This window comes from Mesorhizobium sp. B1-1-6 (genome assembly GCF_006443035.1).
Classification (GTDB): Bacteria; Pseudomonadota; Alphaproteobacteria; order Rhizobiales; family Rhizobiaceae; genus Mesorhizobium.
Genome location: NZ_VFWR01000006.1, coordinates 56112 through 113782, shown reverse-complemented (window position 1 = coordinate 113782; position 57671 = coordinate 56112). Strand labels below are relative to the sequence as shown.

Here is a 57671-nt window from a genome sequence, read left to right as displayed (position 1 = left end):
TTGGACTTAAAGGCAAGCGTAAACACTTTTCCCGTGTCGGTGATCTTGGCCTGAACGGATTTGTCCTGGGGCATCCACGCCCGCTCCTTGGGCTTCGCTGCTGCGCGTGGGCGCTTTTCTAAGGCGCTCACAAGGTCGAACAGACGGGCAAAACGGGCCTCACTGCCTTGCTGCGCGAAATCGGCGCGGCTCACGCACTCCATGGCCTTCGCCGCCGCACCAGGATGTTCCATAAGCTTGGCAAGCTGCCACCAGCGGTCTCGGCCAACGCCTTTGGCAGCCCCTACCGCCAAAATGACCTGTTCTGGAATGGTGCTGGTCACGGAGCGCATCTTCGAGAAGGTCGTATCGTCGAGCGCGAGGGCCGACTTCACCGTATCAGGCGAATGGCCCCGCTTGAGGATGCGGTCGGCAAAAAGCGTCCGTTCGATGAAGGACAGATCAGCTCTGGCGGCGTTCTCCTGGCCTTGGGCGATGACATGGTCCCTATCGTCCATCTTCTTGACGACGGCGCGCACAGGCCGTTCCAGCTGCCGGGCAACCCTGACGCGCCTGTGGCCAAAGACAGTTTGAAAACGTCCCGAAATGTCAGGGTGGGGCCTGACCAGCACAGGAGAATCCTGGCCACGTTCCCGAATTGCAACCAGCAGCTCCTGAAACGCTTCATCGTCATCGTCGATACGGTCCGACACGAATGAGGTGTCGACCAAATCCGGATCGAGATCGACGACTGAGCCCTTCGAGAGCTCCTGGAACGACTGTATGATCGACCGTGATGCACCACGAACGGCGTAGCTCGAGACGTCCTGGGCATCGGCGACTGCCGATGCGGGACCCATGACACTTCCGAAAATGTCCTTGCGTGCCATTCAATCGCTCCGATTCGCGGCTAATGGACTGAATTCACGGCAAAAATTGCCACTATTTACTGCCGTAAACCGCGTCGTCATGTCCGTCCCCAGGCGCGGTGAATAAGTGTCGTGATCTCCGAATTCACCGCGTCGAGCGATTCAATCGCCCGGTCATAGGTTGAGCGGGTAAAAGACGACTTCTCCACCTCATAGAGCGTCTGTTTCGTCAGGCCCGCATCCGAGATCGCTGTCGATTTGAGCATGGGATTTTCGAGGATCTGGCCAGCAAGCATGGACTGCATGAAGCCGACCATCTGGGCTTGCGGAATGTCTGTCGGTTCGTACCGCGTGATCAGATAGCGGAACCAATCGAGTTCGATCGCCGCGCCAGCGGCTTTGATGGTCTTCAAGATGCCGCCGAGCATCAAAAGGAACTGGCTCATCGACATCAGGTCGAGCATTTGGGGATGAACGGTGATCAGAACGGACGTCGCCGCCGACATGGCCGTTAGAGTCAGATAGCCAAGTTGCGGAGGACAGTCGACGACGACCACGTCATAGCGGTCGTCCACCTCGGACAAGGCGTTTGCAATCCTGACGAAGAACTGCCGCCCGGCAGCGGAGGATTTGTCCTGCATAGCGAGCGGCGTGTCATACTCGTACTCTTGCAGCTCGAGATTGGCCGGAATGATATCCAGGCCAGGAAAATTCGTCGGCACGATCACATCGGAGATCGGCCGGCGCTCGTCATCGTAACGGATCGCCTCATAGAGCGAGAGGTTGCGGTCGAGTTCCGGTTGAAATCCATGCAGAGCAGACAGCGAGGCTTGCGGGTCGAGATCGATCGCGAGGACCCGGTGACCTGTCAGAGCCAAGTGCTGGGCAAGGTGGGCGGCAGTCGTTGTCTTGCCGCTGCCCCCTTTGAAATTGACGACCGCAACGACCTGGAGCTTGTCGCCGGGTTTGCGGTGCGGGACATACTTCTTGACCTCGGTCCTGCCATGCTGGTCCAGAAAATGGCGAAGTTCGAGTATCTGCGCGGCCGTGTAGGAGCGGCGCCCGGAAGGCATCTGTTCCGGCAAAGGACCCTTGCGCTCAAGGTGTAGCCGCTTCAGATTGTTTTGCGACACACCGAGATAGTGGGCGACTTCTGCCATCGAAAATGAACGCAGCGTCTTGGTCGCGTTGGGTGGAAATTTCTCCATGCGCAACTGATTGAGGCGTCGCGATATCTCAGCACCCTGCTCGAGGATTTTGTCATCGAACTCGAAGCGTGGTAGCCGCATGGCGATATTCATTCTTGTCGAAACCTGAATTGGCGCTTTTTGCGAAGAAACTATTCAACAAGCGCCATTAAGCTCCGATTCGGACAGCCCGGCAAGAAGTTTTGGGTTAACAGAAGGTTAACGCCACCAGCAGGCGTCTTACTGCCGAATAGCGAGATCGTCGCCATAGCGGCTGCTTGTCGTCTGAACCCAGGACTCTGCCGCTGCGTGGCTAAATGCATGTTTTCTCTGCGACAAGGGCAAGTTTTTACCGCAGTAAAGATCGCGCCAGTCAAAGGTCGAGGGTGGCACAAGCGGACCGGTGCCTGGCAGGGCGGTTCCAACCCGCCCAGCGCTGACGGACGCCATCCGCCAAGCGCTGCTCAAACCGCACAGGGGCGCTGCAATTTTTGATCCTCATTGGCGCGCCCGATTGCGATCGATCCACGGGAATCCAGTTTTACATGTCGTAAAGGGCTCTGTCGGAAATCGAGCCACTGAGATCATTGGGCAGCTCACATTGCAGCGATCCTGGTAGGGCAGGGCGGCTGCCCTTGCGACTTCAGCGATGCCGGTCGAGTCTGCCTGCCATTGCCGACCGCAAACCCGGATGGCGACGCAGGCGCAAGGGCGCCGTGACAAGCAACTTCAAGAGGCCGCAATCGTCGATCGCGGCGCGACCGGTGTTGCGTTGAGAGAAGGAGTTGAACGGCTGCGTTGAGCAGCCTGCACTCTAGACGTGCCGATATGAATGGCTCTCGAATTGGCAGAGGATAGCGAGGTGGGGTTGCCCCGCCGGTGGAGCACTCTGCGTCTGCCTGCCGAGACTGCGCTGGATCGGTACGAGAAGCCAAGTCAGGGCTGGACCACGGATCGGGCACCGCCGCCCGCCTTGCAAACATGCCTCGGCGTTTTCGAATGCGCGCACGACCAATTGAAACGGCCCATGCCACAGCTGTACGTCAGAGGAGCCAAGTTTCTGAAGGCCTCGTGAAGTCGCACGATTAGGACAATGGGTTCGCAGGTCCGTTCTGAAGAATGGCTGCTCTTGCTGGGTCCGCGGAATTATCACCGACCTCAGATAGAGATGTTCGGAGATATTCGTTGACATCGTTTGCCCCCTGACGGAACTATCACGCATCTGAGATGCGAGATAATTCCTTGCTTCATCTGGCCGGAAAGACAATAAATCCCAAGCGTGCCCATCTGCGCTCGCAAGCAGGCGAATTGGTTCAGCTCGTTCGCGGTATCTATGTCGATGCTGCCGATGACATCGAGACCACGATCCTGAACCATGCCGTTCGGATCGCACGTTATCTCTATCCAACGGCGTATCTGTCATCGGCAAGTGCGATTCTGCTCGGACCTACGCCGGACGGGCGGCTTTTTATCAGCGGGCGACGCAACCAGCGCACCCGCCTACGCACCCTCGAGATTATTCAAAATGAGGCGCCAGCCCACCCGTCGACGATGGGCGTTGTTGTTGGAGATGACATGGGGGAGTTGCGCACCGATGCTTCGTCCCCACGACAGGGGTTTTTGGAAGCGTTCCGGCTGCGCGGCGAGCATGCGAGTGCGATACCCGGGCAGATGCGGGCACAACTTGCTGTGCGTCTCATCGGTGAGTTTGGATCGCCGCAAGCAGCCGCGGACGCGGTTTGGGCGCTCGCCCGTGAGAACAGCTGGTGTCGGGAAGGGCAGGGGGCAGAACGCTATCTTTCGGCGCGGGCCGACGCCGGCAAATCGCCGGCAACAAGTCCGCATTGGAGTTTCTCGTTGCCTGGCACGGGATCTCGCTTGGACAGCTGATCCATGACGGTTTCGAGAGGCGGTGGAAGCCTGCTCACCGAACAGGCGGCACGCTGCTCATTCGCGAGACGATCCCAGGCAACTTGCCACCGTTCATCGTGTCGCTCTTGCCGGAGGAGTGGCTCGCCCACATTGCGTCAGCGCGATGGAGCGCGACGTCCTCAGAAAGCGCTGAATGTCCAAAAAACTGAAGGACCGTGCGGAGCTTGCCGATCTTCGTCGAGACACCGCAGGGCGAGCTTCTGGCCTTCTTGAAGGCCGGCCTGTTCACCGGTTCCTATGCAGGCCGGCGAGGAGGTCTCGCTGGGTCAGTAGCGGCCGTGAAGTGCCGCCAAGAGGAGTTCAGCGTTTCGGCCGGTTGACCTCGATTTATCATGAAGGCGCCGGATCTGCTCCTAGGCTCCAGCGCGTGCTGAACGCGCGCCAGAAGCGGCTCTCAATGGCGGCAAAGTGCCAGGCGAACAGTCGATCTCAGCGTAGCGGCTGCACTCTGCCTTTTAGCGCAGTGCCTGCTCCAGATAGTCGCTGAAGGCGCGGGCTTTCTGCGAAGGGCGTCGCCCGGCGGGGAACACGACAAAGGCGGTCACCGGCTCGAGGCTGTAGTCAGGAAGGATTTCAACCAGAGCTCCCGAGACAAGCTCGTCCGCGCACATCCACCTCGATGCGATCGCAATACCGAGGCCGGCGCTCGCACAAGCGATAGCACCTGCGGCAGAGCGGGTTCGCACGCGCGGGCTGACGGGCTGAACCTCGGTAACGCCTTCGCGATGGGCGGTCCAATTCTGATCGCCCGTATCACTGGGACCGCCAATGAGATGGTGCTGACTAAGCTCGGCGAGTTTTGTCGGTGTGCCGCGTCGTGCGAGATAGGTAGACGCGGCCACGAACAAACGGCGGCTAGCGGCAAGTTTACGCGCCACGAAACTGGAGTCCGGCTGGTTGCCCAGGCGGAGCGCCATGTCTGCGCCTTCTGCGACGAGATTCTCGTAGCGGTCGGACATCATGAGATCGACCTTGAGCAAAGGATGCCGCTCCAAGAAACCATGCAGCAGCGGTACGATCTGCCGCACCCCATAAGTCGCCGGCAGAGCCACCCGCAATATCCCCGACAACTGATCCGCCCCACGCGCTGCGCTCTCCGCCTCTTCGATCCCAGCAAGTGCCTCGCGCGCCCGGGAAAGCAGCGCCTCGCCGGCATCAGTTAGCGAAAGTTCGCGGGTCGTACGCGTGAGTAGCTTGACGCCCAGCCGTTCTTCCAGCGCCGCGACCGTCCGCGAGACGGAGGGTTGCGACAATCCGAACTCTCGGGCCACTTTCGAGAAGCTGCCGGTTTCCACCGTGCGAACGAACATCGCGAGTTGCTGGAGCCGATCATTCATACGGAATACGTATACATTATATGAGATCGGCAGCGCTACTCGCCGATTTGCGCATGATTTAACTCCTGAGCAACACGCCACTCAACGGCGGTTCACAAAGCTGAAAGGAGTAAGACCATGGACAATCTCAGGGGCAAAGTAGCAATAGTGACCGGCGCATCGAAGGGCATAGGCGCGGAAATCGCCCGGCAGTTCGCCGAGGCGGGCGCGGCCGTTGTCGTCAACTACGCGTCGAACAAGAGCGATGCCGACAAGGTGGTGGGCGAGATCCTGGGCGGCCACGGCAAGGCCGTTGCGATCCAGGCGGACGTAAGCAAGAGCGCCGACGTTAAGCGGCTGTTCGCCGAAACGAAGACCGCGTTCGGAAGGCCCAGTATCCTCGTCAACAATGCGGGCGTGTACCGCTTCGCCCCTTTGGAGGAGGTGACGGAAGCAGAATTCCATCGCCAGTTCGACACCAACGTGCTGAGCATCCTCCTAACGACGCAGGAAGCCGTAAACGCCTTTGGCCCTGCCGGCGGCAGCGTAATCAATCTTAGTACGATTTCGAGCACCAATCCTGTGCCGAATTCGGTCATCTATTCCGCCTCGAAGAGCGCGGTGGATACAATCACCAAGGCGCTCGCCAACGAGCTCGTGGGCCGCAATATCCGCGTCAACGCGATCGCACCCGGCATGACCGAGACCGAGGGTCTGGCGGTGGCAGGCATCGAAGGTGAGACTGCCAGAAATATCGGAGCAACCTTGCCGATGGGCCGACTGGGACGGCCCGATGACATTGCGCGCGTCGCAATCTTCCTCGCTTCGGACCAATCCGCCTGGCTGACAGGCGAACGCATCACGGCCTCCGGCGGCCAGCGTTAGGCGGCCGGCCTTTCTTCGACGGCACTGCGGGAGCGTCTTGGAGTCGGCCTCCCTCATATCCTTCATCCAGAACTGACGGAGAGAACTCATGTCTGAGCCCGAACAATATGACGTGGTGATCCTCGGCAGCGGCCAAGGCGGCAAGCTGCTCGCATGGCACCTGGCCCGCGCGGGAAAGAAGGTTGCGGTCGTGGAACGCCGATGGATCGGCGGCTCCTGTCCAGCCGTCGCTTGCCTGCCGAGTAAGAATGAACTCTGGAGCGCGCGGGTCGCACACCTCACCCGTCACGCCGCGGAGTTCGGAACGGTCATCGGACCCGCTGTGACCGACATGGCGCAGGTCCGCCGCCGCAAGCAGGACATGATCGACCGGGAGGTCGCCTTCCATCTCAACGCCTACGAAACCAGCGGCGCGGAGCTAATCATGGGGAGCGGCCGTTTTGTGGCGCCAAAGACGCTCGAAGTGGCTTTGAACGGCGGCGGCACGCGACTGCTCGTTGGTGATAAAGTCGCAATCAATGTCGGCACGCATGCGGCCATTCCGAGCATTCCCGGCCTTGAGGCGGCACGACCGCTTACACACATCGAAGCCCTGGAGCTCGATGTCTTGCCACCGCATCTGATCGTGCTCGGCGGCGGCTATGTCGGCCTTGAGCTGGCGCAGGCCTACCGCCGTTTCGGCAGCCGCGTGACCGTAATAGAAGCCGGTCCTCAACTCGTCGGCCGCGAAGATCCTGACGTCGCCGATGAGATGCGTCGGCTTCTTGCTGGCGAAGGTATCGAGTTCCTTATAGGGGCGGAGCCTCTCAATGTGCATGGCCGCTCTGGCGAAGGCATCAGCGTGGCCGTGCGCACCTCATCAGGCGAGCCGACGTTGGAGGGCAGCCATCTCCTTGTTGCGGCGGGGCGCGTGCCGAACACTGCCGGAATTGGTCTCGAAAAACTTGGCGTCGAAATCGACGGACGCGGCTACATTCGGGTCAACGAGCGGCTGGAGACGAGCGCGCCTGATGTTCTGGCGCTAGGCGAATGCGCCGGCAGCCCGCAGTTCACGCATGTCTCCGTCGACGACTTCCGCATCGTCAGGGACAATCTGGCAGGCGGCAACCGCAGCACGCGCGATCGGCTGGTGCCCTACACGATGTTCACCGACCCGCCGCTTGCCCGTGTCGGGCTAAGCGAAGGCGAAACACAACGCCAGGGTGTCAGCGTGCGCGTCGCAAAGTTGCCGATGAGCAGCGTCTTGCGCACCGAAGCAACTGAGGAAACCCAAGGGTTCATGAAGGCTGTCGTGGGCGGGGATGATGACCGTATCCTAGGGTTCACGATGATCGGTTCCGAAGCCGGCGAGGTCTTGGCTGCCATCCAGACTGCCATGCTGGCGAAGCTGCCGTACCCGAAGCTTCGCGATGCCGTCATCACGCACCTGACGATCGCAGAGGGACTAGGAGCTCTCTTCTCCAACGTGCCGCCTAGGTCGAATCAATAGCGATGAAAACATCACAGGCAGGTCCAGTTGATATGACGGGATCTGTCTGCGTCTGACCTGCACATTAAAAATTGACGCTCGAGCGACGCAGCCAACGGTCTGCATCGGATCGGTCCCGACTATGCAACCGGGCACCTCAACGTTCTCCCCGGACTGATCTGTATTTCGAAGCTGCGGGTTCGTTCTCCGGTGCGGTCCTTGAACGGTTCTGTAATCAGAAGCAGCCCGGCCACGAGACTTTTCCTGCAAAGAAACGTCGGAGGGCCATAGCGACAACAACGCAGAGGGAAAGATCGCCTATCGTAACGGCCGAGGTACCGTTGCAAGCATCTGGATCTTGGATGTGAGGCGGTCGATATCTCTTCGACCTGATTTCGAGAAGGCTACCGCGCGGGGTTCTCTGGATCGCCAATGTGCGTATGCTATGCGTGGACTATCGAACAATAACGAATTGTTTTTCGTGAGGGAGCTGAGAGGCGCCACAGGGTGTTCCCACCGGGAGGTAACAAGGTCGAAGATGCGGCGCAATGATGATTTTCCGGAATGGATTTCCGTAACTGATGCAGCGCCGCATCCACAGATGAACGAAAAAGGTGGGCTTTCTGCCCGCAATGCCCGGGGTGCAGGAATTCCTGAGCGCGAACTTCTCGCGCAAATTAGCGCTTGCCGATATGGCCGCGGTTTGCGGGCTTTCATCCTCTCATTTTGTGCGGGCTTTCTCCAGGACAGTCGGGGCGCCGCCGCATCACTACGTTCTCAATCTGCGGCTCGACTTGGCGGAGAGACTGCTTGCCGACAAGCGCATGGCCATTGCGGAGATCGCCCATGTGAGCGGGGTTCTCTAGCCAAAGCCACTTTACGACCGTCATGAAGAAATGCCGGCATCTAACGCCGGCGCAGGCGCGGGTGGGCAAGGTTATACGCGAAGCTTAGGCTGCATGCTGGAAGGCGGCTGGGCGCGAGGAGATGGAGGACGGCGTGGCGAGCGTTAACATAAGCGTCGGGCCATTGCACGTCGCTCGATGCGTGACTGGATGCGGGCTTCCGCTGGCTGGCTGAAATTTGGTTGGCCTTTACCGCCGCAAGGCGCGCCGCAAGCTTGGCAGGGGCGCAGGAAGAACCAACCCATTGGGATCTCCAGAGCTTCAGCTTCGGCGGAGGCAAAGGGTCGACGTGGTGCGCGGCTCGACGCACCGTACAGGGCCAGCAGCGGCATGCGGCGAAGCGCAGGCCAGTCTCCCTGGTTCGATCCCGGAAGTCCATCTAGATCGATTGAGACAAGCGGAACCTAATTCCATAACCTGGTATCTACCAGCCCTGCCGACCATACCAGTCATCGACATCTCGGCGTACGCGATCCTTCTCGATGCCGTAGCGTTCCTGGATCAGGCCCTCGAGCTGATCGCGTTTGCCGCCAATGCGGTCGATATCATCATCAGTGAGCTTGCCCCACTGTTCCTTGACTTTACCTTTGACCTGCTTCCAATTTCCTTCGACGCGGTTCCAATCCATCGTGGCTTCTCCTTCGAATCACACATCGGAAGAACGGACATATCGCCCTCGAGTTCCGCTATAATCGGGAGAGGCGGGCTGGGAAGATGGTGGCGCACGTTGGTTTGATCGGCGCGATGATCATTGCGGAAGTTTCTAAGCGCTCCCATCCGTTTCGCTATCCTCATCGATTTGGCGCACCGGCAGGTAGGCGTTGGTTTCCAGCCACTCGCGCAACACAATCTGAATGAGATCTGACCGGCCGATCTTCATCTCTCCGGCGATCGAGTTCAGCGCGTCTTCTGTTGCCGGCTCCAGGGGAACGCCAGCGACGTTTCGCAGCATCAAGGCGGCGCGGCGAAGGATAACTTGAAGATCCGGCCGCGGCATGTCCGCGATGCGGTCGGCGGCACGCTCAAGCTCTTCGGCAATGGATGCGCGGGTCATGGCTCCATTTTTGCCACACCGGCGGTGGCCTGCCCAGTACAAGGGCAGGATTTAGTTCGCGTCAGGCGACTTTGGCCGTGGGTTTGGCAGGAGGTTTCTTCCGAGGGACCGGCTTCCGCCCCAGACCCGACGCCTTTGCCAAAGCGGACCGCTGTTCCGCATAGTTCGGCGCCACCATCGGGTAGTCGGCTGGCAATTTTCACTTGGCACGGTATTCATCGGCCGTCATGCCAAGGTAACGAAGGTGGCGTTTCAGCGATTTGAACTTCTTGCCGTCGTCAAGACAGATGATGAAGTCCGCAGTAACCGACTTCTTTGGATTGACCGCGGGGACCTGCATCTCAACTGCCGGCGCGGCAGGCTTGCTCAGACCAGGCAGGGAAGCGTGTAGAGACGCAATGAGGTTTGGCAGTTCGCCGGCCGGCACGGGGTTGTTGCTGACATATGCGGCGACAACACCCGCGGTTAGCTCGACAATCTCAGTGACACTATTGGTCCGCTCCGGCAATTATTGGAACTCCTATTGCTTCGGCACCTTCTACTTGGGATTTGCCTCTTCGCAATTCGCGAAAGAGCAAAACGTTCTGCGGTTGTAGATTGGCGCGATCGTATACGACCGCGCTGGCGGGTGTCCCGGTGTGTCATACTCTCAAGATGATGCAAAGCCAGGCGACCAGAAGATCGCGCCAAAGCCTCGAAATTGCGGCCTAATTCGGCTTCACGTCGCGGTGCGGGCAGTCCTGCACTTCAATCGACGTTCAGGGGCCGCATCTCGAACGCTGGCGACGCGGATGTCCGTCGCGCGCTCCACGATGCTGACGGCGGCGAACCGCCGGTCCGCATTTCGCGGCAGGAGCGGCGCAGCCCGGTTGCCGTGCTGTTTCATCATATTCGGTCATCAGCGAAAGTCGCTGACCTGACCTTGGTCGTGTGTGACGCGTATCGACATCATACCGGGTTGGCGTCCGGTCGTCACCGTCGACCCTTCGATGAGGACGCCGCCTGAATGGCGCTTGGCGCCCCAATCTTGTCAACTCCTCCACGACAAATTCGGCCATCGATGGCTCCTGAAAGCCCGCCCAGCGCGTCAGCCGTATCCCGCGGTTTTCTGGATCCAGTGCTCGGCCTCTAGTGCTGCAAATTATTCTGGAGACTTGAGGTTCCGGTAACTTGCGAATTCGAACTCACTGATCTTGCGCGTGCCGAGATCGGTGACGCGCACCCAGGGTTTGCCGGATGTTCGCCCGGGCTTCAGTGGTCGCTGGACGACCTTCACAACGGCATGAACATGGCTGTGGGCTTCCACTGAGGTGGTGCTGATCACCTTCGTGCCGTTCATCGCCTCAACTTTGAAACTTGCCATCGGCCCGATCTCTCCGAGGCGATCCTAGCCAAGTCCGAATTCGAACGGAACTGTCATGGCTGTTGCTGGTGAACAGGAATTGCTTGCTAAGGTGCTGGTGCACGAAGGCGGCTATTCGAAAGATGGGCGGCCTTGTTCGCTTAGGTGCAACTGATGGTTTGGGGGAGCGTTGCTACCCTTGGCCAGCATCGTCCTCCGCTGGCCGGCTCCCATGAAGCCCGTCACTGTTTCCGCAGTGGCGGGCTTTTTGACATCCGCTGACTGTGCGTATCGGCGCAGCAACTTTGGGGCAGTATCGGTGACAGACCGATGGCTTCGTACATCATACGACGACTCGCAGAAATAGACCCAAACCAGCTCTGCGGCGCCGGCCATCCGGAGCCGCGACAAGACCGACCCCTAGCGTTTACCCATTCGAGGCGTCCGGTCCGACAGGAACCATGCGGCGATCAGATCGTCGCCAGCAATCTGGCCGCGACCGTCATCCCCGATGCCGCGACCTTTCGGGAGGCCTCAGTGGTACGCGCCGTACCGTACTCTCTCGCCTGGAGATCAACCAGGCGCGCGACGAGGGCTAGCGACGTCTCGACTTTAGGGTTCATCATTTTCATTTGTCCGGTTGAATGGCGATCGACATGCACAACCCGCCGCCAACGTGGCGGCGGGTTGTGGGGTTCGTTCGAGGTCTCAGTCGTAGACTTTGACGATCTTGCGGGTGCTCGGGTCCACCAAAACCGTGCGGTTGTCGACCACCACATATCGGTATTTGACATTGGGAACCTCATGGAGCTCGACCGTGTCCGGCAGAGCCGTGCCGACATTCAGCTCAAGTCCGAGAAGGTTCACGGAAGCCAGCGGTTGCTTCTTCACGTATTGGCGCACGACGGTGTCCTGTTCCGGTGTGATGACCACATCCTGTGCCGCAACTGCGCCGACGCCGGCCAAAAGCAATAGCGCCGCAGCAGTGCTGGTAAGGTGTATCCTCATGGTTTTTCTCCTGTTGTTCCGGCGACAGCACAAATTTTCTGCGCGCCAGCCATCTGAACACGTCGGCAGGCCGAACGTTCCTCTAGCGGACTTCAGTCTGAACGCTGACCAGACCAAAGGCCGATCACAAAACGCGATGGTCTTACCTCTTGAGACTAGTCGGAACGGCTTAGGGGCCAGGGTAGTTGCTTCTCCAAATTCGGAGAAAGCAGATGGATAAAAGCATTGGCCAAGCGCGTTGGTTGCTCGCGCCAATTTTCGCGACAGCCGTCACATTTTTGGTGATCGGCATATTCCTTGGCTGACATGTCGTGGATCGGCACAGCTACGTCCCTTCCTGTGCTGATAGGACCCGCAAGCCGCCTCGGTGGCTGGCGGGCCCTCTATTTCAGTATGTTTGGTGAGCAAAAGACAATGACATCGATCCAGAGAACCAATGAGAGTGGCAAAGCAAACCAACCGGCAAATGACAACGATGATCCTGCGCCTGGGCTCTTGGACGCTGTTTCTTTGACGAATGAGGAAAACATTGTCGACCTTGTCAGGCGAACCGAGCGCGTGGCGATTTTGGTGGCGCTGGGAATGGGGGGCTGGTTGATGTTAGTCCCCGCAATCTACCTTGTACTGAGTACTGAGCCACCGAATATGAACGAACAATTGCGCCCGCTATAGGGCATTTGCCTCAGCCCGGTTTTGAAACTGAAACGCGCCGGTTCGAGGTGGGTGCCTATGTATTTGTGAGTATCTCGTTGGAACCACGCCAACCAGAGTGTCTGCGAATGAGATGGCGGCGAAGTTCGTGTAAACTTCAGGCAACTTTTTGACTTACTTGCAGAATCGGCTGCTGCAGCGGCGTCGAGCGATCCCGCTAGGGCGAAACTGTCCACAGCGCATCCAATTTGCCTGGGGTTCCTAGAAGCTTTTCGAACTTTCTGTCTTGCGGCTCCCGTCGAGATGCGCGCGCTTCTGAAGGAGGCCGGGGTGTCTGGATCCGCTGTGGTGCAACCTTGATCCAAGCATCTATGGGGGTTCGAGTCGGTAGAGCGCTACATCGCGAGACCCACTATCGACGAGGCGTTCTTCTACTACCGGCGGCACGCGGCTTAGTCAATTTTGGCGATGGAACCCATTGTCTCCGAAGGCAGAGGATCACAGGTTCGAATCATGGATTCCGACAGGAATCGAAATCTGTGACCCACAGATTAGGAATTTGTCAGACGGCCTTTCCCGTTGTTTCCCAATACCAGTCGTTGTATAATTGAAATGGTTCTAACATATTCAAGTTTTTGCGGTTTTCGTACTCCGCTGCCATGATGGCGTAGACAAAGCAACAGATCCAGACAGATCGAACAGGACGCAATTGCCGTACTAATCCCGCACTAACTTCATGACAGACCTTCGACTTGCCCTTACAGACCGCGCCGTCGCAAGCCTCCAGCCGGCGTCTTCAGGTCAATATTTTGCTCGGGACACCGACCTGCCGGGCTTCATGGTGCTGGTGGGCAAACGGAAAAAACGTTCGTCGTCCAGGGTGATCGAATGAAGGCGGGCAAGCGTCTTTCCGTCCGGATGAAGGTTGCCGAAGTTGGAGAACTCACAACGCGTGCGGCGCGGGCGAAGGCGAAGGACATTCTCGGCAAGATTGCCAACGGCATTGACCCTCGCGCGTCGACGCGCAAGCGGGACGGCGAAGCTGCAGCGGCTGATCTGCCATCGATTGCAAACCCCACCCTGCGCATTGCCTGGGAACGCTACCGCGACGGGCATATGAAGAACAAAGGCCGCAGCGACGGGACGATCAACAACTATCGCGATCACATCGAGCGGCTGTTAGCCGATTGGCTTGACGAGCCGCTTTCCAAGCTCGGCAACGATCCTTCCCTCGTGACTGTGCGACACGAGAAGCTCACCAAGGATAACGGCGCCTATATCGCCAATGGGTGCATGCGAACGCTGCGCGCCGTCTACAATCATGCCCGCAAGGCCGCCCGCACGCTTCCGGCGGACAACCCGGTCTCAGCCATAGACTGGAATGCCGAACATCGGCGCAACACGGCGCTGGGTCTTTCGGATCTCGAGCAATGGTTCTCCCAACTCGCGGTCTTGAAGAACCCTGTTCGGCGGGAGTTGCATCTGTTCATGCTGCTCTCGGGACATCGCCCTGAAGCGATCAGGAAGGCGCGGGTCGAGCATGTCGACTTTCGCGCGCGTGTCCTGCACATACCCAGGCCGAAGGGTGGTGAGGTCAAGGCATTCGATATACCGCTTTCCCGAGCCATGATCTGCTGTCTGGTTCGAGTGATGCGCATTGGTACAGCTCTCTATGGCGAGCAATCGCGTGAGTGGCTCTTCCCGGCCGACAGCGAAAGCGGTCACATCATCGAGCACAAGGAGAAGCGTAGCGATCTGTCGAAATGGGGGAATGACCTGCGGCAGACGTTCCGCACAATCGCCCAAGCTGTGGACGTTGCCGAGCTTGACGTTCACTTGCTGATGAACCACTCGATCCCAGGCGTCAATGCGGGCTACATCACACGCAACAAGCTGCTGAGCGACCACCTGCGCCTGCAGCAGCAAGCCATTTCACGACGGATGCTCGACGCCGGTCGATCGCGACAAAAGCCATCGAAGTCTTGCGCCTGGCCCGCCCTTCCCAGCAGGGGCCTACTTTCTGAGCTGATGAGCGGCAGGGATTAGCGGCATCAAACGTGTTCGGGGGTTCGGATGCGGGTATCGCTACGGCGCAAGGGAGCCGCCATGGTCATGCTCGTCAATCCGATTAGCTTGCGATACGCACTCGACTACCGGAACTATCCGCTCTGGCAGTCGCATGCGCACACGACCTACGCCTTCGTGCCGATCGAAGGGCCGATTGTCGCCTACAACGTCTATGGCAATCCCCCTGGCGCCGATGACGTCCGCGTCGGCCAGTGTAGAGCGATCAACCTCAATGCTCAGGCAACTTGAGAGCGTGGGGCTCGTTGATAATGCGGCCACACGTCGATCGACAGTGCATTTGGCAGGTGCACTGAATGACGCGAGCAATATTCTGCGGACCCAAGCAAACGGAACCGTAGTCCGAGAGTCGGTTCTGGCGGGGCCGAATGGGGTGATGAAGTTTGAGACGATCTGGGACGGGGCCAAACTCATCACTGGGAAGTTTTATGGAGGGCGGTGAAGGTGAGCGCGTCACTAAGATCGTGGGATTCAAAAAATCTCCTTTTGAACCACGTTGCCCAGCGGGGACCGAACGTTCTTCTCGTGGCGATGTAGAGGCGCCAAGGGGCTTTTACTCTTGGCCCGGGGATGGGGCTGATTCTTCTATCAAAGTAGGGATTATTGTCAGTCAAGCGAACGTCCCATCTGTAATGCGATCGCCAGCTGGTCGCTACTGTTTGTCTTGTTATGATAGGTCCATCTCCATTGTCGATTTGGAGGAGGGTATCTTAAAGAAGACACATCTGCTTGAGGATGTGTTTTTCAATTTATAGCCTGTAAAAATACCATCAGATACTTGCATTTCATCAGCTAGGTGTCGTCTCGATGTGTGACAAGGGGGAGGAGCTTTGGCGCTATATCTCCAGCGATATCCTGGAGAACTGGAACGTCGTAGGTGATCATCTTCTGCTCACCTGCACAGATGCGGGTCCGCCTATGGTGTTGAGTTTGACAAATGGAGAGATGGTGGCGTCTTGAGGAAGGCCCTTCTAGTGAACGGTAAGCGCGAGGCCGCCGTCGGCCAGAATCAGTGGCACGGCTCACGACCTAATCAACAGTCGTCACTTGCAGCCCTCGTTGGACCGCCGGACGTGCGAGTCCACGGTCCAGCCACGATTGCACGTGAGGAAAGTGGTCGAAGCCGACGAGTTCGCGAGCTTCGTAAAAGCCGATAAGATTGCGAACCCAGCCGAGCAGCGAAATATCGGCGATGGTATAGTCAGGGCCCATCACCCAGTCTCGACCTGCGAGCCGATTGTCGAGGACGCGTAGGAGCCTTGCCGATTCAGTTGCGTAGCGGTCGCGTGGACGCTTGTCCTCATACTCCTTGCCAGCGAACTTGTTGAAGAACCCGACCTGGCCGAACATGGGTCCGACTCCGCCCATCTGCCACATAACCCACTGGATCGTTTCATAGCGGGTGTTCGGGTCGGCCGAAATAAATTGCCCCGTCTTGTCGGCAAGATAGAGGAGGATGGCGCCCGACTCGAATAGCGCTAGCGGCGCGCCGCTCGGCCCGTTGGGATCGTAGATTGCCGGAATCTTGCCGTTCGGATTGAGCGCGAGAAACGCTGGGTCGTGGCTTTCGTCTGCCATGATATCAATCCGGTGCTCCTCATAGGGGAGTCTCGTCTCCTCAAGCATGATGCCGACCTTCACCCCATTGGGCGTCGGGAGGGAAAAGAGTTGCAGCAGGTCAGGGTGCTGCGCCGGCCAGCGTGTGAAAATCGGATGATCGAGCGTCACTTTCTGTCTCCAAAATAGTTGCGCCGAACCGAGCAGGAACTGATCCCATCACTCAGCTCGTGTTCGCTGAGCGCGAACTATTTTCGCTGAGCGCGACTATTATTGTCTTGTCGACCGACTTGTTGTCAGCCGGCGCGGTGACGCAGGCATTATTCTCGGCCCCGTCCGGGACCGGGTTTCTTGCGCGCAATACAGTGAAGAGCGCGGCTGCGAGAGCCAGCCCCCCATATCCCAAGGCGATCTGCGGTATTGTAAAGGTGCTTGAAAGCTTGCCGGAGATCAGGCTCGGGAAGGTGGCGCCGCTGTAGGAGAGAAGATAGATTGCACTGAAAATTGGCGCTCTGTCGGCAAGCTTGCTGCCATCCAGCAGCCCACGAGTGGCGGCGCTAATTGCGATACCTTGTCCGGCGCCGGCGACCATGGTGGCGAGGATAAACAACATCAGCGTGCCGGCATTGATCGCTGTGATGATACCGATCATGCCGGCCAGGAATGCGATCATGCCTACGCGTTGGGCCATTGCGGAGGTGAACCGGCCGCCGATGGGCGCGCCAAGGACGCTGGGAGCCATATAGGCAGCAAACACCGATCCGAGGATAAGCGGGCTGCGGGTGTGGAGTTGGTCTTCGACCAGCGCGGGAACGAAGGCTTGATAGAAAGCGCCTGTCGCCCAGGTGGCCAGGAATACCGCTGCGGCGACAGGGAGGAGAGGCCTGGCACGGGCCGGCACCTGTAATCGGGGCAATAGCGATCGCCATGCACCAGACGTCGGCGCTGCTGTTTCAGGACTGATCGCGATGAGCGCGGCAGACAGCAGCAGGAAGCCGACGCAGGCCAAGTAGATGACGTTGCGCGGCCAAGGACCAAACTGGACCAAGGCACCGGATACGATGGCGCCGACAGTGAGACCGAGCATCGGACCTTGGCTTGACGCAACGGAGGCCAGCCATTCCGGTCTGGCCGGTGCCGCGTCGACGATGTAGGAGGTGAGGCTGCTGCTCGCTAAACCGGTGCCAAGCCCCACCAGGAGCCGGCCGGCCAGCAGGATGCTGATGGCATGTACATTCAACAATAGCAGACAGCCAAGCATGATGAGGCCAAGGCTTGAGACTGCGGCTAGCCGGCGGCCCACGTGATTGGAAAGTCGTCCCAATGCCAACAGTGCACTGATCGTGCCAACGGCATATGCGACGACGGCCATGGATATTCCGGCGTTGGTAAACCCGTCTTCCGCCCGGTAGATGTTGTAGAGCGGGATCGGCGCGGCCGCCGCGGCGAACGAAGCTACCAAGGATATTACAGCTGATATGAAAGCCAGCCGGCGGTTCGCGCTCGGTCGTGCAATGTTGATCGCGGGTGCCCCATTTTGCATCGAGCTGTGCATCTCTATTTCACGCGGTTGAGTAATATCCACCATCGGTGGATGGCGCGTCGCTCGACGAAGCCTGTGACAGCGCCTCCGTCTCGTTGATCTGCGAGACGACGGTCATCCGCTCGAGCCTCGACGGGATGTGGGCGGCGCTGCGGCGTTCAGCCCGCCGTGCGCGTGCCCATCCCCGAGACCGGCGCGACCGGCTCCTCGGGTGCATTGAAGACTGACGTCGTGAGCAGTACAGCGATCGCTAAAATCCAATAGTACCAGGCGTCGAGCCCTACAAATTTAAAGACAAACGGTGCGATGATGAACACCACGCCCACGGCCCGATCGACCCAAAGGTGGAGCCAGTAAGGTATGATGCGCACGAGCCCGGTGGGATGGTCGGTCAGTGCAGGCAAGATCAGCGCCGCAATTCCGACAACAACCGAAAGCCATAGCGCCATCGGTCCGCTCTGGCCAAGCTTCAACAGAAATGGCGCTGCGATCAAGACGACAGCGACAGGGTAATCGATAAGGTAGGCGTGCATAGACTTGGTGACGAAGGGAAACGACATTGGTGACTCCTGTGCCTCTTGTCTTGGGTGCGTCGTCACGCCGATGAAAACGCATTCATCTCAGATGTCGATCTCGCCGCCCCTGATCGCCGGCATTCCATACAATCGCCTCAGATCAGGCCGTGTTGACGCATAGAAAGGCTATGCCGCCGTGCGAACGAGTGGAAATGCTTGATTGTTATTGTTTCCATTCCGCTTGTCTCGCGTCATGGTACGGAGAGGCGCATCACCAACGCCATTGTCAGTCGGGACGCCAAGAAAAATCAGGCGCCCGGGACGAGATTGCTACGGCATCTGACGATGCAGGTGGGGAGAGTATCGAAAGGACTAGGCGCAAAACGTCTTTCGACAGCCTATTCGTCGCGCCTCGCACGTCGCGGACTATCGCAGGGGATAGCGAGCGACATGCCGAAAGGCAGCTTTCTTCCACGTTGAAGCTATCAGGCGACCTCTTCAATAACGAGGTCTCTGCCATTAAACGACACCTCGTCGCCGGCGCGCTTTCCCTCCAATTCAGCGTAGATCGGCGCCTGCGTGGAGATGCCCATGATCTCATTGCCGTCGCATGTGAACTTGGCTGTCGACACGGCGATGACGAAATAACGACCGCCTAGTTTCACGACGGCGCCCTCCTCGATCATGCCTTTGGGGCCGAAGTCTATCCTGGAGAGCTTATCTATTTTGTCGGAATGTGAGTGAACGGTGTCATCGAAGGCTTCGGACAGGTCGCTCGCGAGCTCCGCCTGCGCTTGTTCGTCATCTTCGATCGGCTCGCTTCTATCAAGCCGGGCGCTCGCGACATACTCGAGGTATTTTTCTCTCGCACTCTCGAAGTCGCGAGTCTCCAGCGACAACATGGTCTGTTTCACGATCTGTTTGTTCATTTCAGGTCCTTTGTGAGGTAGGGCTTCCGGCCAGACTGTGATGGCGACGCTGGCAAACTCGACAATTATGCGGTCATTCGTTGTCGGGCACCTCGGCGCCTTGATAGGGGACTCTCTCAAGCCTGGGATCGCGGAGAATGCTGGTGACGAGCCAGACGTAGGATTGCTCCGCGGTATCGAACCCAAGAATCGAGAATGATTGCCCGAACGGGCACGGCGGGAAGTCAGGAAAGCCAATCCTCAGGACAAACCGCTCCGGATCCTTGTCGAACTCTTCCTTGAAGATCTTCCGCAGCCCATATCGGCTTGCGATTTCACCCTCGTTCTCGTGACGTATGGAGCGGTTCGCGTTTAGCTGTTCGAAGAGTTCTCGCGAGCATTCGCCGTCCAGTTCATCAAAGGCGTCGATCAACAGGCCTTTGCTGCCGGCTTTCCGGTTAGTGATCGCATAGATGTTTGAGCCGTCTCCAGCGTCCGGAGCGCTCTCGAACCTCTTCGCAAAATCGACCTGAATGTCGCCGGCGGCGACGGATTTTTCGGACGTCAGGTCGTAGAGCAGGCCGTCTCTTATGCGATACTCGTGGTCATACCCGTGTCCCAAGAGATCTGAAACCGCCACGACCATATCCTTCGCGTCGAGATTCATCTGCACTCTCCTAGCGTCGGCACGTCGTCCAACGCCAAACGCCGGGTTTGGCATTGGCCATTTGGAAGCGCCGTGCAGTTTTCGTTTCCACTCCCGGCATTGCGACGGGTGAGACTGGGGTCCTTTACGCGTCGGCCGCGGGATAGTTCGAGGGGAATAGCGCCCGCTTCGTTTCCTCGTCGTTGACCTTCTTGAAGTCGTGATCCTTTCCAACCGCGCGCGCCTTGGCGACCGCTGGGCGCGCGTCGATCGCCGTGAACCATCGCCTGATGTTGGGGAACGGCACCAAGGGATCCGTCGCGCCCTTCATGACGCGGGAAGCGCGATCGATCCAACCCCAGGCGGACATGTCGGCGATCGTATATTCGGACCCGACAATGTAATCCCGGCCTGCGAGTTGGCTGTCGAGTACCCGATAATGGCGCTCCGCTTCGCGGCGATATCTGTTGACGGCGTAGTCAAGACCCTCGGGAGCTGCAAACTGGAAATGTACGGCTTGCCCCGAGAACGGACCGAGGCCTGTACCGAGGAAAAACAGCCACGACAGAAGCTCGCCTCGGTCAGCCGGCTGGCCTAGGAAGCGACCGGCTTTTTCGGCGAGATACAGTAGAATGGCACTCGAATCGAAAACGCGTGCCTCTTTTCCGCCGGGACCTTCGGTGTCGACGATCGCGGGGACCTTGCCGTTAGGGTTTACGGCGCGAAATTCGGCCTGGTGCTGCTCGCCCTTGCTCGTGTCGACCGGCACCAGCTCATAAGGTAACCCCGACTCCTCCAAGAAAAGCGCAACCTTGGCTGGGTTGGGGGTCGGGTGGAAATAAAAGCGGATCATCGCGCTCACCTTCGGAGTTTCAGAGATTTCGCGCACGGGCCACGCGCGTCAGGCCGACGGGGCCGCTGGTTCGGTCGGCCCACGCGACATTGCCAAGACGTTTGCCGCTATGGAAGCAACGCCCTGTTATCGATTTCATTCCCGATGGTCTGCAGCGCCAATCCAAGCTGGTCGGTCCGACGGGCGGAAGCGCGATACGCCCGCCGATTCCCAGCCGGTTGGAGTCACGCCGGGACGTTTTCGGCGATCGGGGGCGCGGCCGGTTCTACACGTCGGTCGTAACGGACCGTCGGCGCCTGCATTGTGACGATTTCTTCACCGATTGTCGGATGCACCGCCATGGTCGACACAAAGTCATTCATGGTGGCTCCACTGCGAATTGCGATCGCCAGCACCTGGATCATTTCGCTGGCTTCCTCGGCGAAAATGTGGATGCCAAGGATCCGGTCCGTCTCGCAGTCTACGATGATTTTCAGAAGGGAGGTCTCGCAATCGCGTGTCAGGCCGGCCTTCAGCGGCTTGAAGCGCACCTTGTAGATGTCGACTGCGGGGTACTGCGCCCTCGCTTCCAGTTCGGTCATGCCAACGGTGCCGATCTCCGGGCTGGAGAAGACCGCCGTCGGCACATTGGAATAGTCGACCTGCCAATTGTTCTCCCCGAACACGCTATCGGCGAATGCGTGGCCTTCGCGGATCGCAACAGGTGTCAAGTTTATCTGGTTCGAGACGTCACCGACTGCATAGATGTTCGGGACATTTGTGCGAGAGCCTGCGTCGACAATAATCGCACCATTCGCGGCGGTCTTGACGCCCGCTCGGTCGAGCCCGAGGGCGGTCGTGTTCGGAGCGCGTCCAAAGGCAAGCAACACCTGGTCTGCCACCAGTCTGCCACCTTGTTCAGTCGTAACGTCGATTCCTCCCAAACCGCCGCCAGTTTGCCCGCGCCGGGGTTCAAGTCGACGTATGCTGTCACCGAGTATCAACTTGATGCCGCGGTTCGCATAGGACGCGGCGACGGCCTGGCGCACGTCCTCGTCAAAGCCGCGCAGGATATTACTTCCTCGGCAGACGACTGTGACGTCGCTTCCCAACGCAGCGAAAAGGCCCGCGAACTCAATGGCAATGTAACCGGCGCCGCCGATTACGAGCTTCCTCGGAAATGTCTTCAGGTCAAAGACGGCATCGGAGGTGATACCGAGTTCGATACCGTCGAAGGGAGGGAGTTCGGGCCTTGCACCCGTCGCAATCAGAATCTTGCGCGCACGTACGCGGCGACCGTCTTTGACCAGGCGAACCGTATGCGCGTCTTCAAGCACAGCACGGGACTTGACGACTTCGACGCCCGCATTTTCCTGACCGCTGCCGTAAAGTGCTTCCAGTCGTGCGATTTCGCGGTCCTTTGCGGCGACCAATGACGGCCAATCGAAACGCGGCATCGACAAACGCCAGCCGAACTCCGCCGCTTCGTCGAACTTGTCGCTGAAGCGACCCGCATAGACGAACAGCTTCTTTGGGACGCAGCCGCGGATGACGCATGTTCCGCCCAACCGGTACTCCTCGGCGAGCATCACTTTTGCGCCATGTCCCGATGCGACGCGGGCGGCCCGGACGCCTCCTGACCCGCCGCCGATCACGAACAGGTCGACGTCGAACTCCGTTGCGCAGGAAGCCGCTGAAGCGTCGCTTTGGACGGATTGCAATAGGTTCGTGTCGCTCAAGTTAAGCACCCAATCCGTTGTTTGCGGAGTTTCACATACGCGGCCTGATCGCATTCCGAGACGGCCCGATGCTTTGCGTCACTCTGGATTCGAACGGTGACGAGTCCTAGCTCACAGGACGCCACTTCGGACTTGCGGCGTCCTGTTTTGGACTTTCAGTACAATGGAATCGTCGAGAATCAGCCCGCCCGTGCGGTCTCGCGGAGGAACCAAGCTCTCTTCTCCGCGGCGTCGATATAGCCTTCCAGGAGGCTTGCAGTGGCAAGGTCCTCCAATTCGGCGCAGAGCTTGTGGGCCTGGCGCATCGAGGCGGCAAAGGCGTTGTTGTCTTCCATGAGTTCGGCCAGCATCGCGGCTGGCGCGACTTCCTCGGCCTCGTTATCCGCGATGGTGCGTAGTCGTGCCGCTTGGCCAAGTGAGCGGATCGTCACGCTATCCATCGCCCGGACACGTTCCGCGAGCGGGTCCACGACTTCAAGAATTTCGCTCGCCTGTTCGTCCAGCATGAGGTGATAGTCCCTGAAATGGGGGCCGCTCACGTGCCAGTGAAAGTTCTTCGTTTTGAGATAGAGCGACAGAGAATCGGCCAGAACCTGATTGATCTTCGCTGCGAAGGTCGCAAGCGAGTTTCGCAGCGCCGGCTCGTCTCGCTCCCCGTTTGGCACGTCTTCAACGTCTGTCGTCATGATCGTGGTCCCTTTCACTATTCGTGTTGCGTACTGTTTTTTTGTTTGATTGCAGGCTGAATGCGGCCTGCGCGAGCTGCAAGGCAGCGAGTTTTGGGGTGGATGGGGGGCAAAAAGACGGGAATCCGTCAGCCGCCGGTGAAGGCAGCGATCGCTTCCTTGATTTTCGCGACAGCGTAGCCGCCGACCTGCTCCAGTTCGACATGTGGCAGGTTCGGCATCTCGTCAGGTACCACGCCGCATCCGACGATTGCAGGGCCCGGGCACGCGAGTGCCTCGATCAAAATCGCCTCGAGTAGCGCGGGATCGCGGACGGTGAAACCCTGCGCGCCGCAAGCACGTGCCAGCACAGAATAATCGGGGTTTGGGAATTCGATCGCGTCGTGAAACGGAAGAATGCCCACGCTTTCCGCCTCGAGCGTGATGAGCCCGAAAGCCGCATTGTCGAAGACGACGACTTTGACGGGTAAACGGTGGTGGACCGCTGTCAGGAATTCGCCCATCAACATGTTGAAGCCGCCGTCCCCGGTAAGGACGATCACCTGTCGCGCGCGATCGAGCGCCTGTATTCCGTTTGCTTGCCCGAGTGCCGTGCCGACGGCCGCATTGTTGAACGAACCGGTAATGCGCTGTTTGCCGTTCTGTCGAATCCAGTTTCCTGACCAAAGGGTGTTGAGGCCCGTGTCGAAGACGAACACGGCATCGTCCTTCGCAAGGTCGCTAACCATGCGCGCTACAGCCTGTGGATGGATCTTGCCGCGGTTGCGCATCAGGTCGCTTTGCTTGTCGAGGAGTTCGTCCCAAGCGCGGCGGCTGCGCGCGACGCTGTCGAAGAATGTGCTATCGATTTTCTGTCGCAGTCTCGGCAAGAGCGCGGCGAGGGTCGGACGCACCGAACCTTGTACGCCGAGCACCGTCGACGTGCGTCGTCCAATCGCTACGGCCCGCTCATCGATCTGAATGACGTTTCCGTGGGTCGGCAGGAAATTGGAATAAGGGTAGTCTGTACCGAGCATAAGCAGGAGGTCGCACTCCTGGACCGCATTGTAGACCGGTTTGGTGCCGATCATGCCGAGCCCGCCCATCCATCGCGGATCGTCATATGCGATGATTTCCTTGCCGCGAACAGTGTGGACGAGCGGCGCCTTCAATCGGTCTGATAATGCGCGGAGCAGCTCTGCGGAGCCACGGCATCCCGCGCCGCACAGGATCGTGATCGACGTCGCTTCGTCGATGTGACGAGCAACCGCCTCAATTTCGTTCTCGCCAGGCGTGATCTCGCTGCGCGGACCAAGAGTTGCCACACTCGGAACGGCGTGTTCGACTTTGCTGGACAGCACGTCCTGGGGGAGCGTCAAATGCGCGACTCCTGGGCCCGCGTATGCGGAGGCGATCGCTTGATGGATCACGCCGGGCGCTTGTGCTGGCGCCGTTATCGTTTGGGTGTAGAGCGACACGTCGCGAAATAGCAGGTCCGGCTCGGTATACTGGTGATAGTCAATCCCTTTCAGACGTCGCGGCATCTCTCCCGACAACGCCAAGACAGGTGCATGGTCGCGCGCGGCCTCGTAGAGGCCAGCGACGAGGTGGGTGCTGCCAGGACCCGTTGTTCCGGCGCACACGGCGAGCTGGCCAGTCAGCTTGGCCTGGCCTGCCGCAGCCAATGCGGCTCCCTCTTCGTGGCGAACCCCGACCCATTCGATCTTGCTTTGCCGTACAGCGTCGCCCAGCGGATTGAGCGAGTCGCCGATCAAGCCGAAGATCTGCTTTACGCCGACCTCTTCCAGGACATCGACGAGGGCTTCTGCGACTGTACGCGACATGGATTACTTCCGCGATAGCCCCGCATTTTTTCGAAATGACCACCGGGCCCGGGCCGATGCCGCGGCGTCACTGCGACAGCCTTGCGCTCTCGCATTAAGCGGCTTGTTGTACAGGAGGAATTGCCGCGCGGTGATAACGCCGAGTTATGAATAGCATGCCCCGATGTATTCCGGGCTGGCCCGCCCAGAACCTACATCGGTCGGCCGAGCGCCAGGCGGCAATTGTGTTGTCAGCGTCGGTTTAAATCCGCACGGATCAATTCCTCAAGGGCAGCGCTGACGGCGGTATCGTCGGGCCGCACCGTAAGGTACATGGTGACGGTCCGCTCCGCTCGATCGAGGATTTCGTGCGCCAGGCGCGATCGAAACTGCGTCGTGGTTACATGCAGCCCCAGGTTGCCATTCGTCCTCTCGGGTTGTCTGTCGGAGTGTCAGGTCTGCCCGTCCTGCGGGCGAATTGTCATGCGGCGCGTATAGGTGTCCTGGCTGACCGCGTCGTCGACGATCCGCCCTATGCAGGCTTCGATCTCCTCCTGATAGGCAGAAACCGGACTTGCGTGCTGGTCGTCGTCAGCCACAAACGGGGAACATGCCGCGATGCTCGGCGGAGGCGGGCCACGAGAGCGTCCGCCGCCTCTTGCGTCGGCTCAAGCGCAAGGAAGTGTGCGAGCAGCGTCTGCACGACAGAGGTCACGGCCGACACGTGAGCCGCGTTCGCTGTGTTCTCGTGGCTTTGCACGCCAGATCCGATCGTTGGGCATCTTCCGGACTGGATACCACGATCGCCGGTGATGATCTCATCCCGGCTGGTTATCAATTGGATGCCCGCATTCTATGATCCGACCGGGTCGGCGATCGCTACTCTCGCAAAGCGGTATCTGGCCGGCTGAAGGAAGGCAAACATGGCTACGGAGAAGGCGATCCTTGCCGGCGGGTGTTTTTGGGGAATGCAGGAGATGTTTCGAAGCGTCCGCGGCGTAGGTTCAACGCGTGTCGGTTACACCGGCGGTGATCTCCCTAATCCGACCTACGGCAGTCATCACGGGCATGCCGAGGCAATCGAGGTAACTTTCGATCCTCTGATCGTAAGTTACCGCGCCATCCTAGAACGCTTTTTTCAAATTCATGATCCGACGACGTACGAGCAGCAAGGGAGTGACTTTGGATCGGGCTACCGTTCCGCCATCTTCTACACCGATGCACAGCAGAAGGAGACAGCCCTTGAAACGATCGCCGAAATCGAGGCCTCCGGCTTGTGGCCTGGTCCAGTAGTGACCGAAATCAACCCGGAAGACCGATTCTGGGAGGCCGAGCCGGAGCACCAGGACTACCTGCAAAGACATCGGCAAGGGTACAACTGCCACTTTGTTAGGCCGGACTGGCGCCTTCCTTCATCTCATGCATTCCGCAAATCTGGAACTGCCAAGCTGCAAACCTGAACGACCTGCCAATGTCGATGGGCGAAGCTCGCTGCTACGCTGATGGCGAGGCGAACACATCGGTCCCGCAATGCCGTCGCATAATGGCGGCGGCGGCATCGAAATGTTCTGCGCTCGCAGGATGAACGATCAACACAATACCACCATTGAGGACCTGTCTCTCGGCCCATTCGTGCACATACGCTTCGTGGCCCCGTCCAAACAAGGCGGCCAGCCCGCCCACTCCGCCTCCGGCAGCCAATCCCGCCAGCACGGCTGGCGCCGCCGTTCCGCCAGTCGCAGCAAGAACGGCGCCAGCGCCGGCGAACGACGCGACAGTTGCGGCGAGCGAGGTCACAAGTGTGCGAACTTGTTGCCGGTCGTCGCTCATGCTGACCTCCACACGGGGCAGTTGTCTGATGTCGCAACCAACGGTGCCGGCGCATGTCGCAGCTATATCCTCCTGCGCGAGGAAGCTTATTCGAGAGCGGTCGATCCCCGCAGCTTCGAGCTCGCCTACAGCGGCCTCAAATTCGACATGACTTTGCAGCGCACCAATGACTTCTCGCAACTCGCTCACTTTGTGTATCCTGTTAGTTCGTTTTCACTCTAAAAGGCCTCGTACTGTGCATCGCTCCGCATCTCACGAGTAATCTCCGCCGCTCTGCTGCGTAAGATTGCCGAGATAGTCGCGCTTTCCGATTTTCGCCCCGAGATGCCGGAGGATCGCATGCGCTATCGAGATGTGGAAAAAGAAGTCAGGTAGCACCAAGTACCGGATGTAGTCGTCGCCGCCATACCATCCGCGCACGATAGGTGGGGTCAGCTCATAGGTGTGCGACTGGGCACCTGCGATCTCGTCCGGCTGCACGTTCTGCAAGAAGCCGCGAGTCTCGAGGAGCCGTCCCTTCAATGCCGGATACATCATCGCAGTGGTGCGGGGCGGTGTCGGGTCGCGCTGCATCAACTTCGCCATGTGCGCGTCAACCTTGTTGCAGCTTACAGAGAACTGTTCTCCAAACGTCAGCATGTCGGGTGCGAGCCGCTCGCCTAATATTCGTCCCGGCTCAAACCCTTTGGCCCGCTCGAGCGCCTGGGCGTGATCGAGATAGTCATCCATCACGTTCAGTCCATGCACCATGACAGGGACTGTGATCTCATAGACCGAGAAGGACACACTGACCTCCGTGGGTTCGTTTCTAGTCTGAACGTCGGTTGGTCCCAGAAGGTCGATAACCGAAGCGAATGGTCACAATAATTCCCGTGGTTCCGCTCTTGCTCGTGGCGTCCTTCGAGATAGGCGTCGAAGCTCCGCGAACCGCAGCGAGAACGCTCACGCGCATTGACATCTAGCAACGGAGCGCCGGATATCCATTCACGTAAATCCGGTCAGTGTTCCTTGCTGGCACGTGGCAACCCTGGCAATCGGTGTGGTAGTTTGTCGAGGTGGTCTTGAGGGGCTTGTCTGCATCGAACCACGACCAGCCCAACCGTTTCCCCACAGCGGGTTGCCTGGGTGCGATCCTTTGCTGTCTTCACCATGACGAACCAGCCCTTGAGCTTGTCGACGTGGCTTACCGTGCCGGGGGTCATCTCGTTCGTCGAGGTCGCAAAGACTTCCTTCACGAGAACGGCGCCATCCGGGAAGTGCCCGGTCTTTCGATATGCGTCGATCGTTCCCGGAGAGGCGTAAACGGTGTGCATCTGCTTCGAGCTCTGCCCGCTATCGGCGGCAATCGCCCAACTGCCGAGCGCCTGGTAAAGCGTTCTGTAATCTGTCGGAACATGCGAGTTCCCGGCGGCGTCCGCCACATTTGCGCTTTGATCGACTGGAGCCGCTCGGCTCATCTGCGCGAGAGACACGGCGGCGCCGGCGACCATGACGATCGCAACACCCAGGCTGACTGTCCTCGATAATTTCATTGGAGGTCTCCTTTGCTGCTCGCACGGGGCACCCCCCCTCGGTGCGAGGGGTTCAAGCACCCTGGAAGCGGCGGGCTTCGTGACCGGGCTGGCAAGCCCCAGGATCGGACTCTGTCGACGAAATGAGAAATTCCCTTTGGACATGCATTTGATAGGCGTGAGATATCGTTCTCCAAAGGTCTGTCTGGGGGCAATACGGGTTGGTTTTGGGTCAACCATCGAGGAGTGCGCCATATTCGGGTTGCCGGGTGGCGTAGGAAGACATGAAGGGGCACTTTGCGATCACTCGTTTCCCGTCGCGCCGCAAGGCCTCGAAAACGCCGTGCGCCAGCCGCGATCCGTAGCCAAGGCCAGATAGCTCCTGCGGTACTTCCGTATGCAGCAGCACGACCCGGCCGTCCTCGATCTTGTAGTACGCGACCGCGAGCGCATCGCCGCTGAGGGACATCTCAAACCGGTTCATGGCCGGGTTGTCCCTGATGTCGCTTTGCACTTTCCGTCTCCTTCGCTCAGAGGCCGACAAAGTTAGCAGGCACGAGTGCGGCGGTCTGCGGCCGCACGCTGAATAACGCCCGCGTCTGGACGAACGGCGACGGATTATGGATTCGCTGCGCGATCTACGGACCTACGTTTTTGACGCGAAAGCGTCGGCCGTCGGATCGCGCTCGGGGCAGGGGCGAGGGCTGTATTCTTGGGCGCGTAGGGATGAGCAGACCAAGTTCGCGCCCGCCACGTCCAATCTGCTCTGGCGGCAGACCATTATTTTCGGAGTTCCTGTTATGGCCGACACTTTCGAATACGCGCTGCCTATAGGTGAACGGGCATGAACATCACCGGCAAGCGCATTCTCATCACCGGCGGATCGAGCGGCATAGGGCTTGCGCTGGCGCGAATATTGCTGGCGAAGCAAGGGAAAGTGGCGATAAGCGGACGCCGTCCGGAAGTCGTCGCTGAAGCCGTTCGATCCCTGCAAACCGGAACTACCGAGATCCACGGCATAGCAGCTGATGTTTCGACAGCCGAAGGACGCGCCGTGACGCTCGAGCAGGCCGTTTCCGCTCTCGGCGGCCTTGATGTCCTTGTGAACAATGCCGGCGGCGTGCGAGCCGGTCGTTTGGAAAAGACCGATGAAGCCGAACTGCACGCGATGATCGATGTCGGCTTAACGGCCCCGATCCTGCTGACGCGCGGAGCGTTGCCGGTCCTCCGTGAGAGCGGTGACGCCATGGTCGTGAACGTTTCCTCCGGCATCGCATTGGTAGGGGCTCCGTTCTATTCCACCTACGCGGCAGTCAAGGCCGGGCTTGCACATTTCGGTGAGGCGCTGCGGCGTGAGCTGAAAGGGGAGGGCATCCATGTGCTGACCGTCTATCCGGGCGGCACCGACACACCGATGATGAAATCAAATCATGCAGGGCCCGAACTCGGGTTTTCGCGCGAGCCAGCTTCCGCCGTCGCCGAAGCGATCGCTGCGGGCATCGAAGCTGAGGCGTTCGAAGTGATCCGTGGCGGCGAGGTTCGCGCCCAGATGATAGCCTTGAATCGAGAGAATCCGGCTACGGTCGATGAACGCATGCTCAGTATGAAACCCGCGCTCGAAGAAGCGGTGAAAGATCACGCTGCCCTTTAGAGCGGCACACAGGTCGAACAAGGAGTCCCTATCGCGATGCTGCAAAACGGCGATGTTTTTCCGTCTCTAACCTTTGCCCGCGCTGGTGGCGGCGAAGTCGATCTGCCTGGCGATCTCGCTGGCGGATACGGAGTGATCCTGTTCCACCGCGGTTCCTGGTGTCCGTTCTGCAACGCCCAGCTTGCAGCTTTTGCGCGGGCGGCAGACAAATTCGCCGAGGAAGGCATCAAGGTCGCCTCGGTATCGGTGGACGATCGTGAAAAGACGGAGGCGCTCGTCGCAAAGTATAAACTCGGCTTTCCGGTCGCCCACGGGGCCGATGCACGAGCCGTCTCCGCGGCCACCGGCGCCTTCGTCAATGACGATCCCGTCTATCTCCAAGCAACTGGCTTCGTCCTGAATCCCGAGAGTCGGATTGTGACGGCCGTCTACTCGACGGGCGCGATCGGACGTCTGCTTCCTGATGACGTATTGGGCATGGTCCGCTACCTGAAATCATCATCGAAAAGGTGAGATAGAATCGTGAAGCAAGGACCGCAGAGCTAGTTGGCGGCGTTGGAGCCGAGACTATTCATCGAAACCAAGATTTGTAGATTGCATTGGCGAACGTGCTTCGGACCCATCGAGAACAGAGATGGAGACGATAATAGCGTCGATGATGAGTTCGTGCTGTTCATCGGGGCGGTCAGTCATGAGAAACCGCGAGCGACAGGAGTTCGTATCATGGTGAAGGCATTTGTGTTCGATGCATATGGCACGCTTTATGACGTGCATTCGGTTTCAGAAATTACCGATGCGTCGTTCCCGGGCCATGCCGACTACATCACGCAGATCTGGCGCATGAAGCAGCTCGAATACAGTTGGCTGCGATCGCTGATGGGGCGCTACCAGGATTTCTGGACGGTCACGCGTGAGTCACTTGATTACAGTCTTCGAACTTGGGTCTTCGCTCCGATACGCAATTGTTCGACGATGTCTGAACCGCCCCGGGTTTTCCGGAGGCCGTTACATTTGAGTCACGCGGCTATGGCTGGTTCATCCAGCATGGCGTAGTAGCGTTCCTCGGCTTCGGCCGGCGGATGTTGCCTATGAGCTCCAGCAGCCGGCGATTATTGAACCAGTCGACCCATTCGAGCGTAGCGAACTCGACGGCTTCGAAGTTGCGCCATGGTCCGCGTCGATGGAGCACCTCGGCCTTGTAGAGACCGTTGATCTTTCGGCGAGAGCATTGTCGTAGCTGTCGCCGACATTGCCTACCGAAGGCTCGACGCCGGCCTCCGCCAGGCGCTCGGTATATCGAATGCTGACATATTGGCTGCCTCTATCGCTAGGTGCATAAGCCCGCCGCGGTGGATCGGCCGCCGATTATGGAGTGCCTGTTCCAGAGCGTCCAGGACGAAGCTCGCATGCGCCGTCCGGCTCACCCGCCAGCCAACGATCCCGCGGGCATAGGTGTCGATGACAAAGGCGACATAGACGAAGCCCGTCCAGGTCGCGACGTAGGTGAAGTCGGAGACCCACAGCATGTTCGGCGCCGGGGCATGGAACTGGCGATTAAAGTGATCGAGAGGGCAAGGTGCGGCCTTGTCGCTCACCGTGGTGCGGATCGGATTGCCGCGGATGATGCCCTCAAGACCCATAGCCCTCACCAGGCGGGCAACCGTGCAGCGGGCGACGTCGAAGCCCTCGCGCTGCAACTGCCGCCAGACCTTGCGAACGCCGTAGACGCGGAAGTTCGCCTCGAACACGCGTCGAACCTCATCCTTCAAAGCCTCGTCCCGCTTCGCCCGAGCCGACAGCCGGGAGGGATCGATTCGCTTGGCGATATGGTCGTGGTAGGTCGACGGGGCGATCGGCAGCACCAACCAGCCGCACCGCACGGGTCCGGATTTCGGGAGAGAACTTGTTGGTCGTCTTGCTTGTCATGTGCGGTTCTTCGATCAACGCCATGGCGAAGAAGAAGGGCTGGGAGGAACGTGACGGTCTTTCTTTCGCTCGCCGTTCGGGTATGGTTACAAGCATGTCCCTGGTCACACCGCTATAGACATATTTCGACACGATCAAGTTGCGCCTGACGGCATCGTGGCCGCGGGTACGTTCCCAGTTCCCACCATGAGTAGGTAGTGAGGGTCGTGCTTTGGAGATGCACCAAATTCGATACTTCTTGGCAATCAGCGAAACCCTGAATTTGACCAAGGCAGCCGAGCAGTGCAACGTCACCCAGCCGTCCCTGTCACGCGCGATCAAGGGCCTCGAAACCGAGCTCGGTGGCGAGTTGCTGCGACGCGAGCGTGCGCTGTCGCATCTGACGGAACTCGGCCAGCGCATGCTGCCGATGTTGCGCCAGTGCTACCAATCAGCCCTTACGGCCAAGATGGTGGCTGCATCGATCAGCGAGGGCGAGGCCGCGCCCCTATCAGTTGCGGTCTCGCGGACCGTCGCGCTCAATCCCTTCACAACAATGCTGCGGGAGCTGTCGCGTGCTTTCCCGGGTCTGCAACTGCAGTTGCGTCGCGGCACGGGCGCCGAGGTCACCGAATACCTGAGATTGGGCACCGCAGAGCTGGCAATCGCCGGCCCGCTTAATGAGCCCTGGTCTCGCCTCGATGCTTTCCCGCTTTTCGAGGAACCATTTCACCTCGTCGTCAATCGAACTCACAGGCTCGCGGGCAGAGACAGAGTCGAGCTCAGGGATCTTGCCTCTGAGACCCTCGTGATCAACACCGAATGTGAGATGGTCGAAGAGCTCAAGACCCGCCTGGAAGCAAACGGCGTCGTCAACACTGCCAGGCACCAAGTGGCGACGCAAGAGGACCTGCTGGCCTTGGTCGACTCGAACCTTGGCGTCGCGATCATCCCCAATGCGACCTCGGACACGGCTGGCTTCCGCCGAATACCGCTGATGCGCCTGGAACTCGCACGCACTGTGTCAGCGTACACGGTTGCGGGTCGACGCCGCGCGGTCGCCTGTGCCACTCTGCTCAATCTGCTGCGCGCCGCCGACTGGAGCTTCGACGTACGACCGGCGCGGCAGAGGAGAGCTCATTGATGGCCGAACGCCCCATTGGTGAAATCCTCGAAGTCGCTTTCATCCGATGCCGCGATCTGGAGGCACCGCTGGCCGATCGGCTCCAGGCGTTCTCGGATGAAGTGCGGCGGCTGGGCCCGCATTTCGCTGAAGCGGTCGATGCCCTCGTCAACGGTCTCGTCGAAGCCGGCGCTGGCGCAACAGCGCCCCAGGTAGGGGAGCCGATGCCGGCATTCTTGCTGCCCGACGAGCAGGGGCGCCTGGTCCACCTGAACGATTTGCTCGGCGAAGGGCCGGTGGCGATCGCATTCAATCGCGGGCAATGGTGTCCGTATTGTCGCATCAATGTCGACGCGCTGGCCCGTGCTGAGGAACAGATCGCTACCGAACACCGACACGTCGCCGCGATCGTGCCTGATCGCACAAAGTTCGCTATGTGGCTCAAGTCCGACGCCAATGCGCCGTTTCCGGTTCTCACCGACATGGATAACGGCTATGCGATGTCCCTCGGCCTCGCGTTTTCCGTCGACGACGAGATGAAGCACATGATGATCAGCTCTGGATGGGATCCGTCGGTGTCTCAGGGCGCCAATGAATGGATGCTGCCGATCCCGGCCACCTTCATCGTCGGCACCGATGGGATCGTCCATGCGCGCTTCGTCGACCCGGACTACCGCACGCGTATGGCGACCGAGGACATGCTTGTGGCGCTGCGCTCTGCAAGATAGTTCGCGTCGCGATTCCACAGTCCGCACGGCCCCGCGTATGCCTATCTGAGCGTTGCGATCGCAAATGCTGGCTGAAGGATCGCGCGGCTGTGATCCAGATCCTCTGCAAGAAACCACCCGTAGACCATAGCAGCGAGCTATGGAATCCCCAGCAAATCGGCATTTTCAATCGCGTGAGCATCGCCATAGCATTTGGCTGCTTCCACCGATTAACCCGCAGGCGGTCTGGGCGGCGATAGGCATTTCGCGATGCAGTATCCTGAAAGCGTGAACATCCGTGGCTGACGACTATGCATCCGTAACCCAGCCGACGTCGGTGTGGCATCGAACCCGCAAGTGAGCCGCATCTGTTTGACGCGCTCGGCACGACGAAGGAGGACGCATGTGGCTGGAGAAGAGCACGACGCAAGGGAAACTTCCCTTTCACCAAAACTCAGAGTTGTCCAAGAACAAGTGAGAAGCCCAATGTCAGCATTTGTTTACACTTTCGATAACGATCACCATTGCGCCGATAAGGTTGGCACTTCTCAACGGGCAATGAAGATTAAAGAAAGTATGAATTGCAAACCGATTGTACGAATATCTCCTTCTGACCTAGACAATCTGTTGATGACCATGGAGGTCGAGTTCGTCAAGCTTTCTGAATGCGTGGTTGGTCCAGGCTGGAGATTGACGATGGCCACCACCAACGCTCCTGGCATCCACTATGACCTTATAGGGACGGGTCGGATGATTATCGGCCATCATACTCCTATCGATCTCCGGCCGCATACCTTAATCATTGTTCCTGCTGGGCAATCTTTTTGTATTGAGGGTGCTGACGATAAGCGGCATCCAGCAACTCTCACAATCACCGAGGAGAACGCCCGGACATCGGTTTCTGGAGCCCTGAGCAGATTCGCTGCAGGTAGAGGCGAGCCCAAGGTCATGCTGATCTGCGGGTACTTCCGTGCCACGTACGGCGCTTCAATAGATCTTTTCGGAACCCTCACGTGCCCGATTGTGGAACAATTTGGTGCAACGGACCAACTCGATCATAGGCTGAGTTCGGCGATGGACGAACTAGTTGCCCAGGAGGTCGGGACCGGCGCCATGACCGCAGCTTTAATGAAGCAAGTACTCGTTACTTTACTGAGACGATCACTTACAACCAAAAATCTATGGGTGGAACGATTCTCTATGTTAGGCGACCCACGGATCGCGCGTGCCTTTGCGGAGATGGTCACCCATCCAGAATTCCCGCACTCGGTAGAGAGCTTGGCGCGGACCGCTTGTCTTGGTCGATCCGTATTCATGGTTCGCTTCACTCGTCTGTTCGGGAAACCGCCTATGGCGACCCTTCGTGACCTAAGAATGCGCAAAGCCGTAGTCCTCCTGAAGAATAGCGGCCTATCGATCGACCAGATCGTCCATGGTGTGGGCTATACAAGTCGCAGCAGTTTCTCCCGCACCTTTCGGAAGATGCATGGTTGCGATCCTTCGAGGTACCGAGACATACAAGACATGGGCGATTCGTCATTCAATCCTTAGGATAGGACCTACTGGACTGCTTATTTGAGGGATGCCAAGTAGCACTTAACCAGCTTAACGGCATCCAACTGCGCCGGCCCATTCTGAATAAGGCGCTGACGGGGAACGAGTTTGGCGAGGGATGATGAAGCGGGTCTGGTCCAGATAAAGCGAACGGGAGCACTTCAATGAGTAAGCGCATGCCGCCGTTGATATAGGCTTCCCGACATCGAAGAGACGGTAAGTCCGAAGTCGGTTTCACGAGCGCCGGAAAAGCCGCTCCAATACTGCATTTGTAATGCGTTCGGAGCGGCTGTCCCCGAGCTGATAGACGCTCCCAAAGGTTAGGACCGAGGCCACAAACCTGCTGCGCAGGTCAGCGGGCAAATCATCTATCGACTTTTCCAGGATCTCTTGGATCGCGCCATCGGTCATCTCGCACTCCGGAGCAATTCCTTGCTGCAACCCTCGCTGAGCTCCACGATTTAACGTCACCTCGGCTCAGTGCGACGCGCCCGGGATGCTCGGCAAACATTGAGACGGCGACCGCCGCGGCTTCGCGGCGCACCGCAGATTACGTCGCGCTCGTGTCGCTCACGGGCGAACACGGATGACCGTTTTCCCCGCGCGCCGCTCGGTCGAGTTGAAGGCGGCGATCGCCTCGCCGAGGGTCGCGACTTTGCCGATGTTCGTCCGCAGCCGTCCGTCCCGCACCCGCTGGACGATCTCGCTCAGCTGGGCACGGTCGGACTCGACGACGAAATCGACCGCCAGGCCATCCACGGGCCGCGCGTCGGCCGGTCCGACGACGGTCACCAGCGTACCTCCGGCTCGGATCAGCGCCGCGGACCGTTTCTGCATGTCGCCGCCAATGACATCGAACACCAGATCGATGCCGCGCACGTCTTCCAGGGTGTCGTTCTCGAGGTCGACGAATTCATTCGCGCCGAAATCGAGCGCCTTCTGACGGTCGGCAGAGCGTCCGGTGCCAATGACGTAGGCGCCGGCCTCTCGTGCGAGCTGCGTCACCATCGACCCGACGGCCCCGGCCGCACCATGCGCAAGGACGCTCTGCCCCGCCTGAAGGCGGCCATGCTGAAACAGTCCCTGCCACGCGGTCAGGCCCGAGATCGGCAGGCTCGCGCCCACCGTGAACTCGACATCGCCCGGAAGTGGCGCGAGATTGCGCGCTTCCATCGCTACATACTCCGCGAGCGTGCCGTCGCGATGCCAGTCCGCGAGGCCGAACACCCGCTGACCGATTGAAAGCCCCGTGGTGCCGTAGCCGAGCGCAGTGACCACACCGGCCAGCTCATGGCCGAGGATCGACGGCGTCCGGTCGCGGAAGGCTCGATCGGCCCAGGTCGAGGGCCACTCCAGTTCGGTGTTGACGAATCCCGCCGCATGAACCTGTACGACGACATCGTTTATGGCAGCCTGCGGCTCGGGCCGCTCCACCAGCTTCATCCCGGCCGTTCCGGCAGCCTGATCCGTTACTACAATTGCTTTCATCGGAATTTCTCCTCGGTCATCTGTTGTTTGTTGAGATGGTCGGGCAACGTAGAGTCTCCCTCACGGACGAACGCGGATAATCGTCTTTCCCTTGCGTCGCTCGGTCGAGTTGAAGGTGGCGACGGCATCGTCGAGGGCCGCAATCTTACCGACGTTCGTTTGCAGTCGACCGTCTCGCACCCGCTGGATGATCTCGTTCAGTTGCGCGCGATCGGGCTCGACTACGAAATCCACCGTGAGGCCATCCACGGGCCGTGCTTCAGCCGGGCCCATGATGGTCGTCAGCGTTCCTCCGGGCCGCACCAGGCGCACGGAACGCTTCGCGATGTCACCGCCGATGACGTCGAATACCAGATCGACTGTACCGACGTCCTCCAAAGCGTCGTTCTCGAGATCGACGAATTCATTGGCGCCGAAGTCGAGCACCGACTGACGGTCGGCGGCGCGTCCGGTGCCGATGACGTAAGCGCCAGCCTCACGCGCAAGCTGGGTGACCATCGAACCGACGACGCCCGCTGCACCGTGTGAGATGATGCGCTGGCCGGCCTCGATCCGCCCGTGCTGAAACAGACCTTGCCATGCAGTCAGGCCGGACATGACCACGCTCGCACCGACTGTGAAATCGACGCCGCCGGGTAGTGGCGCGAGGTTTCGCGTTTCGACAGCCACATACTCCGCCAATGTGCCGTCCCGATACCAGTCCGTAAGGCCGAAGACCCGCTGTCCCAGCGATAGACCCGTCGTGCCATATCCGAGACCCGTGACCACTCCGGCCACCTCGTGCCCAGGTATCGACGGTGTTCGGTCGCGGAAGGCGCGATTGGTCCAGGTCGGGGGCCAGGTCAGCTCATCCCAAGTGAACCCCGAAGCATGAATCTGAACGACGACGTCATTGATCGCCGCCTGCGGCTCTGGCCGCGCCACCAGCTTCATCCCGGCCGTTCCTGCCGCCTGGTCGGATACCACGATCGCCTTCATCGGAATTGTCCTCAGTGATCAGCCTCTTTGGTGGGATGGTCCCGTCATCGGCTTGGTTGGCTCATGGGCGAATGCGGATGATCGTCTTTCCGCTGATCCGTTTGGTCGGATTAAATGCGGCGACGGCATCATCGAGCAACGCTATGTGGCCGATATTGGTTTGCAATCGGCCGTCCCGCACACGCTGGATGATTTCGCCCAATTGGGCGCGGTCCGCGACGAGAACAAAGTCCACCGAACGGCCGTTTGGAGGTCGCGCCTCGGTCGGTCCAGCGATGGTCACGAGCGTTCCTCCATCCCGGATCAACCCTGCTGACCGCGTGGCGACATCTCCGCCGATGACATCGAACGCCAGGTCGACGCGACCGACATCGTTCAAGACTTCATTCTCGAGATCGACGAATTCGCTGGCGCCAAGGTCGAGCGCCTTCTGGCGGTCGGCAGCGCGGCCGGTGCCGATGACGTAGGCGCCGAATTCGCGCGCGAGCTGCGTCGCCATCGAACCAACTGCGCCGGCGGCGCCGTGCACGAGGACGCTCTGTCCCGTCCGAAGACGGCCGTGCTGGAATAGCCCCTGCCATGCGGTCAGGCCCGGCATCGCCACGCTCGCCCCGACTGTGAAGTCGACATCGCCCGGTAGCGGCGCGAGATTGCGTGCCTCGATCGCTACATATTCGGCCAGTGTGCCGCCACGATAGGAGTCCGAAAGGCCAAATACCCGTTGTCCAACCGAGAGCCCGGTCGTGCCGTAGCCGAGAGACGCGACCACGCCGGCAACCTCCTGCCCCGGAATAGATGGAGTCCGGTCACGGTCGAGACGATCGGTCCACGTCGAGGGCCATATCAGCTCACCCGAAGTGAACCCCGACGCATGTACCTCGACGAGGACGTCGTTTATCGCCGCCTCTGGTTTGGGAACGTCGACCAACTTCATCCCGGACGTTCCGGAAGCCTGATCCGTAACAACGATTGCCTTCATCATCTGCTTTCCGGGATGAGAGATCTTGCGATCTTCTGAATTTCTCGCAGATAGCGGAAAATAGAGCGGCGAAAATCTGTCGTCTAATGACCGTCAGCTATGGAATCGATGCCACCAAAGGGCCGCGCGACAATTATGAACTCGATAAGGGCCGTCGTCCCGGCGCGATCGCGGCATAACGACCGTCATGAAGGGTGGCCGTCGATCCAGGGCGGTCCGGGCCTCGGGCGCTCACTCAAGGCTTGGAGGCGATACAGCCAGGTTCCGGAGCCACGCCGCGAACTATGTGGGAGAGGCTCGTTCCGACCGCACGCTTCACGCGAAGCAGCCAGGATTTCTTATCCGGCTGGGAGCCGTCGCGCAGCGTCACTGTTCCTGTCATTCCGGAGACGAGCGGCATGCCGGGCGGAACCCTATCAATAGCGATCCGGACCGGCACGCGTTGCGCCAGTCGCACCCACGTATAGACCGGGTCGATATTTGGAAGACCCTGAGGGCCGGCCGCAGCGTTCGATACGCTGACGCCTCGGGTGATCGTCGTTACATGACCCATCAGCGGGGCTGCGTAGCCCATCAGTTTGACTTCTGCGCGATCCCCAATGCACATCTGCGCTAACTTTGTCTCCTCGAAATAGCCGTCCACCCAGAAGCTGTCGGTATCGACGATCGAGATGTTGCTAACTCCTTCGTGCGCATAGTCGCCTACTCGTAGGAGAAGATTCGTGACATAGCCGTTGACCGGGCTGCGGACCTCGGTTCGCTTCAAGTTAACGGCTGCCTGGGCGACCTGTTCACGCGCAACGTCGACCGCGGCTTTAGCTTGTCGGGCGCTGCCCTCGAAGATCTGTTGCTGTTCTTTCGAGATCGACAGTTCCGACAACTGCTTCCGGCGTTCCGACTGCAACTCCTTTACATAGTTGTCGGCTTCTTTTTGTTCCAAAACTGCTTTGCTCAGGCGCAACGCAACATCGAAATCAAATGGCTCGATCTGATAGAGTACATCTCCCTTATGGACGAATTGGTTGTCGGAGACCCACAGCTTTGTGATCTGGCCGGACACGCGAGGTGCAACGCCCGCAACCTGAACTCGTACGCGCCCGTCGCGTGTCCAAGGCGCGACGACATACTGGTCCCACACCACGAGTGAGATCATCGCCGCGACAAGAAATATTGCCAACGTTGCAAGTCTGCGAGAAATCGGCAGAAGAGCTTGCGTGATGTTTGTTCGCCGTCCGACCGGTGGTGTGGCGAACGCGACGGAGATCTCTGGCCCGCAAGATTGACGTCCTCCGGATTTCGCACGTGCGACTGCGCTTAGCCCGACTGACACATCGCTCTCGGTCGATCCAGGCAACGTGGCGGATCCCGGTTCTTCTCGGTCGATCACCTTGTCTTGGCTGGCACCATCCATCAATTTTCCCTCAGAGAAACAAGGCAATCAGGCCCAGAATTGTGATGTAGAGGCTGAGTTCGGCAATCGCGGCATTGCTGAAGAGCCGCCAAAAACCGACAGTTCGCAGCAGCGGCTTCGTCAGAAGCACGACGAACAGAGCCGCAACCGCATAGGTCATGAAGGGTGCGACCAAGACCCCGCCAATAACCAAGTCGTGGAAGGAATGAGCCATCACGCGGTCTCACTAAGATGAGCACGTCGCCCTAGTGCCGCCTCAGCGTGATAGCTCGCGACCATTAGCGCGGCGCGGAGATCGGTAATCGAATGATTTGGCGGTGTTGCTTGGTTCAAGCGGTGGGCAATGGCACGAATTGCCCGCGGTTCACGCTTGTTGAACGCGGCGCGTACGTCTTCAACCAACCCCGCCAAGGGGCCGCCGGCGAGAGCCTTCAGCTTGGTGTCGCACAATCGGAGAATCGAGGATTGGTCGAAATGTGAAAGAACTTCGCCGATCGTCTCCGGATTTGTCCCTGTGGACAGGATTTGCCCAATCCTGACGGCGTCGCGAAACATCTCCTCCTCAGGCTCATGCCGACGGCCACGCGGGGGGCCCTGAGCAAAGTCTTCGCGGGACGACGTTAACATCCATCTTCGCCGCCTCTCCTGAGGGACTGGAGGTACAAGAAACTGCGTCGCCAACAACAAGGCGGGCGCAAGGCAAGCGAGGAGGAAGAAGAAGAGGTACGATTGCCCGTTGTAGGTCTGGGGGTTGGTCGGCGAGGCAATTACCAGGCTGTAGATAAGCGTAAATCGGCCAATCGCCGACATCAGGCGATTGGGCGATGATATCAGCAGCGCGGTGCCGATAATCAGCGGCGCTAGGCCGATGGCAAGGAGCGGAAACGCGTCGACGCCATCGAGGACGACAAACTCGAGAAGGCCAGCCAGAACACCGCCGACGGGCGCAGCCATGAGCGCGAGGGCAGTGGTTGCACGTGAATTGGGCGTTATCGCCCCGAGTCCCACGAACGTTCCAACGAGCGCCAACGAAGTGTTTGCCGCGGGCCAACCCGCATAGACGAGAAACACACTCGCCAACGCAACCCAGATCGCCGCGCGAACTCCAGACTCAATTGCCGCGCGGTGCGATCGATAGATCAGTCCACGCCATCGCCAGGAGGGACTCCCATCAGTGCGCAGGGCAGCGATGTTCTGTCGAACCTGATCGTCTCTTCTCAGCAATTCCTCAAGCGTCCAGGCCAACGGCACCGTCGCGTCTGCATCCGCTTGCTTCTTGACTCGCCACGCGCATGGCGACGGCTGGCGAGCCTTTTCGTCGCGGTCAAGCGCGTGCGCAATTCTTTTAGCGCTCGTCTGGTCTGCAATCACCGGAAGGACATCAAGACTTCGAGCGGCATGTAACTCGGCCACAAGCGCGGCGGCCACGTTCTGCGCCGCTACGCTTCTGGCCCGGCCGTTACTCGACTCAAACACCAGCGTCGCGATCTCTGGCCGAAGCGCGGCAATTTCGGCGAGCAGGGCAGCGGACGCCATTGGTTCCATCGGTTCGCCAAGGATCGCCGCTTTGGCGTGGTCGGCGATCCGGCGATGGATATCGGCCAGTTGCCCCAGTAGCTTGGTGTGACGATCCGGCGACCCCAGTAGGTCGTTGACGATCGCAACGGATGCAATTGCGATGAGAATTGCCGCGCCGCGCATCATACCCGCCTCGAACACGTGCCCGGGATTGTCGATTTCCTGGATCGCAACCAGAGCAACGGTGAAGCCCGACAGGACCGCCGCGTAGGCCCGATTGCCGTCGAGCATTCCTGCGGCGTAGACGCAGAGACCTATCCAGCCGGCATAGGCGATCAAGAGAAGATCGCGCGACTGGGAGAAAAGCCCGGTTAGGGCAATAGAAGCGGCCACGCCGATTGTCGTTGCCAGGACACGAAAGACTGCCTTGCCCAGTGCCTGGCCGCGCGTTGGTTCGGCGATGATCGCAACTGTTACCATCGCCATCGACGGCATCTCGATCGAGAGCCAGAAGCTTACATACAAGGCCAGAACCGCCGCCAGCCAGGTTCGGCCGGCAAAAGCCCAGGCGGCGAGAGGAAACCCTAACGGACGGAGCTTCATCTGTTCAGGCAGCGTCAAACACAACTACTCCCCGATTCGGGTTTCTCGCCCTGCGGCGAACCGCGGCCGTTGCCGCCTTGGGAAAGCGGCCCTTAATTTCTTGTAAGATCCTCGACCAGCATTGCCGTGCCGTGGCGTACGAGCGCCTGCGTCGGCGCGTTCGTGTTTCCGCTGGTGATGTTTGGCAGGATGGAGGCGTCAATGACGCGGAGACGGTCGATCCCGCGGACCCGAAGTCTTGCGTCAACCACTGCCCGTGCGTCCTGCCCCATACGGCACCTACCAACTGGGTGCCACATTGTCGTCACGACCCGCTTTGCCCATTCGGCAATCTCTCCGTCCGATTGGACGTTCGGACCAGGGTCCAGCTCTTCCTCGATCACCGACGCCAATGAACCTTGGGCCATGACCTCGCGGATTGCCCGCACCGATTGCACGGCCGACCTCAAGTCGTCTTCTTCCCCGATGAAATTCGGATTGATCAGCGGCGTCGACGTCGGGTCACTGTCGGCAAGCCGAACCCAGCCGCGACTCTTGGGCCGAAGCACCACGAGTTCGAATGTGATGCCGGACCTATCGCCTGTCGGAGCAAGCCCTTCGTTAGCAATAATGGGGGCGTGATAGCATTGAATCGTCGGGTCTGCGGTGAAGTCCGAAGGGTTCCAGTGGGTAACCGTTTCGATGCCGTTGCCGGCCGCGGGACCATCCTTGGTAACGAGATAACGCAGGCCCGCCTTTATGGTGCCGAGACCATGGGCGGTCGCTTGATAACCGAGATCACCCTTTACGTAGGCGCGGACCGGGACCATTGCGTGGTCTTGCATATTTTCCCCGATTTCCGGGGAATCGACGATCACCGCAATCCCATGCTGGCGCAGTTGCGCGGCCGGACCGACGCCGGAATGCATCAAAATGTTAGTGCTGTGAACGGACCTGGCCGAAAGCACGACCTGGTCGGTCGTGATTGTCTCCAGATCGCTCAACTCGACGTCAACCGCGCGGGCATTGTCGATGAGAATGCGGATGACGGTCTTGTTGGTGAAAAGGGCCACGCGGCCCGAGGCGAGGTGTGGGCGCAAAATATGCGTCGACCGCGCTGCACCGTCGCTGATTTCCGACCGCAGAGTGCACCGGCGAACACCAATCGAGCTCGTGCCGTTATAGTCCGGATTGAAAGGAACGCCGTATTCCTGGAACGCCTTGAGACAATACTGGTTCAGTGCGTTGATGCCCTTGGGCTGCTGGACCGCGAGTCCGCCGTTGATGCCGTGGAATTTATCGTGGAAGGTGTCGTTGCTTTCCTGCACCATGAAGACGGGAAGCAGATCCTCATACGACCACTTGCCGGTGTCGCCCACGGCGTCTTGCCAAGCCGCGTAATCACGGCTCTGGCCACGGACGTATGCCATCGCATTGACCGAAGAGCCCCCGCCCAACACCTTTCCCGAGCGATAGGCGCGCTTGATGCCGTGCTGAGGAACAGTCTCGTATTTCCAGACATTTCTGCCATGCGCGAGCATGTTGGCGAAGCCGGCTGGAATGTGAATTAACGGATCGTGGTCCACGTTGCCCGCTTCGATCAAGGCGATCGATGCGTCGGTATGTTCAGCGAGATAACTTGCAACGACGCAGCCGGCGGCGCCCGCGCCGACAATGACAATATCGAAGGCGTCATCGGACATTATTGTCTTCCCTATTTGTGCCGTTTGGATCGTTCGGTAAATGGAAGCGGCGCACATCTCCGTGCCGGCCGTTGGAAGCGTTCTGGCCATCTAGCTGAGAAAGTGACGTTCCAACGCCAGCGAGGGAAATCACCTCTCGCCATAGAGTCGATAGACGGCCGTTATTGCCGTGCGCTGCCGAATGCGAAGCGGCGCCTTGCGTGCAAACGGGATCAACTCGCGAAGGCGAGGGAGACAGGCACCGCGCCATTCCCCGGCACTATCAAAACGATACGCAGCGGCAATTGGAACAGGTGGTCGGGCGCCGGGATCAACAACCGCCCCTGCGCGCGGACCATCGCCTCTACTTCAGCGTAGCCAGATAGGCAACGAGGTCCGCTCGGTCCTCGGAATTCTTCAGCCCCGCATAGGGCATTCTGTTTCCGGGAACGACTTTTTGTGGTGATTCCAGATACGCATCGAGGATCTTCACGTCCCACACGATGTCGGACTTCTTCATCGCATTGCTGTAGCGGAATCCGGCAACCGAACCGGCCTTCCTGCCGATGACGCCTCCCAGACCTGGCCCAACACGATTGGCATGATCCGTCGCGTGGCATGCAGCACAGGCCTTGAAGACGACCTTTCCGTGCTCCACGTCCTGCGCATAGCCTCGGTTCGCTGTCACGTCGGCAAGCCCGACAACCATTATAAACACGGCAATATTGCCAACGCCTTTCATAGAGAATGCCCTTCGTGGATGACGATTAGAGGTGGCGCGGCCGCGCGACGTAATCATTGAGGTCATCGCCAAGGCGAAGCGCCAGCGCTCCAAGCGGACCTGTGGGATTGTAGCCGGCGTTAAAGGGATAGACGGATGCACCGACGACAAAGAGGTTCTCCGCATCCCAGTGCTGCAGATGAGGGGAGACGACGCTGGTCAGGGGGTCGCTTCCCATGATCGTGCCGCCAGTAATATGGGTCGTTTGATAGACGCGGCTATCATAAGGTCCCGTCCGGGGAGCTGTCGGCGGCGCGATGTCCGCGCCCGTCGCTTTTGCGATCTCATCGATCTTTTTCGACAAATAGACCGACATCTTGCGTTCGTTCTCGCGTACGTCGAACGTCATGCGAAGGAGCGGCTGTCCATAGGCATCGACATAGGTCGGATCGAGATCGACGTAGTTCTCACGATGCGGATACCAGCTTCCATGGGCTGATATGCTGAAATTGTGCGCATACCAATCGGCGTTGGCTTTCTTCCAAGTCGAGCCCCATTTCGGGGTGCCCGGAGGCACTGCCCGGCTTGTAATCGGCCGCCCGTTCGTCACGTTGGCGTAGATGTAGCCACCGCCAAGGAAGCCGAGGCCGCTATGGTCGAAATTGTCGCCGTTGAATTCGTCGATCACCGTTTGTGAGGCACCGGACGCCAGGAACGGATTAATCCAGCGGTCTTTGAAGAAGACGCGCGTCCCGGACATCGTCTGGTGGCAGAAATTCTTGCCGACCACGCCGTTGCCGGTCTTCGGATTGTAAGCCGCACCGATGCCTGCCATCAGCAAAAACTTGGTATTCGACATCGTGAAGGAAGAGAGTACGACAACGTCTGCCGGCTGTTCGTACTCCTCGCCGCTTACGCGATCGATGTAGCGAACGCCTTTTACGCGCTTTGCCTTCTTGTCATAAAGAATGTCGAGAACGTGCGTTTGCAGCCGTAACTCGAAGCCCTTGCGCTGTCTTAGCATGGGGTAGAGCAAGACCTCCGGGCTCGCCTTCGCGTTGGCCTCGCAGATGAAGCGCTCGCAATGGCCACAGAACTGACATTGGCCAAGCTGCATGCCATCGGGATTGGAGTAGGCGGCCGGAGAGTTCGCCGCCGGCATCGGAAACGGCTTGTAGCCGAGCTTTTTGGCTGCCTCGCTGAAGATCACGCCCGCCTCAGTGATGGGCAATGGCTTTTGCGGATATTCGTTCTTCCTTGGAGCCTCGAACGGATTTCCCCCGGCCTGCACCTTGCCGCCAAGATTGCCAGCCTTGCCGGCGATCCCGAACAGCTTTTCGAACTGATCGTGATACGATTCCAACTCAGCATAAGTGACGCCCCAATCCTGGATCGCCATGTCCGCCGGAATCGCTTTCTTCCCATACCGGCTTTCGAGATGGGTGCGCAGGGCGGGATCATGTTCGCCCCAGCGCCAGGTCTGACCGTTCCAGTGATTGGCGGCGCCACCCATTCCTTCGCCTGATTTGAAAGCCTGGACGCGGCGTATCGGCAAGGCCGCTTCGCCGCCATTGTGGCGGAGCGTGTAAGTCTGGACGGACCAGTCCTGAAAGAGCTCGCCGTGTACGTCCCAACGCAGCTCATCACGCTGCGACGGCAGGCTGGTGGCAGCGGTATGGGTCCGGTCGATCCCCCGTTCGAGGACGACGACGTCGACGCCTTTGGCAGTTAGCTGGCGGGCGGCAAGCGCCGCGGTAAATCCTCCGCCGACGAACACGACAGCGCGGCGTTTCAAGCGTGTAGCCATGATATCCTCTCAAGCGAAGTCGGCGATGGATTTCGGGTCAGCAGCGCCTGGAAAGGGCTTGCCGCGGAAATCGATCATGTCTTGGGAATGAACCGCAGGCAGACCCGGATAGCCAATTGCCTTCCAGAAAATCTTGCCGACATTGCCGCCGTAGATGGGGTCGGCAAAGCACGCTTGCTCAAACAGCGGATAGAGGAGTTCGTTGAACCATGTCGAGAGATGGATGCGCTCGTCCACCACCTTCCCCTCGGCAATTTCATGGAGAAAATGGTCGGCAGCGCTCTCATCGAGTTCGCTAAAACTCTTGCCATTCTGTTTTCGGCAGGCCGCATCTGCGGCAGCGAGCCCTGCCTTGAAAAACTGCTCGGGCGTGAGCGGCGATTGATACCCAAGCTGAGGCTTACCCTCGTGCCAGGGGCCGCGCATATAAAGACGCGCGCCCTTGCCGAAGCTGCCTGCCATTTGTCGATCGATATAGACAGCAAGCCCGCAATCGACGCCACCTGGTGTTAAAGCGTCGGCAGGACACATGACATTGACAATCGCCTCGACCAGGCCCGCCTCGTCAGGGCCGAACGATAGATATCCGAGTGTTGGCGACGGCAGCCTCGCTGAAGGAATACTCGCGGAAGCATCTCCGGCCTGGGAGGAGGAGACAGGCTCGGATGCTTCCGCGAGAGCCGCGGTCGTCGCGGTTGAACCTACGAGAATGGCCGGAGCGAGCGAAGCGGCTCCGGTGGCGGCTGCCACGCCGAGGAAGCCCCGACGGTTCGGATGAAGAAATTTGTCGCTCTGATCATTGCTCATTGGCGTTGCGGTTCACTTTCTTGGTCGTGGCAAAACCACGTGATCCCATAACGGACTCTAGCCCATGCATGGCGCGGAGGCTCCACGCGGCAGTCTGAATGAAGCGTTGACCGCCTGTGCTCAGCCGGCCAATCGTTGTCAGGATCGGACGGGACGGGCGGAATTAGAAATTCCCTTTGGACATGCTTTCGATAGGCGCCAGGTATCGTCGTTCGAACCCTTGCCTGATCTGTCGCGGGCCATCTCAAACTCGTCGATCTCTGGATTTTTCCGGACAAGCCCACTGCGATTGGGGCGCTTGTTATGTGTCTGGACGAACGGCGACGGATTGTGGATTAGCGGCGCGATTTGCCGCCGTATTTTTAGTCCGCGGCGGCGCACGGCCCGCGGCACTCCCGTCAGGCCCTTTAAGGATGAACGCGTCGATGGACAATCTGACTGCAACGCTGTCCGATACCGACAACAGCCTCATTCGATCCGGTGTGGGCGAGGGACTGTCCCGCCGTCAAAAGGCGATCCCGTGCCGCTGGCTGTATGACGAGCGGGGCTCACTGTTCGAAGACATCACGCGCCTTGAAGACTACTATCCTACGCGAGCGGAGCCATCGATCCTGCGGACGCGGCAACTCGTGTTGCCCGTAGGTGGGATCAAGGAGAAGGTTGTCGCCGCTGCAGCTGCAGGTTTGACTCGCGTGCTTCCACCCGCCCGCAACCGACGCGACTTCGATGATATCCCCGCCGGCGCTCGAGATAAGCTCGAGTTCGTTTGGCTTGAACGTGTCGACGACGCAATAGCAGCGGCGTTGGAGGAGATTGCAAATCCAGCCGCGTCGGCGACAGATGTGGCGACGCAGTCCCAGCAGGTGCCGCTTGCCGCGCGGCGGGCGCAGTGATGATCCGCCCCTGAATCACCGGCGCCGCTGCGCCAGGATGGGTCGATCGAATGCTCCGCGAGGGATCAACGCGAGGTGTCCCTGACGAAACGTCGGCATTAGCTCCGGTGGATTCATTGAGTTTTGCCCGTCATCGCGACGCTCAGCCAGACTATTCATGTTGCGGCTGAATATATCAAATTCGGCGGCAATCACTACTCCATCGACCGCAACTGGGTGATTGTCTAGCGTCTTCAATTGAAGGCAACGAAGACTAAACCGATCAAATCCCAGATCAGGTTGGAGCGCGGAACGGCCCTTCGCCCAGTTGCAGTAGGCTGCCTGCGTGAGATGGCATCGACCCGCTGTCCCAGAGCCAAGCTGATGTGGGCCCGAGCATCATAGAGGCTTCCGGACGTGGCAGGCGAGCCGTTCTGGCGTATATCGCGACAAGATCTCGACAAGTTGATGACGACCTTGGACGTCACCTTCGTCAGGCTGTCGGAATGCGCGCTTGCGGCGGACGCTCACCTGGCGCTTGCCCGCGCGGCGGCTCCGACCATCCATTACTGCCTTCGGGGCACCGGATTTATCCTCCTTGACAATGAAGCGCCCATACGCCTGACACCTCACACACTGGTGATTGTCCCCCCTGGCCAAGCTGTCACGATCACTGCGTCGGAGCATCCGATAGCGCCGCGGAATGGGGGCAAACACGGAGTGGGCGGATCCACACTAGGCTCTTCGCAGCGGCACAGCATTGGAGAGGGAGAGCCGAAACTGGTGCTCGCATGCGGGCCCTTTCGCGCGCACTACGGTCCGGCGCTCGACTTGTTCGCTTCTCTCGCGACGCCCATTGTCGAAGAATTCGACGTGCACGACCAACTCGACCAGGTTATGGCTTATGCAATGGCAGAGCTTACGGCCCAGGACGTTGGTGGGGGGCCCATGTCGACGGCACTGCTGAAACTTGTCCTCATCACCTTACTTCGGCGATGCCTGGTGTCGACGAACGCGTGGGTCGAACGGTTTACAAACTTAAGCGATCCGCCGATCGCACGAGCTTTTGCCGAAATGGCCTCGCGCCCGTCCGCGGCGCACACCGTTCAGAGCCTCTCTCACGCTGTCGGTCTCAGCCGATCTGCTTTCATGGCGCGTTTTTCCGCCGCCTTCGGAGAGTCGCCGATGTCATTGCTTCGCCGGGTGCGGATGCGTCACGCAGCGGATCTGCTTGCGGCAAACGCGCTGTCTATCGATCAAGTTGCGTTGAATGCCGGTTACCAGAGCCGTAGCAGCTTCACGCGTGCTTTCCGCAGACAACATGGTGATGACCCGTCTGAATACCGTGCCAAGGCGCAGCGACCTCCGTTTGTCAGTTCGACGACAGCCGATGACGTGATCGAGGAATCGGATGCAGCCTAAGCTGGACTTCAAGCGGCGGGTGCATAGATGCAGTCATTGCGCGATGCGCTTCGTGCAATTTCCATCCGTCGTTTCGATCGGTATCGGACGGCTCGAAACTCAAACTATTAAGGTGGACGGCAAGATTACGCGGGCAACGCAAACGCTCTCGGGTGTGGCGGCGTCATGGAGCTCAAAGAAGACGTTCGGCAATCCTGCGGCGGAGAACTTTTAAGTCATTCGCGAAAACGCGAATACCCTCCGCCAGCTTCTCGGTCGCCATGGCGTCTTCGTTCATGATCCACCGAAAGGTTGTTTCGTCCATCGGCCCTTCGGGGGCTAGGTGTTTTAGGTCGACGGCGTCTTCGCTCACGAACCAATGGCAGATTTCGTCTTCCGCCGTTCGCAAGGAACGTGGCTCCGGGGCCGTGGGCGCCAGGACACGTTTGATCCGGCCTTCTTCGGAAGCAAGGGCATCCATAAGGGCCGGCGCGATCGTAAGGCGATCGCATCCGGCCAACGCTTCGATTTGGCCAGTGTTACGGAACGACGCGCCCATGACGATCGTCTCGATTCCGTTTGATTTGTAGTAGCCGTAGATGTCCCGCACGGATCGAACTCCAGGGTCCTCGTCGGCAGTGAAGTCCCTTCCGGAGGACTTCTTGTGCCAATCATAGATGCGGCCTACGAATGGCGAGATCAGGAAGGCACCTGCCTCGGCGCTGGCGATTGCCTGTGCACGGTTCAATAGCAACGTCATGTTGCATTTCACGCCTTCGCCTTGGAGGATCTGTGCAGCGCGTATGCCCTCCCATGTCGAAGCGAGTTTGATAAGAACGCGCTCGGGTTCGATGCCACGTTGCTTGTAGGCTTCGATGATCTGACGCGCTCTTGCGACTGATGCCCCGATGTTGAACGAGAGGTTCGCATCCACTTCGGTCGACACGTAGCCTGGCACGAGTCGCAACAGTTCGACACCGATGGACACAGCGAGCCGATCGGCCGTCGCTGCAGCAAGTCGCGCACCGTCGCCGCTCTGGCTCCGTCCCCAGGCCAACGCTTCATCGACAACATTCCCGTACTCCGGAGTGTCAATGGCCTTCAGAACTATCGTTGGATTCGTCGTGCAATCGGTCGGCTTGAGACGTGCGACCGCCGCGAAATCTCCGGAGTCAGCGACGATCGTGGTCATTGTGCGGAGCTGATCAAGTTTTGACGCCAAGGCCGTCTTCCTCTCATGTTGGTCCGAGCCGAAGACACACCGCAATGCCGTTTCTCTCACCGAGCGAGGCCGCTGTTCTCCGAGTTCGGCGTTGTCACGATTAAGGGGCTCTGTTTTTAGACCGGCTTGCCCGATTGTTCTTCCTCGAATGTCACCGCAACGGCCGCATTCGCTGAAAGGCGAACCTTCTGCCCCTCGATGTCGGCGACCAGACCAGCATCGATGAAATGTGCATGGCCCTTGTGCTGGCCTTCGCCGCTGTCACGCTTGGCGAGTCGGATGCGACCGTCGACAACTGCGTCCACGGTGCCAATGTGGACGCCGTCCGCGCCGATCACTTCCATGTTCCGAGCTATCTTGTCCGTGGTCATCGAGTCTCTCCTTTTTGCATCGATTCCTTTGGGGCTACGCATCTTCGGCCAAGCGGAGGCCCGCGAACTGCCAACGCATGTGCGCAGGGAAGAAGTTGCGGTAGGTCGCACGGAGGTGTCCGGGCGGCGTGACACAAGAGCCGCCGCGCAAAACAAACTGCCCGGACATAAACTTGCCATTGTATTCGCCGACGGCGCCTTCGACCGCTCGGAAGCACGGGTAAGGCGAAAACGGGCTGCGCGTCCACTCCCAAACGTCGCCGAACAGCTGCTGCAAGCCTGGTTTCTGCGGCGATGCCGGCTTTGGCCTAAGCCTATTGAGATCGAGGAAATTACCGTCGACGTCGAGCTTCTGCGCCGCAACTTCCCATTCCACCTCGCTCGGCAGCCGCTTTCCAGACCACGTGGCGAAAGCATCGGCCTCGAAGTAGCTGACATGTGCGACGGGCGCTGTCGGGTCGACCAACTGGAAGCCTCGCAGCGTCATCGTCCAATGCTGTCCCTCGCGCATCTCCCAGTAGAGCGGATGCGACCAGCGATCGGCCAGGACTTTTGCCCAACCTTCGGACAGCCACAGAAGTGGCTTGGTGTAGCCGCCGTCCTCGATGAATTCCATCCACTCTGCGTTGGTCACCAGGCGATTGGCGAGGCGGAACGGCTCCGTCAATACGCGGTGTCGCGGTCCCTCACTGTCGAAGGCGAAACCCGCGCCGCCATGGCCGATCTCGACGATTCCTCCATCGAAGTCGGTGAAGGAGAGGGCGGGAAGCATTGCGGTCTCGACCGTCACCGGGGCAGGGTCACGATAAGCCGGCCGGATTGGATTCTGCGCGAACAGATGAAGGATGTCCGTGAGCAGGAGTTCCTGGTGCTGTTGCTCGTGGTGGCATCCGAGCTCGATCAGTTCTGCAACCGCACGGGCTGGGCGAGAGTTGAGCAGCTTCGCAACGGCGTGGTCGACATGTGACCGGTAGGCGTAGATCTCATCCAACGTCGGCCGCGTAACCATGCCGCGCCGCGGACGCGGCTGTCGCGCTCCCAGCGTCTCGTAGTACGAATTGAAGAGAAACGTGAACTTCTCGTCGAAGGGCTTGTAGTCCTTCACATAACGCGAGAGCACCATCGCCTCGAAAAACCAGGTAGTATGTGCGAGATGCCACTTTGCGGGGCTCGCATCGGGCATCGATTGAACAGTCGCATCGGCGTCGGACAGAGGCTCGCCGAGCGCCTCGCTCGTGTGCCGGACTTCGCGGTAGAACCCCTCAAGGTCAGAGGGTTGAAGTGACGATTGGAAAAGATGCGCAGAAGCCATTGCAAGTCCTCAGTATGAATTCGGAATGAGCTATCGCAACGGGCATGGCACCGCGCGGACTAAACGCCATGCAATTTTCGGAAGTCGAGAATCTTAAAGCCGTGTCCAACCGTCCAATCCTCGCCACCTTGTCGCGCTTCGAGCGACCCTACAGCGGGCGGCGAGGATGATTGTCGAACGAGCTGCAGAGCACATGCAGTTCCACTGTGTCCGCAGCGCCTCAAAGCGTGAGACGGCCCTCAGGCGGCGGTTCTCCGCGGCAACTTCCAGTCCGGCCGAACGAAATGGCAGGTGTAGCCACTCGGATAACGCTCCAGGTAATCCTGGTGTTCGGGCTCCGCCTCCCAGAAATCGCCAACAGGGGATAGTTCCGTCACGACTTTGCCCGGCCACAGCCCTGACGCCTCGACGTCCGCGATGGTTTCTTCGGCGACACGTTTCTGCTCGTCATTGGTATAGAAGATTGCGGATCTGTAGCTGGCTCCACGGTCGTTTCCTTGGCGGTTCGGCGTGGAGGGGTCGTGGATCTGGAAGAAAAACTCCAGCAAGTCGCGAAAGCTTGTTTTGCGCGGATCGAAAATGACCTCGAGCGCTTCCGCGTGCGTGCCGTGGTTGCGATAAGTGGCGTTCTTGACGTCGCCACCGGAGTAACCGACCCGGGTCGAAACGACTCCGGGCAAACGCCGCACCAGCTGCTGCATACCCCAGAAGCAGCCGCCGGCAAGGACCGCGCGTTCCGTATTCGCTGCCATTGTCAGGCCTCCTGTTTTGCAAAGAGCTTCGCGTATTCGCCGTACCCTTCGCTCTCCAACTGGTCGTGATGGATGAAGCGTAGGGAGGCCGAGTTCATGCAATATCTCAAACCACCTTTGTCGCGCGGCCCGTCGGGGAAGAGGTGACCCAGATGGCTGTCGCCGTGCTTGGAGCGGACCCCAGTGCGAATCATGCCGTGCGAGCTGTCGACCTTCTCGACGACGTTCGCAGCTTCGAGAGGTCGTGTGAAGCTCGGCCAGCCGGTGCCGCTGTCGAACTTGTCGAACGATGCGAAAAGCGGCTCGCCGGAAACGACGTCGACATAGAGACCAGGCTCTTTGTTGTTCCAGTATTCGTTTGAAAACGGGCGTTCGGTGCCATCCGTCTGCGTAACGCGGTACTGCTCGGGAGTCAGCTTCGAGACCGCTTCCGGGTTTTTCCTATAGGTCGGCATTCGCGGAACTCCTCTCTTGTTCTGGTCTGAAGATAAGTATCGGGTGGGCGAGCGTCCAATCACCACCGGCTATCGAAACCATGCCATGCGGGCCGCCGTTAGAGGTGCTTCAATCCCAGGGCGTCACGGCATTTGCCCCCAAACGGGAGGTCTGAAATTATTGGAACAGGACTTTGAATCGGCGCTCGCAGCGATACCGAGTGGCTACGGCGAAGGCATTTACGAGGGTCTGCGCTATGGCGTCACCGTGCGGAGGTCGCAAGATGGAAAGCGCATAAGCCTGTTTGCGCGAGAGCTCGCCGGTGGCGATCTCGTCAGTTTCAATTTTTACCGGTTGAGCTCCGGTGAGGGCACTTTGCGGCCCTGCGAAATGCCGGTCGATAAAGTCGTTGCTTTTGTTCACGGTTACCTTCCGGACAATCGGCCGCAGTCCACATCACGCGCCGATAGGCTTCAATGACCGCGATCGATGCGACATCGGACGAGGAGGTCCCACCGAATGCAAATCTAAGTGCTGCGATCGCAACGAGGCCGCGAAGCCGCGCGGCTGCGTTGTTGATGCCGCAGGCCGACCCGCCCAAGTCGCTCGGGACAGCGTCCAGCACTACGGTCGTGAGCGGGGTGACGCACGCCGTCACACCGATCGCCACGTTGACGACTGTACTATCGATGAACCCGAGACTTGAGCCGAGAATGGACGTGGGCAGTACCCAACGCGGATCGCGCCCCCGCGGGCCGAACCGCTGACGGGGTTTCGCAGGGCACCTTCTGGAATCCTACCAACCCGGCCCCCTTTCGCCGACCCACCGAGACCCGCGCGTTCCGTGATCGCAGGTCCTCAGACGTTAGCCAATTTCGGCTACGACGTGGAGGCGACCTGGCGTAACGATTCCAAGATCTGCGTCGGCTCCTCCCGGATCGTGAAGTCCGGTTCGACGAACGCGCTGCGGATTCGGCCTTCGGTGTCGATGATATAAGTCGCGGGAATGGGTAGCATCCAGACTGGCGAACCGTGCCTAGCGCCGAAGTCGAACCCTAGTCCGGAATAATGCGTTTTGGTTTCATCGGGCACACGGAACAATACGCCGTACGATACCGCAACCCCGTAGTCGACGTCGGACAGTACCTTCAGATCCAGGCCGAGATTTTGCTTGAGCTGGCGCGGGAATTGCCTTGTCTCGGGCGTCACGACCGCGAGCGTTGCGCCGAGGCTCTCGAATTCGTCCTTCGCGGCCTGCAGCGCGCACAGCTCGGCGGTGCAGAACGGACACCAGCCGCCTCGGAAGAAACTCAGGACGAGGGGGCCATCGCGGCGTAGTTGCTCCGAGGAGTGGAGACGGCCGTCCGCGTCCGGAAGAAGGAAGTCCGGCGCGGTGTCTCCGACCTTCAATGCGTGCGATGCCACGCCCGTATCGCGAAGCCAGCCTACGAGGTGGTTGTATGACTCCCAGTCTGCGGCGCTGAACGTCGCCAACAGCTCCGAGCGTATCTGGGCGAGTGTCTGGTCGGTCTGGTTTGACATCGGTGGAGTGTAAGACTGCGGATTAATCGGATGGGAGCAGTTGGCCGGCGGCATACCCGTCGTGGTCATGCCGCCACGCCCGCCGCTTCCGGAAGCGTTACTTGTGGCATGCCGCGATTGGGCACGTCGATAGACCAGTCGCGAAGTCGCGCCACCTTGACGAAAGCGTCCAGTGCCGGCGAGTAGCGGCGGCCCTGCACGGCCAGCAACCGGACTTCCCGCGAAACCTGATCGCCTTCGAGCGGAATGGTCTTGAGTGTCGGAAGGCGCGGCATGTGTTCCGGTGCGAGCATCACGCCAAAGCCGGCCGCTGCCATGTGCTGCAAGTGCAATTCATGCCCGCTGCAGTGGCCGAGATGGGGAGGTTCATCAGGAAAATAGGTCTGTTGGATCTTTCGAGCGACGTCGCATCCGGCGCGATCGAGCAAGACGGTCTCTCGGAGGTCGTCGATCCTGATCGACGGACGGTTTGCCAGTTGGTGTGTCGGTGCGAGAACTGCAACGTAGCGCTCCTCGAACAGCGACCAGTCATCGATACGGGCGGGCATATCCTGCACGGCGCCGACCATCGCGGCGTTGATCTCCCCCTCAAGCAACAGATTGACGAGCTTGTCTGCTGCACCCTCGCGCAGCTCGACGTGAAGGCCGGGGACGAACTTTGCGATCTCCGCGATTGGATCGACGACGAGCGACGCCGAGATCGAGGGGGCGAGGCCAATCTTCAGCGGGGCGACCTCTTTGCGTTGGAACTCCTGCGCTCTGCGACGCACCGCCTGTGCTGAAGCGAGTGTGCGCTCCAGCATCGGAAGGACTTCTTTCCCGAGGTCGGTGAGCTGCGTCAGCTGGCGCTCGCGGTAGATCAACTGGCCACCGAGCTCATGCTCGAGCTTCTGCACGCCCTTGGTCAGGGCAGGCTGCGTAACATTGCACTGCTCGGCGGCGCGGGTGAAGTTGAGGGTGGACGCGACGGCGAGGAAATAACGGACCTGATGAAGCTCCATGTGTTGTTCTCCGTCAAGTTGCGACTGTCTGTATTGACGAGCCTTTGCACTCGACGGCGTGACCGGGCACGCCGTAATCATGGCGCGTGGATGCCACTTACCGACACAGGTTGGAATGGCCCAGTCTATTGGTTTGGACGCGCGGACACGCTTTCTGGAGCCCGTGAACATGGGCCGCCGCCCGCGGCGAGGTGGGCAAGGACCGGGATCAGTTCGGACGGGTCGCCGCGCCGCGTGTAGTCGACGCTGATGTCGGCATACTCGATCGTCCCGTCACGGGCCACGACGTACCGGGCGGGCATGGTCAACGTCCAGCTCGCATCGCCGTTGAAGGTCGCGAGATCCAATCCTGATTCCTGCTCGACGGTACGCAATTCGTCGGAGGCCTTCCAGCGCAGGCCGAATGCGTGCGCGACCTTGCCCCCCGCGTCGACCAGGCTGGCGAATGAAAGGGCATTTCGCCTCTGCGTCTCAAGGCTGTTGTCAGCGGTCTGCTGCGAGACGACCACCAGCGAGGCACCAAGGCTGCGAATGTCGCGAGAGGCTGACTCGATCGCGCGAAGGTCAACTGTGCAATAAGGGCACCACCTTCCTCTGTAGAAAACGAGGACCATCGGGCCGTGCCGTAGCGCCTCGCGCGACGAGAACGCCCGGCCGTTACCGTCACGCAACCGAAACGAGGGGGCTTGCTCCCCGGCTTGCGTAGCCCGCTCGGCCAGTCCAGAGGCGGCAAGCGCTTCCACCGCCCGTTGCCGAACGAGCGTCACATTTGGCGGGGTCCTCGCCAAATCAGCGGCTTTAACAGCGTCCAACTGGTCCTGGAGTAACATCTTCGGCTCGTCGCGCGGCGCGATATACCGCTGTCATAATCGCTGATGTAGTGTGGGTCGGGTAGCCTTGCTACGAGAGTTTGAGTTATTTTTGTCGTGCATGAATGAGCGTCCTCGGACGGGGCGGCTATTTCTTTCTTTTTGAGCTCGATTTTGGTGCAGAAACCTTAGCGAGATCCGCCGCAAGAGACTTCCGCAGCCGAGGCGCGGCGAATTCCATAAAGCGACGCAGCTTGAGGGGAAGGATCGCCAGCCCCGCATGCACCATGTGCACCGGGGTGGGCTCGGGCTCGTAGTCTTCGAGAATGACCCTCAATTTCCCCGCTTCTACCGCCCGCGCGACCTGATAGGAGAGTACGTTCGTGACGCCGACACCGGCGATCGCTGCATCGATCGCCGCCTCGGCGGTGTTGATTTTCAGCCGGCAATAGGGGCGGACGCTCCTCGAGGCCTTGCCGCGCGGGTTGAAGATCCACGTCATCCCGGCCGCGAGAGCCGTGAACGTTACGCACATGTGCTCCGATAGGTCCTCGGGGGCTCTAGGGACGCCATGAGCTGCGAAATAGTCAGGACTACCGCAAACTACTCGTCTGATATCGCCGACTTTCGTGGCTATGAGCGTGCTGTCGGGCAACATGCCGACTCGAACCGCCAGGTCGATATGCTCGTCAACGATGTTGATCGTGTGGTCGGACAGCGTCAATTGAACGCTGATCTGTGGGAAGTGGGCTAGGAATTCGTTCACGACCGGTACGACATGCAGGCGTCCG

The 57671-nt window shown here is 59.6% G+C and carries 55 protein-coding genes and 5 pseudogenes (2 of these 60 cut by a window edge); 16 read left to right on the top strand and 44 right to left on the bottom strand.

Annotated elements, in window-relative coordinates; translation table 11 throughout:
* Together repB and repA are read right to left on the bottom strand one after the other, a co-directional pair.
* On the bottom strand, positions 1-869 hold the 5' portion of the coding sequence (gene repB, locus FJ979_RS13835) for a plasmid partitioning protein RepB (RefSeq protein ID WP_140499711.1). 97 nt of this gene lie to the left of the window's left edge; 869 of the gene's 966 nt are visible here — the first part of the coding sequence; its start codon is at positions 867-869; the stop codon falls past the left edge of the window.
* Between the two features lie 77 nt (positions 870-946).
* Complete coding sequence (gene repA / locus FJ979_RS13830; RefSeq protein ID WP_140499712.1) at positions 947-2149, bottom strand: plasmid partitioning protein RepA; 1203 nt, start codon at positions 2147-2149, stop codon at positions 947-949.
* 1128 nt (positions 2150-3277) lie between these two features.
* On the opposite strand from repA, the gene FJ979_RS13825 reads away from it, so the two are divergent.
* Entirely contained in the window at positions 3278-3925 is a 648-nt protein-coding gene (locus FJ979_RS13825; protein ID WP_210239514.1) for a HipA domain-containing protein, read from the top strand.
* 497 nt (positions 3926-4422) lie between these two features.
* On the opposite strand, the gene FJ979_RS13820 is transcribed toward FJ979_RS13825, so the two are convergent.
* A complete protein-coding gene (locus FJ979_RS13820; protein WP_140499714.1) occupies positions 4423-5304 on the bottom strand; it encodes a LysR family transcriptional regulator in 882 nt (293 codons plus the stop codon).
* Positions 5305-5421: 117 nt separating this feature from the next.
* Here FJ979_RS13820 and FJ979_RS13815 point away from each other — a divergent pair, with 117 nt between their 5' ends.
* The 3 genes from FJ979_RS13815 (at position 5422) to FJ979_RS33010 (ending at position 8502) form a co-directional block, all read left to right on the top strand.
* On the top strand, positions 5422-6168 hold the full coding sequence (locus FJ979_RS13815) for a glucose 1-dehydrogenase (protein ID WP_140499716.1): 747 nt from the start codon (positions 5422-5424) through the stop codon (positions 6166-6168).
* Positions 6169-6280: 112 nt separating this feature from the next.
* Positions 6281-7657 carry an FAD-dependent oxidoreductase gene (locus FJ979_RS13810; RefSeq protein WP_348640417.1) on the top strand — a complete coding sequence of 459 codons (1377 nt, stop codon included), beginning with the start codon at positions 6281-6283 and terminating at the stop codon, positions 7655-7657.
* A gap of 593 nt (positions 7658-8250) precedes the next feature.
* Positions 8251-8502 carry an AraC family transcriptional regulator gene (locus FJ979_RS33010; RefSeq protein ID WP_224646664.1) on the top strand — a complete coding sequence of 84 codons (252 nt, stop codon included), beginning with the start codon at positions 8251-8253 and terminating at the stop codon, positions 8500-8502.
* Positions 8503-8965: 463 nt separating this feature from the next.
* Here FJ979_RS33010 and FJ979_RS13800 read toward each other — a convergent pair whose 3' ends face one another.
* The 5 genes and pseudogenes from FJ979_RS13800 to FJ979_RS13780 form a co-directional block, all read right to left on the bottom strand.
* Positions 8966-9169: a CsbD family protein gene (locus tag FJ979_RS13800; RefSeq protein WP_140499719.1), complete on the bottom strand. Its 204-nt coding sequence runs from the start codon at positions 9167-9169 to the stop codon at positions 8966-8968.
* A gap of 135 nt (positions 9170-9304) precedes the next feature.
* The gene (locus FJ979_RS13795) at positions 9305-9595 is read right to left on the bottom strand and encodes a hypothetical protein (RefSeq protein ID WP_140499721.1); all 291 of its coding nucleotides are present in this window, start codon (positions 9593-9595) and stop codon (positions 9305-9307) included.
* A gap of 61 nt (positions 9596-9656) precedes the next feature.
* Positions 9657-10103: pseudogene (locus FJ979_RS13790) on the bottom strand (MucR family transcriptional regulator).
* A gap of 633 nt (positions 10104-10736) precedes the next feature.
* Positions 10737-10958, bottom strand: a complete 222-nt coding sequence (locus tag FJ979_RS13785; protein ID WP_140499723.1) for a hypothetical protein — start codon at positions 10956-10958, stop codon at positions 10737-10739.
* Positions 10959-11645: 687 nt separating this feature from the next.
* A complete protein-coding gene (locus FJ979_RS13780; protein ID WP_140499724.1) occupies positions 11646-11945 on the bottom strand; it encodes a DUF1236 domain-containing protein in 300 nt (99 codons plus the stop codon).
* Positions 11946-13484: 1539 nt separating this feature from the next.
* On the opposite strand from FJ979_RS13780, the gene FJ979_RS13765 reads away from it, so the two are divergent.
* Positions 13485-14642, top strand: a complete 1158-nt coding sequence (locus tag FJ979_RS13765) for an integrase (RefSeq protein WP_181171888.1) — start codon at positions 13485-13487, stop codon at positions 14640-14642.
* 27 nt (positions 14643-14669) lie between these two features.
* Positions 14670-14912, top strand: a complete 243-nt coding sequence (locus FJ979_RS13760; RefSeq protein WP_140581535.1) for a hypothetical protein — start codon at positions 14670-14672, stop codon at positions 14910-14912.
* A gap of 798 nt (positions 14913-15710) precedes the next feature.
* Here FJ979_RS13760 and FJ979_RS13755 read toward each other — a convergent pair.
* The 10 genes from FJ979_RS13755 to FJ979_RS32530 form a co-directional block, all read right to left on the bottom strand.
* Positions 15711-16409, bottom strand: coding sequence for a glutathione S-transferase N-terminal domain-containing protein (locus FJ979_RS13755; protein WP_140581533.1), 699 nt, complete (start codon positions 16407-16409; stop codon positions 15711-15713).
* Between the two features lie 52 nt (positions 16410-16461).
* Positions 16462-17826: an MFS transporter gene (locus FJ979_RS13750; RefSeq protein WP_246678964.1), complete on the bottom strand. Its 1365-nt coding sequence runs from the start codon at positions 17824-17826 to the stop codon at positions 16462-16464.
* A 113-nt stretch (positions 17827-17939) separates the two neighbouring features.
* Positions 17940-18341: a hypothetical protein gene (locus tag FJ979_RS13745; RefSeq protein WP_140581530.1), complete on the bottom strand. Its 402-nt coding sequence runs from the start codon at positions 18339-18341 to the stop codon at positions 17940-17942.
* A 440-nt stretch (positions 18342-18781) separates the two neighbouring features.
* A complete protein-coding gene (locus FJ979_RS13740) occupies positions 18782-19225 on the bottom strand; it encodes a hypothetical protein (protein WP_140581527.1) in 444 nt (147 codons plus the stop codon).
* A 73-nt stretch (positions 19226-19298) separates the two neighbouring features.
* Positions 19299-19871: a hypothetical protein gene (locus FJ979_RS13735; protein ID WP_140581525.1), complete on the bottom strand. Its 573-nt coding sequence runs from the start codon at positions 19869-19871 to the stop codon at positions 19299-19301.
* A gap of 124 nt (positions 19872-19995) precedes the next feature.
* The gene (locus FJ979_RS13730; protein WP_140581522.1) at positions 19996-20703 is read right to left on the bottom strand and encodes a glutathione S-transferase C-terminal domain-containing protein; all 708 of its coding nucleotides are present in this window, start codon (positions 20701-20703) and stop codon (positions 19996-19998) included.
* A gap of 224 nt (positions 20704-20927) precedes the next feature.
* Positions 20928-22403, bottom strand: a complete 1476-nt coding sequence (gene gorA / locus FJ979_RS13725; RefSeq protein ID WP_224704936.1) for a glutathione-disulfide reductase — start codon at positions 22401-22403, stop codon at positions 20928-20930.
* Between the two features lie 197 nt (positions 22404-22600).
* Complete coding sequence (locus FJ979_RS13720; protein ID WP_140581517.1) at positions 22601-23107, bottom strand: DNA starvation/stationary phase protection protein; 507 nt, start codon at positions 23105-23107, stop codon at positions 22601-22603.
* A 128-nt stretch (positions 23108-23235) separates the two neighbouring features.
* Entirely contained in the window at positions 23236-24930 is a 1695-nt protein-coding gene (locus FJ979_RS13715; protein WP_140581514.1) for a thiamine pyrophosphate-binding protein, read from the bottom strand.
* A 431-nt stretch (positions 24931-25361) separates the two neighbouring features.
* Positions 25362-25508 (bottom strand): hypothetical protein, encoded by a 147-nt coding sequence (locus FJ979_RS32530; protein WP_181171889.1) that lies wholly within the window; start codon positions 25506-25508, stop codon positions 25362-25364.
* A 324-nt stretch (positions 25509-25832) separates the two neighbouring features.
* On the opposite strand from FJ979_RS32530, the gene msrA (FJ979_RS13710) reads away from it, so the two are divergent.
* Positions 25833-26369, top strand: coding sequence for a peptide-methionine (S)-S-oxide reductase MsrA (msrA, locus tag FJ979_RS13710; RefSeq protein WP_140581512.1), 537 nt, complete (start codon positions 25833-25835; stop codon positions 26367-26369).
* Positions 26370-26403: 34 nt separating this feature from the next.
* Here msrA (FJ979_RS13710) and FJ979_RS13705 read toward each other — a convergent pair whose 3' ends face one another.
* The 4 genes from FJ979_RS13705 to FJ979_RS13690 form a co-directional block, all read right to left on the bottom strand.
* The gene (locus tag FJ979_RS13705; RefSeq protein ID WP_140581509.1) at positions 26404-26928 is read right to left on the bottom strand and encodes a hypothetical protein; all 525 of its coding nucleotides are present in this window, start codon (positions 26926-26928) and stop codon (positions 26404-26406) included.
* Positions 26929-26991: 63 nt separating this feature from the next.
* Positions 26992-27525 (bottom strand): DUF1993 family protein, encoded by a 534-nt coding sequence (locus FJ979_RS13700; RefSeq protein WP_140581506.1) that lies wholly within the window; start codon positions 27523-27525, stop codon positions 26992-26994.
* 212 nt (positions 27526-27737) lie between these two features.
* Positions 27738-28271 carry a cytochrome P460 family protein gene (locus FJ979_RS13695; protein ID WP_224704907.1) on the bottom strand — a complete coding sequence of 178 codons (534 nt, stop codon included), beginning with the start codon at positions 28269-28271 and terminating at the stop codon, positions 27738-27740.
* A gap of 211 nt (positions 28272-28482) precedes the next feature.
* On the bottom strand, positions 28483-28764 hold the full coding sequence (locus tag FJ979_RS13690; RefSeq protein ID WP_224704909.1) for a GNAT family N-acetyltransferase: 282 nt from the start codon (positions 28762-28764) through the stop codon (positions 28483-28485).
* 330 nt (positions 28765-29094) lie between these two features.
* On the opposite strand from FJ979_RS13690, the gene FJ979_RS13685 reads away from it, so the two are divergent.
* From FJ979_RS13685 to FJ979_RS33005, 3 genes and pseudogenes are all read left to right on the top strand, one after another.
* A complete protein-coding gene (locus tag FJ979_RS13685; protein ID WP_140581505.1) occupies positions 29095-29901 on the top strand; it encodes an SDR family oxidoreductase in 807 nt (268 codons plus the stop codon).
* A 36-nt stretch (positions 29902-29937) separates the two neighbouring features.
* On the top strand, positions 29938-30414 hold the full coding sequence (locus FJ979_RS13680) for a redoxin domain-containing protein (RefSeq protein WP_210239513.1): 477 nt from the start codon (positions 29938-29940) through the stop codon (positions 30412-30414).
* Between the two features lie 207 nt (positions 30415-30621).
* A pseudogene (locus FJ979_RS33005) lies at positions 30622-30837 on the top strand (HAD-IA family hydrolase); the annotation flags it as partial.
* 80 nt (positions 30838-30917) lie between these two features.
* On the opposite strand, the pseudogene FJ979_RS13670 reads toward FJ979_RS33005, so the two are convergent.
* Positions 30918-31763, bottom strand: a pseudogene (locus FJ979_RS13670) (IS3 family transposase); the annotation flags it as partial.
* 281 nt (positions 31764-32044) lie between these two features.
* On the opposite strand from FJ979_RS13670, the gene FJ979_RS13665 reads away from it, so the two are divergent.
* The 3 genes from FJ979_RS13665 (at position 32045) to FJ979_RS13655 (ending at position 35187) form a co-directional block, all read left to right on the top strand.
* Entirely contained in the window at positions 32045-32950 is a 906-nt protein-coding gene (locus tag FJ979_RS13665; protein ID WP_224704938.1) for a LysR family transcriptional regulator, read from the top strand.
* The gene (locus FJ979_RS13660) at positions 32950-33657 is read left to right on the top strand and encodes a peroxiredoxin-like family protein (RefSeq protein ID WP_140581493.1); all 708 of its coding nucleotides are present in this window, start codon (positions 32950-32952) and stop codon (positions 33655-33657) included. The genes FJ979_RS13665 and FJ979_RS13660 overlap by 1 nt, the downstream gene beginning before the upstream one ends.
* A 465-nt stretch (positions 33658-34122) precedes the next feature.
* Positions 34123-35187: an AraC family transcriptional regulator gene (locus FJ979_RS13655; protein WP_210239512.1), complete on the top strand. Its 1065-nt coding sequence runs from the start codon at positions 34123-34125 to the stop codon at positions 35185-35187.
* 237 nt (positions 35188-35424) lie between these two features.
* On the opposite strand, the gene FJ979_RS32525 is transcribed toward FJ979_RS13655, so the two are convergent.
* From FJ979_RS32525 to FJ979_RS13605, 11 genes are all read right to left on the bottom strand, one after another.
* A complete protein-coding gene (locus tag FJ979_RS32525) occupies positions 35425-35601 on the bottom strand; it encodes a hypothetical protein (RefSeq protein WP_181171891.1) in 177 nt (58 codons plus the stop codon).
* A gap of 159 nt (positions 35602-35760) precedes the next feature.
* A complete protein-coding gene (locus tag FJ979_RS13650; protein ID WP_140581490.1) occupies positions 35761-36678 on the bottom strand; it encodes an NADP-dependent oxidoreductase in 918 nt (305 codons plus the stop codon).
* A gap of 60 nt (positions 36679-36738) precedes the next feature.
* Positions 36739-37656 carry an NADP-dependent oxidoreductase gene (locus tag FJ979_RS13645; RefSeq protein ID WP_140581487.1) on the bottom strand — a complete coding sequence of 306 codons (918 nt, stop codon included), beginning with the start codon at positions 37654-37656 and terminating at the stop codon, positions 36739-36741.
* Between the two features lie 61 nt (positions 37657-37717).
* A complete protein-coding gene (locus FJ979_RS13640; RefSeq protein WP_140581877.1) occupies positions 37718-38635 on the bottom strand; it encodes an NADP-dependent oxidoreductase in 918 nt (305 codons plus the stop codon).
* Between the two features lie 235 nt (positions 38636-38870).
* Positions 38871-40046 (bottom strand): HlyD family secretion protein, encoded by a 1176-nt coding sequence (locus tag FJ979_RS13635; protein WP_140581484.1) that lies wholly within the window; start codon positions 40044-40046, stop codon positions 38871-38873.
* A gap of 10 nt (positions 40047-40056) precedes the next feature.
* Positions 40057-40260 carry a DUF1656 domain-containing protein gene (locus FJ979_RS13630; RefSeq protein ID WP_140581481.1) on the bottom strand — a complete coding sequence of 68 codons (204 nt, stop codon included), beginning with the start codon at positions 40258-40260 and terminating at the stop codon, positions 40057-40059.
* Positions 40260-42185: an FUSC family protein gene (locus tag FJ979_RS13625; protein ID WP_140581478.1), complete on the bottom strand. Its 1926-nt coding sequence runs from the start codon at positions 42183-42185 to the stop codon at positions 40260-40262. The genes FJ979_RS13630 and FJ979_RS13625 overlap by 1 nt, the downstream gene beginning before the upstream one ends.
* A gap of 74 nt (positions 42186-42259) precedes the next feature.
* A complete protein-coding gene (locus FJ979_RS13620) occupies positions 42260-43849 on the bottom strand; it encodes a GMC oxidoreductase (RefSeq protein ID WP_210239511.1) in 1590 nt (529 codons plus the stop codon).
* Positions 43850-44192: 343 nt separating this feature from the next.
* Positions 44193-44570, bottom strand: coding sequence for a cytochrome c family protein (locus FJ979_RS13615; RefSeq protein ID WP_140581475.1), 378 nt, complete (start codon positions 44568-44570; stop codon positions 44193-44195).
* 25 nt (positions 44571-44595) lie between these two features.
* Positions 44596-46356, bottom strand: a complete 1761-nt coding sequence (locus FJ979_RS13610; RefSeq protein ID WP_140581472.1) for a GMC family oxidoreductase — start codon at positions 46354-46356, stop codon at positions 44596-44598.
* 9 nt (positions 46357-46365) lie between these two features.
* Positions 46366-47163, bottom strand: a complete 798-nt coding sequence (locus tag FJ979_RS13605) for a gluconate 2-dehydrogenase subunit 3 family protein (protein ID WP_140581469.1) — start codon at positions 47161-47163, stop codon at positions 46366-46368.
* 182 nt (positions 47164-47345) lie between these two features.
* Here FJ979_RS13605 and FJ979_RS33460 point away from each other — a divergent pair.
* The 3 genes and pseudogenes from FJ979_RS33460 to FJ979_RS13595 all read left to right on the top strand — a co-directional run.
* Positions 47346-47777, top strand: a pseudogene (locus tag FJ979_RS33460) (L-histidine N(alpha)-methyltransferase); the annotation flags it as partial.
* 12 nt (positions 47778-47789) lie between these two features.
* Positions 47790-48056 (top strand): annotated as a pseudogene (locus FJ979_RS32850) (S16 family serine protease); the annotation flags it as partial.
* Between the two features lie 396 nt (positions 48057-48452).
* Positions 48453-49457, top strand: a complete 1005-nt coding sequence (locus FJ979_RS13595; protein ID WP_140581466.1) for an AraC family transcriptional regulator — start codon at positions 48453-48455, stop codon at positions 49455-49457.
* 172 nt (positions 49458-49629) lie between these two features.
* Here FJ979_RS13595 and tal read toward each other — a convergent pair whose 3' ends face one another.
* From tal to FJ979_RS13545, 10 genes are all read right to left on the bottom strand, one after another.
* On the bottom strand, positions 49630-50658 hold the full coding sequence (gene tal / locus FJ979_RS13590) for a transaldolase (protein ID WP_140581463.1): 1029 nt from the start codon (positions 50656-50658) through the stop codon (positions 49630-49632).
* Between the two features lie 116 nt (positions 50659-50774).
* Positions 50775-51029: a DUF2171 domain-containing protein gene (locus FJ979_RS13585; protein ID WP_140581460.1), complete on the bottom strand. Its 255-nt coding sequence runs from the start codon at positions 51027-51029 to the stop codon at positions 50775-50777.
* 34 nt (positions 51030-51063) lie between these two features.
* Positions 51064-52341 carry an ergothioneine biosynthesis protein EgtB gene (gene egtB, locus FJ979_RS13580; RefSeq protein ID WP_140581457.1) on the bottom strand — a complete coding sequence of 426 codons (1278 nt, stop codon included), beginning with the start codon at positions 52339-52341 and terminating at the stop codon, positions 51064-51066.
* 239 nt (positions 52342-52580) lie between these two features.
* A complete protein-coding gene (gene msrA, locus FJ979_RS13575; RefSeq protein WP_140581453.1) occupies positions 52581-53093 on the bottom strand; it encodes a peptide-methionine (S)-S-oxide reductase MsrA in 513 nt (170 codons plus the stop codon).
* A 2-nt stretch (positions 53094-53095) separates the two neighbouring features.
* The gene (gene msrB / locus FJ979_RS13570; RefSeq protein WP_140581450.1) at positions 53096-53548 is read right to left on the bottom strand and encodes a peptide-methionine (R)-S-oxide reductase MsrB; all 453 of its coding nucleotides are present in this window, start codon (positions 53546-53548) and stop codon (positions 53096-53098) included.
* A gap of 157 nt (positions 53549-53705) precedes the next feature.
* A complete protein-coding gene (locus tag FJ979_RS33455) occupies positions 53706-53951 on the bottom strand; it encodes a hypothetical protein (RefSeq protein ID WP_181171893.1) in 246 nt (81 codons plus the stop codon).
* A gap of 456 nt (positions 53952-54407) precedes the next feature.
* Positions 54408-55139, bottom strand: coding sequence for a peroxiredoxin-like family protein (locus tag FJ979_RS13560; RefSeq protein ID WP_140581447.1), 732 nt, complete (start codon positions 55137-55139; stop codon positions 54408-54410).
* The gene (locus tag FJ979_RS13555) at positions 55136-56071 is read right to left on the bottom strand and encodes a LysR family transcriptional regulator (protein WP_140581444.1); all 936 of its coding nucleotides are present in this window, start codon (positions 56069-56071) and stop codon (positions 55136-55138) included. Before FJ979_RS13555 ends, FJ979_RS13560 begins: the two co-directional genes overlap by 4 nt.
* A 125-nt stretch (positions 56072-56196) precedes the next feature.
* Positions 56197-56901: a peroxiredoxin-like family protein gene (locus FJ979_RS13550; protein ID WP_140581441.1), complete on the bottom strand. Its 705-nt coding sequence runs from the start codon at positions 56899-56901 to the stop codon at positions 56197-56199.
* Between the two features lie 127 nt (positions 56902-57028).
* Positions 57029-57671, bottom strand: partial view of a LysR family transcriptional regulator gene (locus FJ979_RS13545; RefSeq protein WP_140581439.1) — the 3' portion only. It continues 305 nt past the right edge of the window; 643 of the gene's 948 nt are visible here — the last part of the coding sequence; the start codon falls outside the window, past its right edge; the stop codon is at positions 57029-57031.

Bases quoted from the DNA above. Each gene is read 5' to 3' on its own strand.
- repA (WP_140499712.1), bottom strand. From the start codon at position 2,149: ATGAATATCGCCATGCGGCTACCACGCTTCGAGTTCGATGACAAAATC.
- FJ979_RS13820 (WP_140499714.1), bottom strand. From the start codon at position 5,304: ATGAATGATCGGCTCCAGCAACTCGCGATGTTCGTTCGCACGGTGGAA.
- FJ979_RS13815 (WP_140499716.1), top strand. From the start codon at position 5,422: ATGGACAATCTCAGGGGCAAAGTAGCAATAGTGACCGGCGCATCGAAG.
- FJ979_RS13800 (WP_140499719.1), bottom strand. From the start codon at position 9,169: ATGGATTGGAACCGCGTCGAAGGAAATTGGAAGCAGGTCAAAGGTAAA.
- FJ979_RS13795 (WP_140499721.1), bottom strand. From the start codon at position 9,595: ATGACCCGCGCATCCATTGCCGAAGAGCTTGAGCGTGCCGCCGACCGC.
- FJ979_RS13785 (WP_140499723.1), bottom strand. From the start codon at position 10,958: ATGGCAAGTTTCAAAGTTGAGGCGATGAACGGCACGAAGGTGATCAGC.
- FJ979_RS13780 (WP_140499724.1), bottom strand. From the start codon at position 11,945: ATGAGGATACACCTTACCAGCACTGCTGCGGCGCTATTGCTTTTGGCC.
- FJ979_RS13765 (WP_181171888.1), top strand. From the start codon at position 13,485: ATGAAGGCGGGCAAGCGTCTTTCCGTCCGGATGAAGGTTGCCGAAGTT.
- FJ979_RS13760 (WP_140581535.1), top strand. From the start codon at position 14,670: ATGCGGGTATCGCTACGGCGCAAGGGAGCCGCCATGGTCATGCTCGTC.
- FJ979_RS13750 (WP_246678964.1), bottom strand. From the start codon at position 17,826: ATGGTGGATATTACTCAACCGCGTGAAATAGAGATGCACAGCTCGATG.
- FJ979_RS13745 (WP_140581530.1), bottom strand. From the start codon at position 18,341: ATGTCGTTTCCCTTCGTCACCAAGTCTATGCACGCCTACCTTATCGAT.
- FJ979_RS13740 (WP_140581527.1), bottom strand. From the start codon at position 19,225: ATGAACAAACAGATCGTGAAACAGACCATGTTGTCGCTGGAGACTCGC.
- FJ979_RS13735 (WP_140581525.1), bottom strand. From the start codon at position 19,871: ATGAATCTCGACGCGAAGGATATGGTCGTGGCGGTTTCAGATCTCTTG.
- FJ979_RS13730 (WP_140581522.1), bottom strand. From the start codon at position 20,703: ATGATCCGCTTTTATTTCCACCCGACCCCCAACCCAGCCAAGGTTGCG.
- FJ979_RS13720 (WP_140581517.1), bottom strand. From the start codon at position 23,107: ATGACGACAGACGTTGAAGACGTGCCAAACGGGGAGCGAGACGAGCCG.
- FJ979_RS13715 (WP_140581514.1), bottom strand. From the start codon at position 24,930: ATGTCGCGTACAGTCGCAGAAGCCCTCGTCGATGTCCTGGAAGAGGTC.
- msrA (WP_140581512.1), top strand. From the start codon at position 25,833: ATGGCTACGGAGAAGGCGATCCTTGCCGGCGGGTGTTTTTGGGGAATG.
- FJ979_RS13695 (WP_224704907.1), bottom strand. From the start codon at position 28,271: ATGAAATTATCGAGGACAGTCAGCCTGGGTGTTGCGATCGTCATGGTC.
- FJ979_RS13685 (WP_140581505.1), top strand. From the start codon at position 29,095: ATGAACATCACCGGCAAGCGCATTCTCATCACCGGCGGATCGAGCGGC.
- FJ979_RS13680 (WP_210239513.1), top strand. From the start codon at position 29,938: ATGCTGCAAAACGGCGATGTTTTTCCGTCTCTAACCTTTGCCCGCGCT.
- FJ979_RS13665 (WP_224704938.1), top strand. From the start codon at position 32,045: ATGCACCAAATTCGATACTTCTTGGCAATCAGCGAAACCCTGAATTTG.
- FJ979_RS13660 (WP_140581493.1), top strand. From the start codon at position 32,950: ATGGCCGAACGCCCCATTGGTGAAATCCTCGAAGTCGCTTTCATCCGA.
- FJ979_RS13655 (WP_210239512.1), top strand. From the start codon at position 34,123: ATGTCAGCATTTGTTTACACTTTCGATAACGATCACCATTGCGCCGAT.
- FJ979_RS32525 (WP_181171891.1), bottom strand. From the start codon at position 35,601: ATGACCGATGGCGCGATCCAAGAGATCCTGGAAAAGTCGATAGATGAT.
- FJ979_RS13650 (WP_140581490.1), bottom strand. From the start codon at position 36,678: ATGAAAGCAATTGTAGTAACGGATCAGGCTGCCGGAACGGCCGGGATG.
- FJ979_RS13645 (WP_140581487.1), bottom strand. From the start codon at position 37,656: ATGAAGGCGATCGTGGTATCCGACCAGGCGGCAGGAACGGCCGGGATG.
- FJ979_RS13640 (WP_140581877.1), bottom strand. From the start codon at position 38,635: ATGAAGGCAATCGTTGTTACGGATCAGGCTTCCGGAACGTCCGGGATG.
- FJ979_RS13635 (WP_140581484.1), bottom strand. From the start codon at position 40,046: ATGGATGGTGCCAGCCAAGACAAGGTGATCGACCGAGAAGAACCGGGA.
- FJ979_RS13630 (WP_140581481.1), bottom strand. From the start codon at position 40,260: ATGGCTCATTCCTTCCACGACTTGGTTATTGGCGGGGTCTTGGTCGCA.
- FJ979_RS13620 (WP_210239511.1), bottom strand. From the start codon at position 43,849: ATGTCCGATGACGCCTTCGATATTGTCATTGTCGGCGCGGGCGCCGCC.
- FJ979_RS13615 (WP_140581475.1), bottom strand. From the start codon at position 44,570: ATGAAAGGCGTTGGCAATATTGCCGTGTTTATAATGGTTGTCGGGCTT.
- FJ979_RS13610 (WP_140581472.1), bottom strand. From the start codon at position 46,356: ATGGCTACACGCTTGAAACGCCGCGCTGTCGTGTTCGTCGGCGGAGGA.
- FJ979_RS13605 (WP_140581469.1), bottom strand. From the start codon at position 47,163: ATGAGCAATGATCAGAGCGACAAATTTCTTCATCCGAACCGTCGGGGC.
- FJ979_RS13585 (WP_140581460.1), bottom strand. From the start codon at position 51,029: ATGACCACGGACAAGATAGCTCGGAACATGGAAGTGATCGGCGCGGAC.
- egtB (WP_140581457.1), bottom strand. From the start codon at position 52,341: ATGGCTTCTGCGCATCTTTTCCAATCGTCACTTCAACCCTCTGACCTT.
- msrA (WP_140581453.1), bottom strand. From the start codon at position 53,093: ATGGCAGCGAATACGGAACGCGCGGTCCTTGCCGGCGGCTGCTTCTGG.
- msrB (WP_140581450.1), bottom strand. From the start codon at position 53,548: ATGCCGACCTATAGGAAAAACCCGGAAGCGGTCTCGAAGCTGACTCCC.
- FJ979_RS13560 (WP_140581447.1), bottom strand. From the start codon at position 55,139: ATGACCACGACGGGTATGCCGCCGGCCAACTGCTCCCATCCGATTAAT.
- FJ979_RS13555 (WP_140581444.1), bottom strand. From the start codon at position 56,071: ATGGAGCTTCATCAGGTCCGTTATTTCCTCGCCGTCGCGTCCACCCTC.
- FJ979_RS13550 (WP_140581441.1), bottom strand. From the start codon at position 56,901: ATGTTACTCCAGGACCAGTTGGACGCTGTTAAAGCCGCTGATTTGGCG.